Here is a 57671-nt window from a genome sequence, read left to right on the forward strand (position 1 = left end):
TCGAAGCCGGGACGTGCCAGCGGAGGAGGGCTCATGCTGTCGGGCGCCGTCATCGAACATGCTCCGCTTCGTCGTTCAGGGCCGGGCGTGGCGCGGGGACGGACGAGCGCGACCGACCTACCCTGGGCACATGGCACGCTCACCCCTCACTCTAGCCGCGTCGGTCACGTCGGCTCTGCCTCGGGTCGGGGTCGTCGGCGTCGGGGCCCTCACGGAGGGGTCGACCGGTCGCTACGACGCCGCGGTCGCCGACCTCGACGACGGGCGACGCGTCGTCGTGCGCGTTCCCGCCGATGCCTCGGCCGCGCCGGAGCTCGCCGCCGAAGCGCGCGCCCTCCGCGCCCTCACGCCGGGCGTTCGCGGCCTGCTCCCCTTCCGCGCGCCGGAGCTGCTCGGAGAGGCCGGCCTCGGCGACTCGCGGGTCGTGGTCGTCGATTTCCTTCCCGGCTACCGGGTCGATGCCGCGCACCTGCCGGCCGGACGTGGCGCGGCGACCTCGCTGGGTGCGGCGCTCGCCGCGCTGCACGCCCTCCCCCACTCGATCGTGAAGGGCGAAGGGCTTCCGGCCCGCACCCCGCCCCAGGTGCGCGCCGACGTCACGCGGCTGATCGATCGCGCCGTCGCGACGCGCCGGCTCCCGGTGAGCCTCGCCCGCCGCTGGCATCGCGCAGCGGATTCCGACGACCTCTGGCGCTTCGAGTCGGCCGTCGTGCTCGGCGGGGCGGGCGCGGCCTCCTTCCTGTTCGAGGATCTCGACGGCGTGCCGACCGTCACGGGCCTGCTCGAATGGCATGGACTGTCGATCGGCGACCCGGCCACGGACCTGCAGTGGCTCGCGTCGGCGCCCGACGCGGCCGACGACGTCTACGCCGCCTACGTGGCGGGCAGCGGCCGTGCGCCCGACGCCCGCACCCGCGAGCGCGCACGCCTGTACGCGGAGCTCGAGTTCGCGAAGTGGCTGGTGCACGGGCACGACGCCGACCGCGACGACATCGTCGCCGACGCCGTCGAGCTGCTCGAGTCACTGGCGACGGGCGTCGCCGGTGACGACATCGTGTCGGACGACGCCCTCGACGTCGACGACGCCATCGCGCTGCTGGAGCGGACGCCGGGCCCCGTCGCGCCGACCGTCGACACGTCGATGCACACCGACGCGTACGACCCCGAAGAGCTCGCGCAGTGGGTCGCCGAAGAGCAGTCCGATACCCACGACACCCCCGATCCGGTTCCCGATGTCGCACCGCACCCGTCGGATGACGTCTCCACGGCGCCGATCGCGTTGCCGGTCCGGTCTGCCGCGCCGTTCGGCTCGCCGGCGACGACCGACGGCGATGCCGGCACGGATGCCGCAGCCGAGGCGGAACGTGCGTCCGAAGCGGCACTGCGCCGCTGGCGGGCCGAGTGAAGTCGACGTCTCCGGGCTGACGCCGCGCACACTCCTTTCTCAACGGCGTCGGTGCGCCTCAACCGCGGAGGATGACGTCCTCCGCGACGTAATAGAGCGTGACGTCGATCTCCTCCAGCGGCACGCCGTGCTTCGCGTGGTAGGCCTGGCGGTAGAGCTCGAGCTGCAGCATCCGCTCGTCCTTCTCGGCGGGTGTCCGCGGTGCGACGCCCGTCTTCCAGTCGACGATCTCGATCCGCCCGCCGCGGTCCTCGCGCCGATACACGGCGTCGAGCTTGCAGATGACGATGTGCGGCAACCCGTCGGGACCGATCGTCGTGAAATCGATCTCGGTCTCGACCTCGATCGGCCGGCGCGACGCCCACTCGGACGCGAGGAACCGCTCGCGCAGCGCTGCGAGGGCCGTCGCGTCCTCGACGGACGCCTCGCTTCCCGATGCCACGCCACCGGACACGTCATCGTCGGTCTCCCACAGCGCATCGTCGAGAGAGCCGCCGAGACCTGACTGCCCCGAGCGCTGTTCGACCCACGCATGGAAGAGGGTGCCGAGGCGCGTCTGTCGGAAGGGCCGCTCGGGCATCGGTCGGGCGATGCCCGCCAGCGTGCCCTCGAGGTCGGCGACGTACTCCTTGTACCGCGAGGCCGCGATGCGCGTGGGTGCGGTGTGCACCGGACGCGCGCGGCGCGCCTCGCGCTCGGCGAGCAGCAGAGCCGCCTGCGGATCCAGCTCGCCCAGGGGCGACGCAGCAGCCTCGTGCACCGCGCGCGCCGCGCACTCGACCGCCTCGCGGCGGCCGCCGAGGGGGTCGATCGGCCACTGCAGCACACGGCGGGCTCCCTGGTAGGGGTCGTCGCCGGCCTCGTCGTCGGCCAGCGCCACGCCGAGCGCCTCGGCGATCTCAGTGAAGAACACGCTGCGCGTGCGGGGCCGCTTGGTGCCCGACCACGTCGCGCCGGTGAGGAGCAGATGGTCGCGCGCGCGCGTCACCGCCACGTAGGCGAGCCGGCGATCCTCCTCGAGCTGCCGGTTGCGGTTGGCCTCGACGAAGGCGTCGATCGCCTCCTTCAGCTCCTGCTGCGTCTGCGCGGACTGCCAGCGGAGTGCGGGGAGCCAGGCCGAATCGCCGCGGAATGCGTAGGGCAGCACGCCGAAGCCGAGCCATGCCTTGGTGTCGCGCGGGGCGCTCGGCAGCTCGTCCTTGACGAGGCGCACGACCGCGACCGCATCCCATTCGAGGCCCTTCGACCCGTGGATCGTGAGCAGCTGTACGACGTCGTCCTCGGGCGGCTCGGTGCGCGGGGCGAACTCGTCGAGCTGCTCGGCGTGGTCGAGCCACGCGAGCAGGCTCGAGAGCGAGCCGGTCTCGTCCGCGGCGAGGAAGGCGTGCACCTCGTCGACGAACGCGCGCAGCTGCGCCGACGCGATCCGCGCCGGCCCCCGTGACTCGTTCGCCGCCAGCTCGATGTCGAGCCGCAGTTCCAGCTCGATCAGCCGCACCAGCTCCGGGATCGGCATCCCGCTCGCCTGGCGGAGTCCCGCGAAGACGGATGCCGCGTCGCGCAGCCGCTCACGCGCCTCGGGTGTGAAGCCCGCCAGCCAGCCGTGGTCGGGCTTCTGTCGCAGCACGAAGTCGAGCGCGTCGACAAGCGAGCCGTCGTCGTCGCCGGCGCTCCCCCGGATGCGCTCGACCACTTCCGGCGCCAGCGGCTGGAGCGCGGCGTCGTGCCGCGCGAGCCGGCGGGACAGCGCCGCGAGCTCGCGCAGATCCGGCAGGCCGATGGACCACCGCGGGCCCGACAGGAGGCGGATGAGCGCCGAGCCCGCCGACGGATCGCTGATCACCCGCAGCGCACAGACCACGTCGACCACCTCGGGGGTGGAGAGCAGGCCGCCGAGGCCGAGGATGCGGTGCGGGATGCCGCGGCGCCCGAGCGCGTCGCCGAAGCGGACCATGTGCTTCTTGCTGCGGAAGAGGATGGCCCCGGTCGTCGAGCGGCCCTCCTGCGCGCGCTCCGCCCGCACGCGCGCGAACCACTCGGCGACACGATCGGCCTCGGTGTCGAGGTCGGAATCGAAACCGAGCTCGACGACACCCGCCGGTGCGCCGGGACGCGCGCGGAGCTCCTGCACGGCCACTGCGCCCGCGGATGCCGCCAGCGGCGCGAGCACGGCGTTCGCCGCCGTCAGCACCGACGCGCTGTTGCGCCAGCTCGTGAGGAGCGCGTACTGCGCGCAGTGCGTGCCGGGCGCGAAGGCGTCGGCGAAACCGCCGAGGTTGCCGGCGCTCGCACCGCGCCAGCCGTAGATCGCCTGATGCGGATCGCCCACGGCCATCACGCCGGTGCCCGCGAAGAGCGCGGCGAGCAGGTCGGTCTGGGCCACCGAGGTGTCCTGATACTCGTCGAGGAGCACCACCCGGTAGCGATCGCGCAGCTCGTCGGCCACCGCGGGGTGACTCGCGACCACCTCCAGCGCGCCGGCGACCTGGTCGGAGAAGTCGATGACCCCGAGCCGCAGCTTCTCGGCGGCGTACTCGCGGGCGAGGTCCGCCAGGAGGGCGAGCGCCTCGACGCGGTCGACGGCGTCCGCGACATCCGCGTAGACCGTCGTCCTCCGGTTGGTCGACGGCAGCTCACGGACGCCGCGGAAGCGCTCGGGGAACGCCGCGAGCGCGTCGAAGTCCACGAGGTTGTCGACGCCGTCGCGGGCGATGCGCAGCGCCGCGTCGACGATGGAGCGCACGGCTTCGCCGCGCTCTTCGAGGCGCGGATCGTCGGAGGCGAAGACGACGCGGCGCATGAGGAGCCACGCCGCGGATTCCGAGAGCACGGCGGCCTCGGCATCCCGTCCGATGCGGAGCGCGTGCTCGCGCACGATCTGGTCGGCGAAGCTGTTGTAGGTCGACACCGTGGGCCGGTGCAGCAGGGCGTCTTCCGACGAGTCCTGAGGGGTCGCGTCGACCGCTCGCGCGAGCGTCTCGAGCAGTCGCCGGCGCTCGGCGGTCGCGCGCGCGCCGTCGATGCCGGAGCGCTCGAGGTCGCCGAAGGCGTCGAGGGCACCGGCCTCCGCGAGCCCGGGCAGCGCGGGCAGCAGACCGTGCCGTTCGAACTCGGCCAGGCGCGCCAGACGCTTCTGGATGCGCTCCGCCAGCTCGCCGGCGGCCTTACGGGTGAACGTCAGCCCCAGCACCTCGTCGCGACGGACGATGCCGTTCGCCACCAGCCAGACGACGCGCGCGGCCATCGTCTCCGTCTTGCCGCTGCCCGCGCCGGCGACGACGAGCGCCGGGGCCAGCGGCGCCTCGATGACCGCGGTCTGCTCGTCCGTCGGCGGGAACTGGCCCAGCGCCGCCGCGATGACGCGCGCCGACAGGCGCGGGCCGGGCGTGACGACGTCGCGTGCCGGCTGCTCGACCGAGAGGCCCTGCACGACGGTCACGAGGCGCTCACCGCACCGACCGTGTGGATGCGGCACAGCCCGTAGGCGTGCTCGTCGCGGCAGTGCTCCTCGTAGGGGGCGGTGAACGTCTCGCCCCGCATGATCGTCACGGCGGTGCGGATGCGGCCGAGGAATGCATCCCGACGTTCGTCGTCGAAGGGAGGCTGCCACGGCGTCACGTAGTCGGACTTCGTCGCTGTCGGGCGCAGGACGAGGAGCTTCGCGCCGCCCGAGGCGTGTCCGTCGACTTCGGGGATCGCGCCCGACTCGAACGCCAGCTGGTACGCGCCCAGCTGAGGGTTGTCGAGCACCTTGGCGTCGGTCTGCGGTTCGCGCTTGCCGGTCTTGAGATCCAGGATGACGACGGTTCCCTCCGGAGTGAGCTCGACGCGGTCGATGTATCCCGACAGGATCACACGGTGCTCCTCGGCGGTGGCAGGGTGTTCTTCTGTGCGCGGGAGGTCGTCGAGTGGGATCTCCACCTCGAAGTGCGGCTCCGCGCCGATCAGCGTGCCGCCGGCGTCGTCGAAGCGGCGCAGATAGAGGTGCAGGCGCCGCACGAGGTCCCGCGCCCGGGTCTGCTCGGCGCGATCGCGCCACGCGGCCTCGAACGTCAGCTCGCCCCACCGCGACTGGACCTCGGCCCAGAGCGCGGCTTCGTCGTGCCCGGCCGCGTGCTCCAGAGCGGCATGGATGATCGTGCCCAGGCCCGCCGTCGTGCCGCCGGGGTCGCCGCCGAGATCCGCGATGACCCAGTTGAGCTCGCACTCCTCGAGGGCGTGCAGGCGCGACGGCGAGACGCGGATGTCCTCTCGTGCCAGATCGCGCAGCGGGCCCGTCGAGGTGGGAGCCGAGACGCCGTACCACTCGCGGGGCGCCGCGCCGGGGACCCCGGCATCCGCCAGGAGTGCCAGCTGCCCGGCCGCGCGTTCCGCCGAGCCCGCGGCCGGACCCGCCGTCACCGTTCCCGGGCGGCCGGCGGCCGAGGCCGCGCGCCCGACCTGATGCGTGAGCGTGCGCCGGTGTCGTGCGACGAGCCCGCGCAGCGACACCGGGTGGTCGAGCTCGAACGGCTCGGGGTCGGGCAGCAGCTCGAAGAAGACGCTGGGGCCTGTGTCGTCGTCGTCCACGGCCGTCACGATCAGCCGGGCGGTGGCGCGGGACAGCGCCCGCGCGAGCAGCCGCAGCTCGTCGTGCATCGCCGCGCGACGGCGGTCGAAGGCGCCCATCGTCTCGCCGTCGGCGCGGGTGGCGGCATCCGCCAGTCGCCACGTGTCGAGGAGGCTCCCCCGCAGCCGGGTGTTCGGCCATACGCCGTCCTGCACACCCGCGACGACGACCGTGTCGAACTCCATGCCGAGGGCGCCCGCAGGCGTCATGATGCGCACGCTGTCGTCCCGCGTCGGCGCCTCCAGCCGGTCCTCGGCGACGCCGCTGTCGAGGATCGATCGCACGAAGACCCGCGGATCGGCGTCGAGCGATCGCTCCACGAAGCGCTTGGCCGCCTGGAACAGCGCCACCAGGGCGTCCAGGTCGCGATGAGCCTGCTCCGCGAGAGGACCGTTGCCCCGTGCGAGCTCCGCCCACGTGCGTGCGAGGCCGCTGCGATCCCACGCCGTCCACAGCAGCTCATGCGCGGTGGCACCGCGGTCGAGATCCTCGCGGAGCGCCTGGAGGGTGCGCGCGAGCGACCCCGCCCGTCGCGCCTCCCGGGTGTCGAGCAGGTCGAACTCCAGCGGCTGCCGCATGGCCGACAGCACCAGGTCGCGGCCGGAGCGCTCGACCGTCTCCGCGGCCGGCGCGTTCTCCGCGTGGTCGGCATTCTCGGCGCCCGCCTCGAGCAGCCGGCGCAGTTCGCCGTGGCGCAGCGCCGAACGCAGCCGACGGAGCTCGATGACGTCGAGCCGCCCGTACGTGCCCACGAGTGCCGCCGACACGTCCTCGAAGCTCCAGTCGTCGCGGGAGGCGAGTTCGACGAGCCGCAGCAGGTCTGCCACCGGCCGCACGGCGCCGAGCGCCCGGCCGGGCCCGGCCGAGCGCGCCGGCACCTCTCTGGCCGACAGCTCCGCCTCGAGCGCGGCCACCTGGCGGGTGTCGTGCGCGATCACGGCGCAGTCCCGCCACGGCACGCCGTCGCGGACGTGTCGCTCGCGCAGCACCCGCGCGACGGCGTCGTACTCCTCCGCGGTCGAGCGCAGGCTGAGCACGCGCACCGATTCGTCTGGTTCGGCATCGAGGGCGGCACCGCGGTGCGCGACGACGCCGACGGCGCCGATCCGCTGGGTCACCCGCCCCACGAGGTCGCGCTGCCACGGCGTGCCGCGGTGCCCGCCCGCGAGGACCTGCACCGCCCCGAGGGACGACGCCAGCCGCGCGAAGTTCTCGGGCGTCGCCCCGCGGAACGAGCCGGAGCCGACATCCGGGTCGCCGAATGCGAGCACGGCCCCGCCACGGGCGCGAACAGCCTCGAGCAGCTCCACGCCGCCGAGGGTCAGCTCCTGCGCGTCATCGACGAGCACCACCCGCACCCGGTCGACGGCCGGGCTCCCGGCAGGTGCGGTGCGCAGCAGCCCGACCGCCTCGCGGACCAGCCCGGCGGCATCCCGGTGCGCGCCGCGCATGCCGTCTCGCACCTGCAGGTACTCGGCGAAGAAGGACGACAGCGCGACCCACGCGGGCAGCTCGTGCCGCTCGCCCAGCTCACGCAGCCGTGCGGGCCCAATGCCGAGCGTCGTGCACTCGGCGAGGAACGTGCGCACCTCGGTGCGAAAGCCGGCGGTGCCGCGGATCGCGGCGCCGAGCCAGTCCGGCCAGCGCGGGGCGCCGGCGGCCTCGTCCTCTTCGTCGCCCTCGAGGAGGTCGCGGATGATCTGGTCCTCGTCGCCGCCGGTGAGCAGCTGGGGCGGGTCGGCATCCACGGCGACCGCGTGCGCCCGCACGATCTGGAACGCGTACGAGGCGACCGACCGCGCCAGCGGACCGGTCGTCGCCACCTGCACGGCGAGCCCGAGGCGATCGCGCAACGCCGTCGCCGTCTGTCGCGACGGCGTGAGGACGAGCACGGTGTCGGGGTCGACGCCGGCCTCGACCAGCGCCGCCACGCGCGCGACGAGCGTCTCGGTCTTGCCGGTTCCGGGGGCCCCCACGACGACGCCCGACGCGTCCGCCGGCAGTGCCAGCACGGCCTGCTGCGACGCGTCCGGCGCATATGTCGCGTGGTCATGGCTGCCCGAGGTCACCCTTCGACGCTAGCGCGGCCGGCCGACATCGGCCGTTCGCCCAGAGCGTTCCGGCCGCGGGCGGATGCCCCTCCGCCGTGTCGTAGAGTTGCCATGCGTCCGGGGACCCTCAGCCTTTCGGCAAGAACATCGTCGCCCCGCGCAGGAGGTCAGTCACGTGGAGATCCGCATCGGCATCGCGAACACCGGCCGCGAGCTCAACTTCGACACGAACGAGCCGGCGGCCGACGTGAAGAAGTCCGTCGCCGCAGCGCTCGACGCCGGCGCCACGCACGTGACGTTCGCCGACGCCAAGGGCAACTCGTACATCGTCCCCACCGCGGCACTGGCCTACATCGAGCTCGGCTCCGAGGAATCCCGCCGCGTCGGCTTCGTGGCCTGACCGGATTCGTGACGTGCAGATCCTCATCGCCTTCATCGTCGGCGCGGTCATCGGCGTCGGCATCCACTTCCAGCTGCACCAGCGCCTCACGCGCGGTGTCGTGCTCGCTCCCATGATCGGCGCCGTCTCGGCGGGCCTCGCGTGGGCGATCCTCACGTGGCTGGGCGTCGGCATCGACACCCCGTGGCCCTGGCTGGCGGCGCTGGTGGTGCCGATCGTCGTCACCTACCCGGCGGTTCTGGCGATCTCGCGCAGCCGCGTCGCACACGACGCCCGCGAGAAGACCCGTCTCGGCATCGGCTGACGCCGCCGACACTGCCGTTCAGGCGGCGAGGCCCATCGCGTCCATGCGACGTGAGTGGGCGGCCATGAGCTCGGTGAAGACCGGCTCGACCTTCTGCTCCTCGGCGCGTCCCAGTGACACGGGTCGCAGCGCCGCGCGCGCGATCAGCAGCGTGTCCCCCACCAGTCGGCGGCCCCAGAGCGCGAGCAGCGACTTCCACTCGGGGTCGCTGGCGATGGTCTCGGCGATCAGCTCGACGATGGCCTGGCGGTCGTCGTCGGCCTGGAGGATCCGGGCGACACGGTCACCGGTGTCGCCGTAGCTCGCCGACAGGGCGAGGTAGAAGTCGTCGAGCATCCCCGCGGTGATGTGCACCGACAGCATGGTCTCCTGCGAGCGGACGCCGTGCGTGGCCGCGCGGAAGCCGTCGAGCGGCTCCCGGAACGGGCGCATGATCTCGGTCGGGTCGTCGCCCCGCTCGCGGATCAGCGCGACCAGCGCCTCGTGCTTGGTGAGCGCGGCGCCGGCAGCACGCGACACCGCCTCCTTCTCGCCGAGCTCGGGAGTGGTCTGGATCAGCTCGGTCAGCGTCTCGAAGAATCCGAGCTGCAGATAGGCGGCCTGGCCGAGGAACGTATCGATGTCGGGAGCCAGCTCTTCGAAGTCGACACGATCGCCGCCGCTCAGCTCGTCACGCGAGCGCAGCTGGAGCTTGCGGCCCGTGTCGCGCCGCTCCCAGAACCACTTCACCATGCACGAAAGCCTACGAGGCGCCGACCTCCACGTGTTCGCACCGGATCCCTCGGGTATCGTGGGTGACGTCCCCGGCGTCGGATCGGGGCGCCCGCGCCTGTGGGAGAGAAGGGCGTGGACCGCACTTCCGCCCGCGCGGTGGCCTCGACGAGGCTGCAACCGCGCCCGGGCAAGAACCCAGGCAGCATCTCACTGTCGGACAGGCACACATCGTGACGACCTTCGCCGAACTCGGCGTTGATCAGGACATCGTCGAGGCTCTTGCCGTAAAAGGCATCGTCGACGCGTTCCCCATCCAGGAGCAGACCATCCCCCTCGGCCTTCCCGGCCAGGACATCATCGGCCAGGCCAAGACCGGCACCGGCAAGACGTTCGGCTTCGGCATCCCCGTCGTCCAGCGTCTCGGACCCACCCCGGCGCCCGGCGTCAAGGCGCTCATCGTGGTGCCGACCCGCGAGCTGTGCGTCCAGGTCTACGAAGACATGGACATGCTGACGTCGGGCCGGCCGACGAGCGTCGTCGCCATCTACGGCGGCAAGGCCTACGAGGGCCAGATCGACCAGCTGAAGGCCGGCGCGCAGATCGTCGTGGGCACCCCGGGGCGCCTCATCGACCTGAACAACCAGCGCCTCCTCGACCTCTCGCACGCGACCGAGGTCGTGCTCGACGAGGCCGACAAGATGCTCGACCTCGGCTTCCTGCCCGACATCGAGAAGATCTTCTCGAAGGTGCCGGCCATCCGTCACACGCAGCTCTTCTCGGCCACGATGCCCGGCCCGATCGTCGCCCTCGCGCGCCGGTTCATGTCGAACCCCATCCACATCCGCGCGACCGATCCCGACGAGGGCCTCACGCAGGCGAACATCAAGCACCTCGTCTACCGGGCGCACTCGCTGGACAAGGACGAGGTCATCGCGCGCATCCTGCAGGCCGAGGGTCGCGGCAAGTCCGTCATCTTCACCCGCACCAAGCGCGCCGCCCAGAAGCTCGTCGACGAGCTGAACGATCGCGGCTTCAACGCCGGCGCCGTGCACGGCGACATGAGCCAGGAGGCGCGCGAGCGCTCGATGGCGGGCTTCAAGGCGGGCAAGAAGGACGTGCTCATCGCCACCGACGTGGCCGCGCGCGGCATCGACGTCGACGACGTCACGCACGTCATCAACCACACCATCCCCGACGACGAGAAGGCGTACCTGCACCGCGCCGGTCGCACCGGCCGTGCCGGCAAGACCGGCATCGCGGTCACCTTCGTGGACTGGGACGACCTGCACAAGTGGGCCCTCATCAACCGTGCGCTCGAGTTCGGTCAGCCGGAGCCCGTCGAGACGTACTCCTCGAGCCCGCACCTGTTCACCGATCTCGACATCCCGGCCGGCACGAAGGGGCGCATCGTGACCGCCCCGAAGACCCAGGCCGTCCGCGTGCAGCCCGAGCGGGCGACGGATGCCGCAGCCGAGGTCGAGACGAACGGACAGGCCCCCGCGCGCCGGCGTCGTCGGCGCCGCGGCGGTGACGCCGAGCGCGTCGGCTCGACGTTCGAGCCGCTCGAAGGCGCAGGTTCCGCCCCGTCGGAGAACGGCACGACGTCCCCGGACGGCGACCGCTCGACCGAGGGCGGCGGCACGCACGACGGCGGCGGCAAGGAGCACCACGACGGAAAGCCCGCGCCCCGCCGGCGCCGGCGTCGCCGTGGCGGCAGCGGCGGAGGGTCCGCCCCCGCGGGCGGCGCCACGGTCGGCGCCTGATTCGTCTTCACCGGTCGCGGTGCCGTCACACGGCACCGCGACCGCGCTATGGTGAGCGCAAGCGGCGCACGTGGCGCCGCAACCTCGCAGTCAAGAAAGGCGAATCGTGCACATCCTCGATGCCGTCACCACCGCATATGAGTACCAGGGCTTCTGGGGCTCCTTCTGGGACATCATCTGGTGGTTCCTCTGGATCTTCTTCTTCATGGCGTACCTGTTCGCGCTGTTCGCCGTCATCGGCGACCTGTTCCGCGACCACACGCTGAACGGGTGGTGGAAGGCGGTCTGGATCATCTTCCTGATCTTCGTCCCGTTCCTGACGCTGCTCGTCTACCTGATCGCCCGCGGCAACGGCATGGCCCAGCGCAGCGCGAAGCAGGCGGCCGAGCTGCAGAGCGCGCAGGACGCCTACATCAAGTCCGTGGCGGGCTCCGGCGGCGCCAGCGCTGCCGACGAGATCGCCAAGGCCAAGGGTCTGCTGGACGCCGGCACGATCACGCAGGCCGAGTACGACGCGCTGAAGGCCCGGGCGCTGAGCTGATCAGCACTCGGGGCTGATCAGCTCAGAGCTGATCGCGACCGCGAAACGCCCCTGTCCGCCCTCACGGGTAGACGGGGGCGTTTCCGGTCGCCCGCGCGATGATGCGCGCGACCATCTCGTCGGTGGTGGTGTTCTCGCCCGGCTGATTGGGCTTTCCCAGGCCGTGGTAGTCGCTCGAGCCGGTGACGATGAGATCGCGTTCCCGGCAGAGCTCCCGCAGGGTGGTGAGCGCGGGGTCCCGGTTCTCGCGGTGTCCCAGTTCGAAGCCCGCGAGGCCGGCATCCAGCATCCGCTCCATCAGCCGCTGGGGCAGCAGCCCGGCCCGGCCCGCGGGGTGGGCGATGACGGGCACTCCCCCGGCGCCGGCGACGAGCCCCACGGCGGTCACCGGATCGGGGGCGTACAGCGCGACGTAGTAGTCGCCGCCGGGGTTCAGTATTCCGGCGAAGGCCTCCGCCCGATCGCGCACGAGGCCCCGCGCCACGAGGGCGTCGGCGATGTGCGGGCGGCCGACGGTCGCGCCGTCGGTCGTCTGCTCGAGGATGTCGTCCCACACCACGTCGTAGTCGCGGGAGATCCGGTCGGCCATGAGCCGTGCGCGATCGAGCCGCGACGAGCGGATGCGGGTGGTCTCAGCCCGCAGTGCCGGCTCGTCGGGATCGGGCAGGTACGCCAGCACGTGAACGCTCCGCCATTCGTGGCGCGCCGACAGCTCCATGCCGGGCACGAACGTCATGCCGAGCGAGGTCGCCGCATCCGCCGCCTCGGCCCACCCCGACGTCGTGTCGTGGTCGGTCAGCGCCGCGGTCCGCACCCCGTGCCGGTGGGCGGACGCCATCACCTCGGCCGGGGGCTGCGTGCCGTCGGAGTTCGCCGAGTGCAGATGCAGATCGCTCGGTCCTTCGAAGCGCTGGGAGCCGGGCATCCTCCGAGGGTAGCGCGGCGCCGACTCGCGCCACGCCCGCGGCGCTGACGGATCTCACAGCCTGCTCGCATAGAGTCGCCGTCGTGCTTCGCCTGCTCGGGATCCTGGTGATCGCGCTGAGCGCGATCGCCTCAGCGGTGCTCACGTTCCCCGGCTTCTTCCGCGTCGAGCGCATCTACCCGATCGCCCAGATCGTGTCGTTCCGCGGCATCCTCGCGCTCGCCTTCGCCGCTGCCGCGCTGCTGGCGCTCCTCTTCGCGATCGTGCGGCCGCTGCGCGCGTTCGCCCTGTCGATCGCGCTCCTCGCCGGCATCGCGACGGTGGCGAACGTCGCGGTGCTGTCGGGGCGCGGCGGCCTCGGCACCGACCCGCTCCCGGCCAAGACCGACGCGAGCATCCGCGTGATGACCTGGAACACGGCGGGTCCGGCGACGCCGCCCGAGACGATCGCGAAGATCGCCGTGGCGATGGATGCCGACATCGTGGCCCTCCCCGAGACCACCATCGAGACGGGCGAGAGCGTCGCCCTCGCGATGCGCGACCTCGGACACCGGATGTGGGCGCACCACGCCTCCGATCCCTCCACGGAATGGGATGCCGGATCGACGACGCTGCTGATCTCGCCCGACTTGGGCGACTACGCGGTCATCGAGTCCTCCCTCGACGGGACGAGCAACACCTCCACCGTGCCCAGCGCCGTCGCGATGCCGGTGTCGGGCGAGGGCCCCATCGTGGTGGCCGTGCACGCGGTCGCCCCTCGGCCGAGCTACATGCAGAGCTGGCGCGACGACCTGCAGTGGCTGGCGGATCAGTGCGGCGACGGCAACGTGATCATGGCCGGCGACTTCAACGCGACCGTCGACCACATGGCCGGTCTCGGGCTCGACGGCGGCACCCTCGGCCACTGCACCGACGCCGCCGTCCAAACCGGCAACGGCGCGCTCGGCACCTGGTCGGCGCAGATGCCGGCCATCCTCGGCACCCCCATCGACCACGTGATGGCCACGCCTCAGTGGCGCGCATCCGGGTCATTGGTGCTGCGGTCGCTCGACGACTCGGGCTCGGACCATCGCCCGCTGATCGTGCAGTACGAGCCGGCCGGCTGAGCCTGTCTCGCGCCCGCGGTCGCGTGCGAGACTGGAGGGCATGAGCAGCGCAGCCAGCGAGCAGTCCACCGGCGCCACGAGCACCACCGAGACCGCGACCCCGCCCTCCACCAGCACCAACCGCCGCCAGCCATTCGGTCAGGGCTTCCTCGACACCATCTCCACCGGGTGGGCCGAGCGTCCCGACACGATGCCGCCCGCGCGCGCGCAGGCGCCGTTCGCCGCGGCGCGCCGCGACGCCGTCTCTGCCGCCTTCCCCGGCAAGCGCCTGGTGATCCCCGCGGGCGAGCTGAAGCAGCGCAGCAACGACACCGACTACCCCTTCCGCGCGCATTCCGCGTTCTCGCACCTGACGGGCTGGGCGTCGGACTCGGAGCCCGGTGGCGTTCTGGTGTTCGAGCCCCGCACCTCCGGCGGTCACGAGGTCACGCTGTACTTCCGCGAGCGCGCCGACCGCACGACGAGCGAGTTCTACTCGGATGCCTCGATCGGCGAGTTCTGGATCGGTCCGCGCCCCGCGCTGGCCGGCGTCGGCGCCGAGCTCGGTCTCGCCACCGCGCACATCGACGACTTCGAGGCGGCCGACGGCGACGTCGTGCTCGACGAGGACGACGAGCTGACGCGGTTCGTCTCGGAGCTGCGGCTGGTGAAGGACGCCTACGAGATCGGCCAGATGGAGCTCGCCGTCCAGGTCACAGCCTCCGGCTTCGACGACATCGTCGCGCATCTCCCGGCCATCGTCGAGCATCCCCGCGGCGAGCGCATCGTCGAGGGCGTGTTCCATCAGCGGGCGCGCAGCGACGGCAACGCGGTCGGCTACGACACGATCGCGGCATCCGGTCCCCACGCCTGCTACCTGCACTGGACGCGCAACGACGGCGCCGTCGTGCCGGGCGATCTCATCCTGATCGACGCCGGCGTCGAGGTCGACAGCCTCTACACCGCCGACATCACTCGCACGCTGCCGGTGAGCGGCCGCTTCACCGACGTGCAGCGCAAGGTCTACGAGACGGTGCGCGAGGCTGCCGACGCGGCCTTCGCGGCCGCGAAGCCGGGGGTGAAGTTCCGCTCGGTGCACGAGGCGGCGATGCAGGTGATCGCGGCGCGGGTCGCCGAATGGGGCCTGCTGCCGGTGTCGGCGGAGGAGGCTCTCGATGCCGACAGCGGCGGCCACCACCGCCGCTACATGGTGCACGGCACGAGCCACCACCTCGGCATCGACGTGCACGACTGCGCGCAGGCGCGTCGTGACATGTACTACGACGGCATCCTGGAGCCGGGCATGGTCTTCACGATCGAGCCGGGCCTGTACTTCCAGATCGACGACCTCACCGTCCCGGAGGAGTACCGCGGGATCGGCGTGCGCATCGAGGACGACATCCTGATGACGGCGGACGGCCCGGTCAACCTGTCGGCCGCCATCCCGCGTACCGCCGACGAGGTCGAGGCCTGGATCGCCGGAGCCCGCTGAGCGCTGTGACGTACACCGCTGCACCGTCGTTCACGACGCGCCCGACGCTGACGGGCACCTTCGGCATGTCGGCATCGACGCACTGGCTCGCGACGGCCACCGCGCAGGCGGTGCTGGAACGCGGCGGCAACGCGTTCGACGCGTCGGTCGCCGCAGCGTTCGTGCTCCACGTCGTCGAACCGCATCTGAACGGTCCGGGCGGCGACCTGGTGGCGATCTTCCAGCAGAAGGATGCTGCCGCCCCGACGGTGCTCATGGGCCAGGGGCCGGCGCCCGCCCGGGCGACGATCGAGCACTATCGCGGCGAGGGTCTCGATCTGGTGCCCGGCGCCGGCGGACTCGCCGCGGCGGTGCCGGGCGCCGTCGACGCCTGGCTCCTGCTGCTGCGAGACCACGGCACGTGGGAGCTCACCGACGTCTTGGCGTACGCGATCGGCTACGCCCGCGACGGGCACCCGCTGGTGGCGGGCGCGGCCGCGACGATCGCGCGCGTGGCCGAGTTGTTCCGCGGCGACTGGCCGACGTCCGCGGAACTGTGGATGCCGGAGAACGAACCGCCGGCGGCGGGTCGGATCATGCGCAATCCGGCGTATGCCGCCGTTCTCGACGGGCTCGTGCACGCTTCGTGCACGGTGCGCGACGACGGCCCGGTGGGCCGTGCCGCCCGCATCGACGCCGCACGCCGGGAGTGGCGGACCGGGATCGTCGCACACGAGGCGTCGGCGTTCCTGGCGCAGCCGCATCGGCACTCCGACGGCGGCGCGCACGCGGGCGTCATCACGCCGGACGACTTCGCCGCCTTCGAGGCCGGCTACGAGACGGCGGTGACGCGGGAGTTCCGCGGCCGCACCATCGCCAAGGCCGGGGCATGGACGCAGGGTCCGGCGCTGCTGCAGACACTCGGCGTGCTCGAACCGCTCGCCGACGATCTCCTGGATCCCTCGCAGGAAGCCGGCGCGCACACGATCCTCGAGGCGCAGAAGCTCGCGTACGCCGACCGCGACGGCTGGTTCGGCGATGACGAGGTCGACCTCGACGCGTTGCTGTCGGCCGACTATCTGGACGCTCGACGCTCCCTCATCAGCGAGACCGCTTCTGCGGAGTTCCGGCCCGGCTCGCTGCCGGGGCGAACCGCGTTCCGCCCGCCGCTGCGCACGGCATACGACGCGCCCCGGCTCGGCACCGGCGAGCCGACGGTCGCACCCGCCGAGCCGCGCGTGTCGTCGTCGGGCGAGACGCGGGGCGACACCTGCCATCTGGACGTGATCGACCGCTGGGGCAACATCGTCTCTGCGACGCCGTCGGGCGGGTGGCTCCAGTCCTCGCCGACGATCCCCGCCCTCGGGTTCTGCCTGGGCACGCGCCTGCAGATGACGTGGCTCGAGCCGGGGCATCCGTCATCCCTCATGCCGGGAAGGCGTCCGCGCACGACCCTCACTCCGACGCTCGTGCTGCGTGACGGGCGTCCGGAGTTCGCGATCGGCTCCCCCGGTGGCGACCAGCAGGACCAGTGGCAGCTGCTGGCCCTCCTGCGCATCATCGTGGGCGGCTACTCGCCGCAGCAGGCGATCGATGCGCCCGCGCTGCACACGACCTCGCTCCCGGAGTCGTTCTGGCCGCGCACCTGGACGCCCGCCGGCGCGGTCGTCGAGAACCGCCTCGGCGATGCGCTGATCGCCGGCCTCGAACGCCGCGGCCACGTGGTGACGCGCGCCGGCGACTGGGCGCTCGGCCGGGTGTCGGCCGTCGGACGGGATGCCGACACCGGCGTCCTCTGGGGCGCCGCCAACCCGCGCGGCATGCAGGGGTACGCCGCAGGTCGGTGAGCAAGGCTACGCCGCAGGTCGGTGAGCAAGGCGCGCCGGCAGTCCACCCCGGTTCAGGCAGCAGCCCGAACCTGCGGGCCCACGTAGCGCGCTGAGGGCCGGATGATCTTCGGGTCGCGTGCCTGCTCGAGGATGTGTGCGGTCCACCCGATGGTGCGGCCGACGGCGAACGTCGGGGTGAACATCGATCGGGGCAGGCCGCACCGCTCCATCACGAGCGCCGCCCAGAACTCGACGTTGGCGTGAAGTTCGCGCCCGGGCTTCGCCTCCGCGAGCAGCCGTTCCGCCGTCTCCTGAAATCGCACGGCCAGCTCCACCCGCGCACCGCCGGTGCGCAGTGCGACCTCCTTCATCAGCTCGGCGCGCGGGTCCGCGGTGCGGTACACGGCGTGCCCGAATCCCATCAACCGACGGCCCGCGGCGAGTTCGCCGCGGATCCACGGCTCGATGCGGTCGGCCGTTCCGACGGCATCGAGCCCGTCGAGCGCGCGGGACGGCGCCCCGCCGTGCAGCGGGCCGGTGAGAGCGCCGAGGGCCCCGACGAGGCAGGCCGCGGCATCCGCTCCCGTCGAGGCGATGACCCGGGCGGTGAAGGTCGAGGCGTTGAAGCCGTGGTCCATGACGGCGATGAGGTAGGCGGTGAGCGCACGCTCCGTCGCTTCGTCGGGGACGGCGCCCGTCACCTGGTGCAGGTAGTTCGCGACGACGCCGCGGCCCTCGTGAGCCGGCAGCACCGCCTCCCCGTGGGCACGTCGCCACAGCGCGACGACGATGACGGGCGTCCACGCAGCCAGCGAGATCGCATCATCGAGGCGCTGGTCCTCGTCGAGGTCGTACAGCGGACGGATGCCGCGCCGAGCGCCGAGCAGCGGCCAGGCCGCCGCGAGCCCGGCGAGCACGTCCGGCGTCGCCGAGGCCGCGGCCGCTACGGCGGCTTCGACGTCATCGCGTCGTTCCAGAGCGGCGGCGACGCGGCCGGCGAACGCCCCGCGCGAGGCATCCGTCGCCGCGTCGCCGGTCACCAGCAGCTGCCACGCGTCCTCGAACGTCGCCGACGCGGCGAGCTCGATCGCGGAGCGATCGCGGTACTGGTAGAAGCCCTCGTCGCCCCGGACGTCGCTGACCGCCGTCTCTGCGACGACGACGCCGGCGAGCCCCCGCGGCACGTCGATCGGGGTGGGTGCTGTCATGGCGCTCATTTCGGCTCCTTGTGGTCAGGCGAATCGTGGTCGAGCGAATGGGGTCGGGGGAACCGCGAAACGGTCCCGGCGGGGCGATGCCGCTACAGTCAGTGTCGGAACTTGATCGTGCGTTCGTCAATCTTGATCGGATCAACATCATGAGCGATCTGCCACGCCTCACCGCCGCCGAGACGGCGGCGCGACTCGGCGTCAAGCCGGAGTCTCTGTACGCGTACGTGTCACGAGGGCTGCTCTCGCGCGAACGCGACGCCGCCGGGTCGTCCTTCGATCCGCTCGAGGTCGAGGCGTTCGCGCGCCGTCGCCGGCGGGCGACGAGCCCCGCGCCGGGAACGACCGTGCGCGACTCTCGGGCAGCGGGCACGCCGCTCATGGTGCTCGACACGAGCCTGGCCCACATCGACGAAGACGACGAACTGCGCTTCCGGGGACGCTCCGCAGCGCGACTGGCGCGCGAGCACTCGTTCGAGGAGGTCGTGGCATGGCTCTGGAACGTGCCGTCGCTCCGAGGACCCTCGAGCGAAGATCTGACGGTGGCCCGGCGCACGATCGCGGCGCTCGGTGAGACCGCCTCGGCACTGGATCGCGTGCAGATCGCCGTCACCGCGCTCGGCGCCACCGACCCGCTCCGTGACGACCCCGACCCGTCGCAGCTGATCCGTGTTGGCGCCCGGCTGCTCACCGGTCTTCCCGCGGCGCTCGCTCCGGACGGCGAAGCGAGGACGATCGCGCACACGCTGTGGCGCGCGTTGGGCGGCTCGGCGCGTCCCGAGGGGATTCGCATCCTGGACGCCGCGCTCGTGCTGGTGATCGACCACGACCTCGCCGTCTCGACGCTCGCCGCGCGGGTGGCCGCGTCGGCACGCGCCTCGGGCTACGCGGTGGTCACGGCAGCGCTGGGGGCGTTCGACGCACCGCTGCACGGCACGGCGAGCCGTGCCGCCGTCCGCATGCTGCGTGGCGTACTCGACGGCGATCCGCCATCCACGGCGATCGCCCGGGCGGTGCGCGACGGCGGGCGCGGCATCCCGGGCTTCGGGCAGGCGCTGTATGCCGGCGGCGACATGCGCGCGACCGTCCTGCTCGAGATGCTGCGTGAGATGCCCGAGAGCACCGACGTGCTGGCGGCGGTGGATGCGGTCGCCGATGAGGTCGCGCGCCGTGCCGAGACCCGACCCAACCTCGACCTCGCACTGGCGGCGCTCACGCTGTGGTCGGACATGCCCGAGGATGCGGGCGCGGTCATCTTCGCGATCGGCCGCATCGCCGGGTGGATCACCCATGCGCTCGACGAGTACGACGAGCGCCCGATGCGGTTGCGACCCCGCGGCCGCTACGTCGGCCCCGCCCCCGAGTGACGCCGCATCCAGGCGGCGACCTGCGGGGCGAGGTCGGCGGCGATCTCGGCCGGCGGACGCTTGCGGCCCTTCACCTCGAACGAGTGCCCGCCGCCGTCGATCCACCCGATCTCGGCCGTCTGACACGAGGCGACCGCCGCCTCGAGCTGGTCGTGTGGATCGATGAAGGGGTCGTTGGTGCCTTCGACGAACAGCTGCGGCTGCGGCACATCCGGCAGGTGGGCGGTGCGGGCCTTGTCGGGGCTTCCGGGCGGGTGCAGCGGATAGCCGAGGTAGACCAGCCCCGCCGGGTCGATCACGCCCTCCGCCGCCGCCATCGACGCCATGCGTCCGCCGTACGACTTCCCCATCGCGAAAACCGGCGCGTCACCTGCTCGGGCGGCCAGTTCGGCGTGGACGGCCGCCCACGTGGCGACCGCGTGCGCCGCGGGTCCCGGCATCCGTCTGCCGGCTTCGACGTACGGGAAGTTGAACCGCAGGGTTGCGACCCCCTCCCGCGCGAGGGCGTCGGCGAAGCCGGTGAGGAACGGATGCCGGTACCCGGCGCCGGCGCCGTGCGCCAGCGCGGCGAAGGCCCAGAGCGACGCGGGTGCCACCAGGTCGACTGACACGTCGGCACTCCCGTTGGGCAGCGCCACGGCGATCCGCCAGGAATCGCCGGCCGCGGTCATGCGCGGTCGCCGTCCTCGCCGCGCGGCTGCTCCGACACGTCGGCTCGATCGGTCTCGGCATCCGCCGGGGCGGGATCCGTGGCGTCCGCCGGGAGAGGATCGGCGGTGTCCGCCGGGCCGGGGTCGCCGGCGCCGGCCGGGCGCGGGTCAGCCGGCGCGGATTCGGCCGCGGCATCCGGGGTCGGCACGACCCGCTCGCCGTACTTCGGCGGCTCCGGCGGGGACGCCGGCTCGGGTGCAGCGGGCGTCGCGGGTACGGCGGGCGCCGGCGATGCGGCGCGCGAGGCCGCGGCGGCGGACGCGGCGGGGGCCGTGGGCACCTGGGGGCCGAGCACCTGACGCGCGCGATGCACGCTGTTGTCGGTCACGGTGATCTCGTAGTGGTCGGCGACGACCTGCATGACCGACGCGTAGTCGCGCCGACGACGGACGAACGAGTACGTGACGATGCTGAGCAGCATGCCGATGGCGATGCCCACGAACAACACGCCCACGAACGCCTGGATCGGCACCGACGGGGAGCCGATCACGAGGATCGCGGAGAAGAGCAGTCCGAGGAGGAGTCCGTTGACCGCGCCCGAGCGCGCGGCTGATGCGTAGCCGAGGCGTCCGGTGATCCGCTCGATCGAGCGGAGCCCCTGACCGACGATCGCGATGTCCCGCGCCGGTATGTCGGCGGCGATGAGCGATGACACCGCCTTCTGCGCCGCCTCGTACGTCGGGAAGCTCGCCACGGCCTGACCCACCGCGTCGGATCCCTGCGCGGAGCGCCCTCCCATCATGGTCATCTCCCCATCCTCCCATGGCACGCGGACTACGCTGGGACGTGTGAGCACGCAGAGGGTTTTCGTCGCGCGCCTGTCAGGGTGCTCGGTCTTCGACCCCGCCGGCGACCGTCTCGGCAAGGTCCGCGACGTCGTCGTCATCTACCGAAAAGACGATCCGCCCCGCGTGATCGGGCTCGTGGTGGAGATCCCGGGCCGCCGCCATGTCTTCGTCTCCATCGGCCGCGTCACCTCCATCGCCACGGGCCAGGTCATCACCACCGGCCTCATCAATGTGCGGCGCTTCCAGCAGCGCGGCGGTGAGGTGCGCGTCATGGCCGAGATGCTCGGCCGCAAGGTGTTCTTCGCCGACGGCTCCGGCACCGCCGTGATCGAAGACGTCGCGATCGAGCGCAACCGGCTCGGCGAATGGGATGTCGGCCAGCTCTTCCTGCGCAAGCCCAAGACGAGCGCTTCCCCCTTCGCCAAGGGTCCGACGACGTTCGCGACCTGGGATGCCGTGCGCGAGAGCCAGGTGCCTGGTGAGGCCCAATCGGCCGAGCAGCTCGTGGCCACCTACTCCGAGCTGCGCCCCGCCGATCTCGCCAACACGCTGCTCGATCTTCCGGAGGACCGACTTCTCGAGGTGGTCGACGAGCTCCCCGACGACCGGCTCGCCGACGCGCTCGAAGAGATGCCCGAGGGCGACCAGGTGCACATCCTCGAGGCCCTCGACGACGAGCGCGCCGCCGACATCCTCGACGCGATGGAGCCCGACGACGCGGCCGACCTTCTGGGTCAGCTCCCGGAGGACCAGCGCGAGGAGTTCCTCGACCTCATGGAGCCCGAGGAGGCCGAGGATGTCCGCGCCCTCCTGAAGTACGGCCCCGACACGGCGGGCGGTCTCATGACCAGCGAGCCCATCGTGCTGTCCGCCGACGCGACGATCGCGGAGGCGCTCGCGCTCATCCGCCGTCACGAGCTGCACCCGGCGCTCGCTGCGGCGGTGTTCGTCACCCTGCCCCCGTACGAGACGCCGACCGGCCGACTGCTCGGCACGGTGCACTTCCAGCGGATGCTGCGCTACCCGCCGCACGAGCGGCTCGGTGCCATCATCGACGACACGCTCGACCCCATGCCCGCCACCGCATCCGCCGCCGAAGTGGCGCGTCTGCTCGCGTCCTACAACTTGGTGTCGTTGCCCGTCGTGGATCCCGCCCACCGACTGGTCGGGGCGGTCAGCGTCGATGACGTGCTCGATTACCTGCTGCCCGAGGACTGGCGATCGCATGACGCCGAAGACGACGAACGGCGCCCGGCGTCCGAAGCCGTGCCGACGACGACCGGGAGCACGCTGACGTTCGGCACCGGCAAGGGCGGCGGGAGGAAGCGGTGATGGCACGCAGCAACCGCCACCCTTCGCTCGACGCGCCCCGCGGACGCTCGGGCATGCTGCAGCGCAGCCCTCAGCCGTCCCGCGACAGGTTCGGGCGCTTCTCCGAGGCGTTCGCCCGCGCGATGGGCACCTCGGGCTTCCTCATCGGCATGACGATCTTCGTCGCGGTGTGGCTGGCATGGAACATCTTCATGCCGCCTCAGCTCCAGTTCGACCCGTCTGCGACCAACTTCACCCTGCTGACGCTGATCCTGTCGCTGCAGGCCTCGTACGCGGCGCCCCTCATCCTGTTGGCGCAGAACCGGCAGGACGACCGCGACCGGGTGCAGATCGAGCAGGATCGCCAGCGCGCCGAGCGCAATCTCGCCGACACCGAGTACCTCGCCCGCGAGGTCGTCGCACTGCGCATGGCGGTCAACGACTTCGCCGACCAGGTCGTGACGCGCGAGGTGCTGCGCACCGAGCTGCGCGCCCTGCTCGAGAAGCTCGACAACAGCCCCGAGGTCGATGAGGGCGCCACGCGATGACGGCGGCACACGCGGACGCCGTCCGCACCGCCGTCGGCGCTGTGCCCGACCCCGAGCTGCGCCGACCGATCGGCGAGCTCGACATGGTCCGTGAGATCTCGGTCCGAGACGGTGTCGCGCACGTCGCGATCGCCCTGACCATCGTCGGCTGCCCGGCGGCGGACCGCATCGCGTCCGATGTGCGCGGGGCTGCGGCATCCGTTCCGGGGATCACGGATGTCGCCCTCGAGGTCGGCGTCATGACTCCGGCCGAGCGGCACGCCCTCACGGAACGCCTGCGCGGTGGCCGCGCGCGAGAGATGCCGTTCGGCCCCGGCACGCTCACGCGCGTGATCGCCGTCACGAGCGGAAAGGGCGGCGTCGGAAAGTCCACCGTCACGGCGAATCTCGCTGCCGCGCTCGCCGCCCGCGGGCTCGCGGTCGGACTCGTCGACGCCGACGTGCACGGCTTCTCCATCCCCGGGCAACTGGGCCTCGTCGGGCCCGACGGCGCCGTGCCGCAGCCGACGCGCGTCGACGACCTCATGCTGCCGCCGGTCGCCCACGGGGTGAAGGTCATCTCGATCGGGATGTTCCTGCGCCGCCGCGACGGCGAAGAGGCCGTGGGTGCCGTCGCCTGGCGCGGGCCGATGCTCCACCGCACCGTGCTGCAGTTCCTGACCGACGTCTACTTCGGCGACCTCGACGTCCTGCTGCTGGACATGCCGCCGGGAACCGGCGACGTCGCGATCTCGGTCGGACAGCTCCTGCCCAATGCCGACGTGCTCGTCGTCACGACGCCGCAGGCCGCGGCGTCCGACGTCGCGGTGCGCAGCGGCCTGGTGGCGCGTCAGACCGGGCAGCGGGTGATCGGCGTGATCGAGAACATGTCGGCCATGACCCTGCCGGACGGCACGACCATCGACCTCTTCGGCACCGGTGGCGGCTCCGCTGTCGCTGCGGCACTGTCCCAGCCCGATGCCCAGGTGCCGTTGCTGGCGTCGGTGCCGCTCAGCCCGACGCTGCGGACGGACGCGGATGCCGGCATCCCGGCCGTCATCGCCCATCCCGACGACCCCGCGGCACAGGCGATCGCCGGCGTGGCCGCAGAGCTCGCGCGCACGCCGCGCGGCCTGTCGGGACGCGCGCTCCCGTTCCGCCCGCAGTGACGCGCGGGCGGCGTCAGGTCGCCTCGCTGTCGTAGGGGGTCGGGCCGTCCGCCGGGCCACGGAAGGGCGAGCGCACCGGTGTCGTGGGCGGCGTCTGCGCATCGGTCTCGGCGGTGGTCTGCGCTGCGGCGACGCTCGCCACGGGTGCGTCGTCGAGCAGCGCCTCGCGGATGATTCGCCGCGGGTCGTACTGCCGCGGATCGAGAGTGCGCCAGTCGACGTCGTCGAAGTCCTCACCCATCTCGTCACGCACCCGGGTGCGCGCCGTCGACACCCACTCCCGAGCCCGCTTCGTCAGTCCCGCGAGGGACTCCGCATACCGCGGCAGACGCTCGGGCCCGAGGATGAGTGCCGCGACGAGTCCGATCAGCAGGAGCTTCTCGATCGTGAGCCCGAAGATCATGCCTTCAGATTACCGCCGTGCCTGAGCGATCAGCGCCGCATGGCCACGTAGGCTGGCACGCGGAGGATGCCGATGGGAGAGCAGAGCGCGAACCAGCGGTTCGTCGACGAGGCGACGAGCGAGCCGGAGCACATCGCGCGTGCGCGTGCGCACGCGCTCGAACTCGGCGCCGCACCGATCAGCCCGGCCGTGGGTGCTCAGTGCGCGGTGATCGCGGCGGCATCCCAGGCACTCAACATCGTGGAGATCGGCACGGGCGCCGGCGTCTCCGGCCTCTGGCTGCTTCACGGCTCACCCCGCGCGACCCTCACGACGATCGACAAGGAGCCGGAGCACCTCGGTGCCGCACGGCAGGCATTCGCCGAAGCCCGCATCCCTCCGGCCCGTGCGCGTTTCATCACCGGGCGTGCCGCAGAAGTGCTGCCGCGCATGAACGAGGCCTCCTACGACATCGTGCTGGTGGATGCCGACCCCGACGGTGTCATCGAATACGTCGAGCACGGCCTTCGCCTGGTGCGCGCCGGCGGCACGGTGCTCGTCCCGCGGGTGCTCGCGGGTGGCGGCGTGGCCGACCCCGTGCGTCGCGACCCGGTGACCACCGCCTACCGCTCGCTCATCCAGGAGACCCAGGCGTCACCGGCCGTCATCGGAGCGCTGTCGATCACGGGTGAGGGGCTGCTGCAGCTCACCACCGTGCCCCAGTCCTGACACGTCCGCGAAAAGCGCGAATGGCCGGTCCCGTCGGACCGGCCATTCGCGCAACGTGCGTCTACGCGGCGTTGACGACGCCGCTCAGGACGTCGTAGAGCTCCTTGGCCTCAGCATCGTTCACCGAGACGACCAGACGACCGCCTCCCTCGAGCGGCACGCGCACGATGATGAGTCGACCCTCCTTCACGGCCTCCATCGGCCCGTCTCCGGTTCTCGGCTTCATGGCTGCCATTGCGGCTCCTTTTCATCGATGGTCTGCACGTCAAGTTTATCGTGAGGGCAACCGCCCCGGGCACGCCTGGGGAAAGCGGCATCCGCGGAACGCATCATTTCCGTTCATGCGGGGTCACGGCACCTGCCACGTGCTGTTGCCCAGGGCGTACATGTTGTAGATCCACCACCATTGACCGGCCAGGCACGCGATGAGCACGCCGACCCGCCACGCGGGCGAGCGCGGCACGGCGAACGCCCCCCACAGCGGGGACAGCGGTACGAGCAGACGGAAGATGCTCGACTGCGGGAAGAACACCAGCAGCAGATAGAGGAGGTAGCTCGCGCTCCACAAGCGGATCTCGATGCCCAGCTTCCGCACCGCCGGGAGGAACGCCAGCGCCGCGCCGATCAGCAGGGCGCCTACCCCGACCAGTGCGTAGCCGAGGGGGAGCGGGAGATGCCACATCGTCTCGAACCAGAAGGAAACCCCGGCGAGGAACGGCTCGAACGGCACGAAGGTCGGATCGCCGGGCACCCAGTTGCGTCGCCAGGCGAGCTCGGTCGCGAGATACGCCCCCGGTTCGCCCGTCACCCAGCCGGCGATGATCTGCCAGGCGAACCCGGCGACGGCGGCCAGCAGGCCGAGCGCGATGATGTGGGCGATCTCCGGCGCGCGGAGCGGTTCTCGCACCCGGTGGAACCACCTCCAGATGCCGAAGAGGCCCAGGCACAGTGCGAAGGCCAGGACACCGGGACGCGTGAACGCCATCAGCGGGATGAGCAGGTACAGCCAGCCGTAGCGTCGCCGCGCCACGCACCACAGCGCGCAGAACAGCCAGAAGAGGTTCAGCGCCTCGGCGTAGCCCACCTGGAACAGGGCGGCGAGCGGGCCGCTGGCGAAGAAGGCCACCGCCCACAGGGTCGCCGACTCATCCAGGCGCAGGCGCAGCAGATGATAGAGAGCGACGGATGCCCCGTACCCGGCGACGAGCGACACGATCAGGGCACCGGTCCCCCATTGACCGCCGAACGGCACCGAGACGGCCTGGGCGAGATACGGATACAGCGGCAGGAAGGCCCAGGCGTTCTCGGCGACCTGCCCGGCATCCGTGAGCGGCAGCGAGGTGGGGTACCCCGAGAAGGCCACCAGCCAGTACCACGCGCCGTCCCAGGCGACGACGGCGTCCGCCAGGCCGGCATCCGCGCCCATGCGGCTCTGGAAGCCGGACAGCTGCGCAGCCAGGAAGAGGAACAGCGTCGTGACCAACCGCGCAGCGAGGTAGATGGCGGCGATGCGCAGGGCGACGCGACCGCGCGAGGACTGCACCACGGGGGCGGTCGTCAGCTGGTCGCCAGCCACGCGCGCAGTCCCTGCTCGACCGCCACGATCTGAGACAGCGGCACGCGCTCCTCGTCATGGTGCGCGAGGTGTGGGTCTCCGGGCCCGTAGTTGACCGCCGGCACGCCCAGGGCGCTGAAGCGGGCGACATCCGTCCACCCGTACTTGGGACGCGGCGACGCGCCCACCGCCGCCAGGAACTCCTGAGCCAGTGGAGCGTCGAGGCCCGGGCGGGCGCCCGCCGCCGCGTCGACGATGTCCACCTCGAAGCCCGAGAACACGTCCCGCACATGATCCGCCGCCTCGGCGACGTCCCGGCTGGGCGCGAAGCGATAGTTCACCTCGACCTCGCAGAGGTCGGGGATCACGTTGCCTGCCACGCCCCCGCGGATGCGGACGGCGTTGAGGCCCTCCCGGTACACCAGTCCCTCGACCTCGACCTCGCGTGGCTCGTATTCCGCGAGCCGGCCGAGGATCGGCGCCGCCCGGTGGATCGCGTTGTCGCCGATCCAGGCCCGCGCACTGTGCGCGCGCACGCCGTGCGTGCGCACGATCGCGCGCAGGTTGCCGTTGCAGCCGCCTTCGACCTCTCCGTTGGACGGCTCCCCCAGGATCGCGAAGTCGCCGGCGAACAGATCGGGGCGCGTGCGAGCCAGGCGGGTGAGCCCGTTGAGGTCGGCATCGACCTCTTCGTGGTCGTACCACATCCAGGTGATGTCGACGCGAGGAGCGATCAGCTCGGCCGCCAGCTTCAGCTGCACGGCCACGCCGGCCTTCATGTCCACAGTGCCCCGGCCCCAGATGAAGGGGTCACCGTCGACGTCGATGTCCTTCGTCGGGATGTTGGCATTGATCGGGACGGTGTCGATGTGGCCGGCGATCACCACGCGCTGAGCTCTGCCCAGGGATGTGCGGGCGACGATCGTGTCGCCGTCGCGATAGGTCTCGAGGTGAGGCAGCGGGGAGATCTGCTCGAAGATGGCGTCGGCCAGGATCTTCTCGTCGCCCGACTCGCTCGGGATGTCGCAGACGATGCGAGTCAGTTCGGCGGAGGACAGCGACAGATCGAGCGCGGGCATCCCCCGAGTCTACCGAGGCGAAAAGTCGCCGTTAACGCGTAATGGCCACCCTTGGGGGGTGGCCATTACGTGAATGGGTGTCCGGCGGTGTCCTACTCTCCCACAGGGTCCCCCCTGCAGTACCATCGGCGCTGAGAGGCTTAGCTTCCGGGTTCGGAATGGGACCGGGCGTTTCCCTCTCGCTATGGCCGCCGAAACTCTCTTGATGTTTCAGTCTTCACAACGTGAAAAAATCTATGTTCTGTTGTGTTCCCGACCGTACATCGGGAACCACTCAGTGGACGCAAGCACCAGAAACGGTGTGTTATCAAGTCATCGGCTTATTAGTACCAGTCAGCTGCACGCATTGCTGCGCTTCCACATCTGGCCTATCAACCCAGTAGTCTGGCTGGGAGCCTCTCACCCGAAGGTATGGAAGTCTCATCTTGAGGCCGGCTTCCCGCTTAGATGCTTTCAGCGGTTATCCATCCCGAACGTAGCTAACCAGCGGTGCACTTGGCAGTACAACTGGCACACCAGAGGTTCGTCCAACCCGGTCCTCTCGTACTAGGGTCAGATCCTCTCAAACTTCCTACGCGCGCAGCGGATAGGGACCGAACTGTCTCACGACGTTCTAAACCCAGCTCGCGTACCGCTTTAATGGGCGAACAGCCCAACCCTTGGGACCTACTCCAGCCCCAGGATGCGACGAGCCGACATCGAGGTGCCAAACCATGCCGTCGATATGGACTCTTGGGCAAGATCAGCCTGTTATCCCCGAGGTACCTTTTATCCGTTGAGCGACAGCGCTTCCACAAGCCACTGCCGGATCACTAGTCCCGACTTTCGTCCCTGCTCGACCTGTCAGTCTCACAGTCAAGCTCCCTTGTGCACTTACACTCGCCACCTGATTGCCAACCAGGTTGAGGGAACCTTTGGGCGCCTCCGTTACTTTTTGGGAGGCAACCGCCCCAGTTAAACTACCCACCAGGCACTGTCCCTGAACCGGATTACGGTTCGAAGTTAGATATCCAGAGTGACCAGAGTGGTATTTCAACAATGACTCCACGAATACTGGCGTATCCGCTTCACAGTCTCCCACCTATCCTACACAAGCCACACCGAACACCAATACCAAGCTGTAGTAAAGGTCACGGGGTCTTTCCGTCCTGCTGCGCGTAACGAGCATCTTTACTCGTAATGCAATTTCGCCGAGTTCGCGGTTGAGACAGTTGGGAAGTCGTTACGCCATTCGTGCAGGTCGGAACTTACCCGACAAGGAATTTCGCTACCTTAGGATGGTTATAGTTACCACCGCCGTTTACTGGGGCTTAAATTCTCAGCTTCGCCTTGCGGCTAACCGGTCCTCTTAACCTTCCAGCACCGGGCAGGCGTCAGTCCGTATACATCGTCTTGCGACTTGGCACGGACCTGTGTTTTTAGTAAACAGTCGCTACCCACTAGTCTCTGCGGCCACCACACCCTTTTTGAGGCAAGCTCATATAAGTGGATGGCCCCCCTTCTCCCGAAGTTACGGGGGCATTTTGCCGAGTTCCTTAACCACGATTCTCTCGATCTCCTTGGTATTCTCTACCTGACCACCTGAGTCGGTTTGGGGTACGGGCGGCTAGAACCTCGCGTCGATGCTTTTCTTGGCAGCATAGGATCACCCACTTTTCATCCGCATCGTGTCTCAGCCTGTATGAGTCACGGATTTGCCTATGACTCGGCCTACGCACTTGCCCCGGGACAACCATCGCCCGGGATGGGCTACCTTCCTGCGTCACACCTGTTAATACGCTAACCGCACCAGAATGGGGTCGTGCGCTAGGCCCACAGCTTCACCCCGAAGGGATCCGTCAATGGGATTCAGACACTTAGCACTACTGGATTAGTTTGGGCGGTTCTTCGCCGGTACGGGAATATCAACCCGTTGTCCATCGACTACGCCTGTCGGCCTCGCCTTAGGTCCCGACTTACCCAGGGAAGATTAGCTTGACCCTGGAACCCTTGGTCTTTCGGAGGACGTGTTTCTCACACGTCTTTCGCTACTCATGCCTGCATTCTCACTCGTGTGGCGTCCACGGCTGGGTCACCCCGCCGCTTCACTCGCCACACGACGCTCTCCTACCCATCAACACGGCTGGACCACGAAGGCCTACCAATAATGTCAATGCCACAACTTCGGTGGCGTGCTTGAGCCCCGTTACATTGTCGGCGCGGAATCACTTGACCAGTGAGCTATTACGCACTCTTTCAAGGGTGGCTGCTTCTAAGCCAACCTCCTGGTTGTCTAAGCAACTCCACATCCTTTCCCACTTAGCACGCGCTTAGGGACCTTAGATGGTGGTCTGGGTTGTTTCCCTCTCGACTATGAAGCTTATCCCCCACAGTCTCACTGCTGCGCTCTCACTTACCGGCATTCGGAGTTTGGCTGACGTCAGTAACCTTGTAGGGCCCATCGGCCATCCAGTAGCTCTACCTCCGGCAAGAAACACGCAACGCTGCACCTAAATGCATTTCGGAGAGAACCAGCTATCACGAAGTTTGATTGGCCTTTCACCCCTATCCACAGCTCATCCCCTCAGTTTTCAACCTAAGTGGGTTCGGCCCTCCACGACGTCTTACCGTCGCTTCAGCCTGGCCATGGATAGATCACTTCGCTTCGGGTCTAGGACATGCGACTGAATCGCCCTATTCAGACTCGCTTTCGCTACGGCTACCCCACCCGGGTTAACCTCGCCACATATCGCTAACTCGCAGGCTCATTCTTCAAAAGGCACGCTGTCACCCCTACTAAGGAGGCTCCAACGGTTTGTAAGCAAACGGTTTCAGGTACTATTTCACTCCCCTCCCGGGGTACTTTTCACCTTTCCCTCACGGTACTTGTCCGCTATCGGTCATCTGGGAGTATTTAGGCTTATCAGGTGGTCCTGACAGATTCACACGGGATTTCTCGGGCCCCGTGATACTTGGGATACTCTCCACGTCAGAACACGCATTTCGACTACGGGGCTGTCACCCACTCTGGCCCGCCTTTCAAGACGGTTCGTCTATACGCTTCTGTCACGTCGACCACTCGGCAGAATGGTCCGGAAAGTCCCGCAACCCCCCACATGCAACGCCTGCCGGCTCTCACACACATGAGGTTTAGCCTGATCCGATTTCGCTCGCCACTACTCACGGAATCACTGTTGTTTTCTCTTCCTGTGGGTACTGAGATGTTTCACTTCCCCACGTTCCCTCTACCCGCCCTATATATTCAGGCGGGAGTCACCAGGTACGCACGCGCCCTGGCGGGGTTTCCCCATTCGGACACCCTCGGATCAAAACTTGCTTATCAGTTCCCCGAGGCTTATCGCAGATTGCTACGTCCTTCTTCGGCTCCAGATGCCAAGGCATCCACCGTTTGCTCTTAAAGACTTGAAATCACATGAGTTTCATCAAGAATCGAACCCGAACCAAAAGGTCCGGGCGAAATTGACTAATGATCTTTAAGATCATCTATAACAAGACGACCCCGAAGGATCATCTCGAAGATGCTCGCGTCCACTGTGTAGTTCTCAAAGTACGGGCGGTACCCCCCAACCCCACCCGCCAAACGGCGCAGGAATCAGAAGGCCCAAGAGGAGTGTCCCCCACCCCCACCACCCCGAAAGGCAGCAGAAGCAGCGTCCGGTCCCTCAGGACCCAACAGCGTGCCGGCGCCCCGCTCACCAGAACCCACCCTCCAACCACACCCCCGAAAGGATGCGGCGTACTAGTGGACCCCAGCTGCGCTGACGCCATGTCAAATGTTCCACCCATGAGCCCCAGCCACACACGAACGGTGTGGTACTGGGTCCTGGAACCCCCGAAGAGGTCCAAGTGCTCCTTAGAAAGGAGGTGATCCAGCCGCACCTTCCGGTACGGCTACCTTGTTACGACTTAGTCCTAATTACCGATCCCACCTTCGACGGCTCCCTCCACAAGGGTTGGGCCACCGGCTTCAGGTGTTACCGACTTTCATGACTTGACGGGCGGTGTGTACAAGACCCGGGAACGTATTCACCGCAGCGTTGCTGATCTGCGATTACTAGCGACTCCGACTTCATGAGGTCGAGTTGCAGACCTCAATCCGAACTGGGACCGGCTTTTTGGGATTCGCTCCACCTCACGGTATTGCAGCCCTTTGTACCGGCCATTGTAGCATGCGTGAAGCCCAAGACATAAGGGGCATGATGATTTGACGTCATCCCCACCTTCCTCCGAGTTGACCCCGGCAGTATCCCATGAGTTCCCACCATTACGTGCTGGCAACATAGAACGAGGGTTGCGCTCGTTGCGGGACTTAACCCAACATCTCACGACACGAGCTGACGACAACCATGCACCACCTGTTCACGAGTGTCCAAAGAGTCCCCTATTTCTAGGGTGTTCTCGTGTATGTCAAGCCTTGGTAAGGTTCTTCGCGTTGCATCGAATTAATCCGCATGCTCCGCCGCTTGTGCGGGTCCCCGTCAATTCCTTTGAGTTTTAGCCTTGCGGCCGTACTCCCCAGGCGGGGAACTTAATGCGTTAGCTGCGTCACGGAATCCGTGGAAAGGACCCCACAACTAGTTCCCAACGTTTACGGGGTGGACTACCAGGGTATCTAAGCCTGTTTGCTCCCCACCCTTTCGCTCCTCAGCGTCAGTTACGGCCCAGAGATCTGCCTTCGCCATCGGTGTTCCTCCTGATATCTGCGCATTCCACCGCTACACCAGGAATTCCAATCTCCCCTACCGCACTCTAGTCTGCCCGTACCCACTGCAGACCCGAGGTTGAGCCTCGGGATTTCACAGCAGACGCGACAAACCGCCTACGAGCTCTTTACGCCCAATAATTCCGGATAACGCTTGCGCCCTACGTATTACCGCGGCTGCTGGCACGTAGTTAGCCGGCGCTTTTTCTGCAAGTACCGTCACTTTCGCTTCTTCCTTGCTAAAAGAGGTTTACAACCCGAAGGCCGTCATCCCTCACGCGGCGTTGCTGCATCAGGCTTGCGCCCATTGTGCAATATTCCCCACTGCTGCCTCCCGTAGGAGTCTGGGCCGTGTCTCAGTCCCAGTGTGGCCGGTCACCCTCTCAGGCCGGCTACCCGTCGACGCCTTGGTGAGCCATTACCTCACCAACAAGCTGATAGGCCGCGAGCCCATCCCCAACCAAAAAATCTTTCCAACCACCAGCCATGCGACTGTGGTTCGTATCCAGTATTAGACGCCGTTTCCAGCGCTTATCCCAGAGTCAGGGGCAGGTTGCTCACGTGTTACTCACCCGTTCGCCACTGATCCACCCAGCAAGCTGGGCTTCACCGTTCGACTTGCATGTGTTAAGCACGCCGCCAGCGTTCATCCTGAGCCAGGATCAAACTCTCCATAAAAAAATGAAAACCACCAACAACCCGGGAAAACGAGTCGAAAGCAGCGAGTTCAACCATGACCAAAAACGAATATCAAACTGACATCCATGAATTGATCCAAAAAGGACCCCCACCAACCAAAAAGGTCAGCGAGGATACAAAAATTGGCATTTGACAAGTGCACGCTGTTGAGTTCTCAAAGATCGGACGCACCAGCGTTCCGGTCTCTCAACCTTCGCCGCTGGGCAACTTCTCTATCTTACACATCCCGTCCCGCCTGTCAAATCGAAGCGGCGAGGCACAAGACCCCACCGCAGTCGCAGACCGACGCACACGAAAGTGGAAGATACCCATCCTAAGCCGAAACCGGCCGACTCACCAGGAGCACATCGGATGGGGTTGTTCACTGCTTGAGGGGAGCCAGGCCTTCCGGCCTTCCGCTCTACCCTTTGGGGCGAACAAGTAATACTTTACGTGCGACCCCGCCACCCGTCGAATCCAGCCCGCACCCCGGGCGTGTCGCACCCCCACACCCCCGGAATCACGCGGAAGACGGGGGCAGGCGACCGCGCTAGCGTTGATCCCATGACCGAAGAACGATGGGTTTGGGGCGTCGGCCTCGCCACAACCGCCGAAGACGGAACCGTGCTCGACACGTGGTTCCCCTCCCCCGCTGCCGGGCGGATCCCGCTCGGGTTCGATCCCCAGCTGGCACCGGACACGCTCGACCATCTCGCGGTGGCCGACCCCCGTCGGGCCGTCACCGTGGATGTGGTGGCGGTCGAGGTCCACCTCGACAGCGCGCCGGCGTCGACGCCCGACGCGTACCTCCGCCTGCACGCGCTGTCGCATCTGCTCGTGCGCCCGAACGAGGTCAACCTGGACGGAGTCTTCGCCCATCTGCCGAACGTCGCCTGGACCACCGCCGGCCCGATCCACCCCGACGCGCTGACCCGACTGCGTCCTTTCCTCGCGCGCGACGGCATCCAGGTGCAGGGACTCGACAAGTTCCCGCGCCTCCTGGACTACGTCACTCCCGTGGGCGTCCGCATCGCCGACGCCTCGCGCGTGCGCCTGGGCGCGTACCTCTCCCCCGGCACGACCGTCATGCACGAGGGCTTCGTCAACTTCAACGCCGGCACGCTCGGGCAGAGCATGGTCGAAGGCCGCATCTCGCAGGGCGTCGTCATCGGCGACGGCAGCGACATCGGCGGGGGCGCCTCCATCATGGGAACGCTGTCGGGCGGCGGGACGCACAAGGTGTCGGTCGGCGCTCGCACGCTGTTGGGCGCCAACGCCGGCATCGGCATCTCCTTGGGCGACGACTGCGTGGTCGAGGCGGGACTTTACGTGACTGCCGGCACGAAGATCGTGCTGCCCGACGAGCCGCCGCGCGCGGACGGCTCGCCCGCGACCGCCAAGGGCGCCGACCTCTCTGGGCGAGCGGGGCTGCTGTTCCGGCGCAACTCGCTGACGGGCGCGGTCGAGGCGGTCCGCCGAGCGGGCATCGGCGTCACGCTCAACGAAGCGCTGCACGCCTGACGCCCCTGCCGCGATGAGAAGCGCCCGGCACCAGCGATGGATCACGCTGATGCCGGGCGCTTCTCGCCGATGACCGAGGGCAAGGACGCCCGGTCATCGGGAAGGGTCACGAGAGACCGGGGTAGTTGCGCTCCTCGGCGCCGATGTACAGCTGCTGCGGACGGCCGATCTTGGTCTGCGGGTCGCCGGCAGCCTCGCGCCATTGCGCCAGCCAGCCGGGCAGGCGGCCGATCGCGAAGAGCACGGTGAACATCCGCGTCGGGAAGCCCATCGCCTTGTAGATGACGCCGGTGTAGAAGTCGACGTTCGGGTACAGGCGCCGATCCTGGAAGTACGCGTCGTTGAGCGCGATCTCTTCGAGCTCCTTCGCGAGATCGAGCAGGGGGTCGCTGACGCCGAGTGCGGTCAGCACCTCGTCGGCCGACTCCTTCACCAGCTTGGCGCGCGGGTCGTAGTTCTTGTAGACCCGATGCCCGAAGCCCATGAGCTTCACGCCGTCTTCCTTGTTCTTCACGCGCTCGACGAAGCGCTGCACGCTCTCACCCGAGTCGCGGATGCGCGCCAGCATGTCGAGCACGGCCTCGTTCGCACCGCCGTGAAGCGGGCCGTACAGCGCGTTGATGCCGGCCGAGATCGACGAGAACTGGTTCGCCCCGGTGGAGCCGACCAGGCGCACGGTCGAGGTGGACGCGTTCTGCTCGTGGTCCTCGTGCAGGATCAGCAGGCGCTCCAGCGCGCGCGACATCACCGGGTCGACCTGGTACACCTCGGACAGCACGCCGAAGTTCAGCTTCAGGAAGTTGTCGACGAAGCCGAGCGAGTTGTCGGGGTACAGGAACGCCTGCCCGATGCTCTTCTTGTGCGCGTACGCCGCGATGACGGGCAGCTTCGCCAGCATGCGGATCGTGTTGAGCTCGACGTGCTCGGGATTGTTCGGGTCGGACTGGTGCTCGTAGTACGTCGACAGCGCGGAGACGGCCGAGGACAGCACCGACATCGGGTGCGCGGTATGCGGCAGCGCCGAGAAGAACCGCTTGAGGTCCTCGTGCAGCAGGGTGTGACGACGGATCTTCTCGTCGAACTCCCCCAGCTGGTCGGCCGTGGGCAGCTCGCCGTAGATGAGCAGCCACGCGACCTCGAGGTACGTGCTGTTCTTCGCCAGCTGCTCGATCGGATAGCCGCGGTAGCGCAGCACACCCTGGTCGCCGTCGATATAGGTGATCGCGGACTTGGTCGCCGCGGTGTTCACGAAGCCGTAGTCGAGAGCCGTGTAGCCGGTCTGGCGGGTGAGGGTGGAGAGGTCCACGCTCGGCGAGCCGTCGGTGCCCCGCAGCAGCGGGAACTCGGCGGACGTATCACCGATCGTGAGGGTGGCCTTCTCCTGGTGGGTGCCCGCGTCGCTCACGGCGCCTCCTCGCGATTTCTGGTCGTACCGGGGGTGTCGTCCGGTCCTGAGCGTCACCGTGGGGCGGTCTGCATCAGAACGGAGGGGCGGGACGGGCATGCCGCGTCGCCGCGTTCCTACAGCCTAGTGCGCCGCTGCGCCTACTGTTGACACGGCCAAAGGGACCCGGCATCCGATGGAGGAATCCTCAGCGCGAGAGAACGGATGCCGCCAGCAGGCGTTCTGCGGCCGCCGCGATGCGGTCGTCGGTCGCGGTGAGCGACAGCCGGATGTGCTGCGGGAAGTGCACGCCGTAGAAGTGTCCGGGACCGGCGAGGATGCCGATGTCGGCCAGCCGGCCGAGGCTCTCCCATGCGTCGCGGCCCTCCGTGGCCCACAGGTACAGCCCGGCCTCGCTCGCGTCGATGCGGAAGCCCGCCGCCTCCACCGCGGGCCGCAGCACCTCGCGCCGGCGACGGTACAGCTCCTTCTGCGCGGCGACGTGCGCGTCGTCCTCGAGGGCCGCCACCATCGCCGTCTGCACCGGGAGGGGCAGCATCAGGCCGAGATGCTTGCGCGCCGTGAGCAGGCGGGCCACCACCGTCCGATCGCCGGCGAGGAATGCGGCGCGGTAGCCGGCGAGGTTCGACTGCTTGCTCAGCGAGTACACCGAGAGGATGCCGCGCAGGTCGCCGTCGGTGACCCGGGGATCCAGCGCCGACGGCACCGGCTCCCGGTCCCAGGGGGCGTCCCACCCGAGTTCGGCGTAGCACTCGTCGGAGGCGATCACCGCGCCGAGCTCCCGGGCCCGGTGCACCGCGGCACGCAGGGCGTCCAGGTCCAGCACGCTTCCGTCGGGGTTGCCGGGCGAGTTCACCCACACCAGGCGTGTGCCCTCGGGCCATTCCGCCGGGTCGTCGGCGGCGACCGGCGTGGCGCCGACGAGCCGCGCGCCGACCTCGTACGTGGGGTAGGCGGCGCGAGGATGGACGACGGTGTCGCCCGGCCCGAGCCCCAGCAGCAGCGGCAGCAGGGCGACGAGCTCCTTCGAGCCGACGGTGGGCAGCACGTCGTCCGACGTCAGGCCGGGCACGCCGCGGCGCCGGTCGTACCACGCGGCGATCGCGCTGCGCAGCGACGGCGTCCCGACGGTCTGCGGATAGGCGTGGGCGTCGGTCGCCGCGCGCAGCGCGTCGGCGACGACCTCAGGCGTCGGGTCGACCGGTGAGCCGATGGACAGGTCGACGATGCCGTCGGGGTGCGAACGGGCGCGCGCCGCGTACGGTGCGACGGCGTCCCAGGGGTAGTCCGCGAGGTCGGCGACCCCCACGTCAGTGTTCCTGGGGCGGGAGCGCCTCGATGATCGGGTGGTCCTTGTGGATGACGCCGACCTTGGCGGCGCCGCCCGGGGAGCCGATGTCGTCGAAGAACTCGACGTTGGCCTTGTAGTAGTCCTGCCACTCGTCGGGCAGGTCGTCTTCGTAGTAGATCGCCTCGACCGGGCAGACCGGCTCGCAGGCGCCGCAGTCGACGCACTCGTCGGGGTGGATGTACAGCGATCGGTCGCCCTCGTAGATGCAGTCCACGGGACACTCGTCGATGCAGGCGCGGTCCTTGACGTCCACACAGGGAAGGGCGATCACGTACGTCACGCGATCAGTCTACCGGCGCCCCGTCGTCGCTCGTCCGCTCAGTCGGCGGCGCGCGTCCGATCCGGCCAGGCGACGGCGAGTGCCACGAGAATCGGCACGGCGAAGGTCCAGAAAACGGCCAGACCGGTCTGTGGCACGACCACCGAACCGCCGGGGCCGCTCCCCGAGAACACCAGCGTCGAGATCATCATGCCGCCGCCGGTGGCGAGAGTCGCCCACCGGTCGGAGGTGAGGAGGCGGACCGCCAGCAGCAGCGCGCCCGATCCGATCACCGCAAGGACGAGGCCGAGCGGGAACCAGCCGAGCTCATACGCGTGCGCGACGGTGCCGGCGACGCCGTACACCAGCCCGACGAGCAGCGCGACGATCCAGCTGCCGATGCGGGCGGGGACGGAGGAACGCATGACTCGATGCTACCGACCAGCCCTTCGGGCCGGTCGGCGTGCGCGGCGGCACGGGCACGTGCGGTCTTACGCGGCCCAGCCCCAGAGGCGCAGCAGCGCCGCCACGAGAGCGGCGGCGATCACCACGACGAGGAACGGCGCCCGCAGGAGCAGCAGGCCCGCCGCCACGAGCACCGCCGGAACGCGGGCGTCGACCACCACGGCCTGCCCGGCGCCGAGGGTCTGCACCGCGACGAGAGCGGCGAGCAGCGCCACCGTCAGCAGGTCTGCGATCCGCAGCGGCGTCGGCGCCTCGACCCAGCGGGCGGGGATGAGGTAGCCGACGGTCTTGAGCGCCACGCACACGATCGAGGCCACCAGCACAGCAGTCCACATGGTCACGGCAGGCCCTCCCGCTCCGCAACGTCGTCGGGCTCGGCGTCCACCGTGTCGTCCCTGCCGAGCCAGTTCGTCCAGCCGACGACGATGGCGACGGCCGCGGCCACGATCACGGGGATGCCTGGCATGAGCACCGGCGTCAGCACCGTCGCGACCACGGCAGCCGCGACGCCCACCACGATGGGCTGGCGGGCGCGCAGCCGCGGCCACAGCAGAGCGAGGAACGCGGCCGCCGCGGCGGCGTCCAGCCCGTACGCCCGCGGGTCGCCCAGCACGTCGCCGAGCAGCGCACCGGCAAGCGTCGACAGGTTCCAGCCGATGTAGATGCCGATGCCGGTGACCCAGAACCCCAGCGTGCGTGCGCGCGACGTGCGCTGTGCGAGCGAGACGGCGGTGGACTCGTCGATCGTGAAGTGCGCGGCGGCCGCCCGGCGCCAGAACCCCGCGCCGATCACGGGCGACATGCGGATGCCGTAGGCGACGTTGCGGACCCCGAGCAGCGCCGCGGAGGCGATCGCCGCGGGCGCGGCGGCCAGTCCTCCGGCGCCGACGATCCCGACGAACGCGAACTGCGACCCCCCGGTGAACATCACGAGGCTCAGCACGCAGGTCTGCCAGACGTCGAGGCCCGACGCGACCGCGAGCGCCCCGAACGAGATGCCGTAAGCGCTGGTCGCGATGGCGACCCCGAGGCCCTCGCGCACCGCCCGTCTGGCTTCGCCGGCGCCGTGCGCGTCGTCGAAACGAGGATCGAGGGTCACGTCGCCATGTTAACGACGGGCCGGGACAGCGACGCCGGTCCACCCGGACGCGAGCGGCCTGCCGCTCTCACCCCCAAGGATTCCCGGCGCTTCCGGTCCCGAACGCGGCAGAGTCGCCCCGCGCGCGCCCGGCGCCCTTCGGGCCGCGCCGGAGAACCGCCACGAAGAACCGGGGCCCGTCTGCACACGACGGGGATTGCGCTTTCCGGCTCGCGCGCGCATGCTGGTGACACACGCAGAAAACGCTTCCTCGCTTGTGGGTGCCACCACCCGTTCTCATCACGGATTCTGCCCCGGACGAAGGAGTCCCATGAGAACGACGCTGCCCACGCCCACCGCCACGCCCGCGCGGCGCACCCGAACACCACGGGGGCCGCTGGCCGCCGGCATCGGCGTGGCGACGACAGTGCTGGCCCTCGCGGCGGCGCCCATGGTGGCGATGCCCGCAGCCGCCGCACCGGCAGCCGAGCCCGCGCCCTCCCCCGCCGTCGATCTCGGGCACGAGGTGATCGCGCCGGGCGACGGGTGGGCTTCGTGGTCGGGCCCGACGTATCCGGAGCGCGTCCAGCGGCTCGCCGAGCCCGTCACCGGCGGCAGCGCCGCCGACCCGGCGCAGGTGTACGTCGTCGACGACTGGCAGCAGCTGCGTGACGCCCTCGCCGGAGTTCCCGGCGGCTCGCAGAACGACGCGCGCTACAACCAGGTGCCGAGGATCGTCTACGTGACCGGCACGCTCGACCCTTGGCTGCGCCCTGATGGCACCCGGGTGACGTGCGACGACATCGCCTCCCAGGTGACGGTCACCGGTTCCGGCGCGCCGTTCGACATGGACGACTACATCGCGGCATTCGGCCCGGGTGTCGACCCGTCCGGTCCGCTGGAGCAGGCCCGGGTGGAGGCCGCCGCGCTGCAGGCGAAGCTCACGCTGCAGCACATCGGCTCGAACGTGACCCTCGTCGGCGTCGGCGACGAGGCCCGCGTCGTCGGGGCATCCCTGCGCATCCGCGATGCGCGCAACGTGATCGTGCGCAACGTGACGCTGTCGGACGCCTACGACTGCTTCCCGCAATGGGATGCCGGCGACTCCGGCGGCAACTGGAACTCGGCGTACGACAACCTCTCGGTGTGGACCTCCACGAGCGTCTGGGTCGATCACAACACGTTCGACGACGGCGCCCACCCCGCGTCGAGCCTCGACACGGTCTACGGCCGGCCGTTCGAGGTGCACGACGGTCTGCTCGACGTGACGCACGGGTCGGACCTCGTCACCATGTCGTGGAACTGGTTCCAGCATCACGACAAGACCGACATCATCGGCTCCTCCGACTCGCGCACGCAGGACCGCGGTCAGCACCGCGTCACGCAGCACCACAACCGCTGGACCGACATCGGCCAGCGCGCTCCGCGCGTGCGCTTCGGCGATGTGCACGTCTACAACAACCTCTACGAGCAGACGGATGCCACCACCGCCGCCTCGTCGCCGGGCAACCCGTTCTTCCAGTACTTCTGGGGCGCGGGCAGAGAGAGCAGCATCGTCGCCGAGTCCAACGCCGTCGAGCTCGTCGATCCGTCGAGCGTCTCGCGCATCATCGCCGGATGGGGCGGAACGGAGCTCCGCGCGAGCGACACGCTCGTGAACGGCGAGCCGACCGACGTGCTGGCGGCATACAACGCGACGGCCGCGACCCCGCTCTCCCCCGACGTCCGGTGGGACCCCGCCGACGCCTACCCCTACGCACTCGACGCCGTCGCCGACGTGGCGGCGATCGTCCGCGCGGGCGCTGGCGCCGGCATCCTGTCGTCCGGAACGCCCGTGGCGACCGCCGCACCCGCAGCCTTCGCCGTCTCGGACGACAACGGCCGCGACACCGGGCTGCGCGACGGGGACTATCGCATACTCGCCGACCTCTGGTGGGGGCAGAACGCGACTGTCGTGAAGCTGTACGAGAACGGCGCACTCGTCGACGCGCAGTGGATCGCCGGTGGCTCGCCCGCCGCGCAGCACGCCGCGTTCGACATCGGGGGGCGCACCGACGGCACCTACGAATACACCGTCGTCGCGCTCAATCCGCACGGCGAGACCGCGTCACGCACGCACACCGTGACGGTGACGGATGCCGCACCCGGCCGAGCCGTGCTCACCGCGTCGGGCGCGCGCACCGGCGTCGTGTCGATCGCGGCCGATCTGTGGTGGGGCACCAACGCGACCGAGTACGTGCTCTTCCAGGACGGCGTGGAGATCGACCGGCAGCCGCTCGTCGCGGCCACACCCGGGGCCCAGCACGCGGTCACCACGGTCGGCGAGCTGCCCCCGGGAACCTACGAGTTCACCGCGGTGCTCTCCAACGCCGCCGGAACCACCGCCGCGAAGCCGGTGACGGTGACCGTCCGCGCGCGCTGAGAATCGCGAAAGGGTACATCTCTCCACCCACGTGGGGAGATGTACCCTCTCGGCGCGCCCGTCGGCGCGGGGGCGCGTCAGACGCTGGCGTCCTGGCGCTTGAGCCGCGCCGTCGCACGGGCGCGCTCGGTCGCGTCGAGGTTCACCTTGCGGATGCGGACGATCTCGGGCGTCACCTCGACGCATTCGTCGTCGCGGGCGAACTCGAGGCTCTCTTCGAGCGACAGCTGGCGCGGCGGGGTCATCGACTCGAAGGAGTCCGACGTCGACGAACGCATGTTCGTCAGCTTCTTCTCCTTGGTGATGTTGACGTCCATGTCGTCGGCGCGCGAGTTCTCGCCGATGACCATGCCCTCGTAGACCTCCTGGGTGGGCTGGACGAAGAACGACATGCGCTCCTGGAGCGCGATGATCGCGAACGGGGTGACGACACCCGAACGGTCGGCGACGATCGAGCCGTTCTGTCGCGTCACGATGTGGCCAGCCCACGGCTCGTAGCCGTGCGAGATCGCGTTGGCGATGCCTGTGCCGCGCGTCGTGGTGAGGAACTCGGTGCGGAAGCCGATGAGACCGCGTGAGGGCACGATGAACTCCATGCGCACCCAGCCGGTGCCGTGGTTCGTCATGTTGTCCATGCGGCCCTTGCGCGCGGCGAGCAGCTGCGTGATCGCGCCGAGGTACTCCTCGGGAGCGTCGATCGTCAGGTGCTCGAACGGCTCGTACGTCTTGCCGTCGATCTTCTTCGTGACCACCTGCGGCTTGCCGACGGTCAGCTCGAAGCCCTCGCGGCGCATGTTCTCGACGAGGATCGCCAGCGCCAGCTCACCGCGGCCCTGCACCTCCCACGCGTCGGGGCGGCCGATGTCGACCACCTTCAGCGACACGTTGCCGATGAGCTCGCGGTCGAGGCGGTCCTTCACCATGCGGGCCGTCAGCTTGTGGCCCTTGACCTTGCCGACGAGCGGCGAGGTGTTGGTGCCGATCGTCATCGAGATGGCGGGGTCGTCGACCGTGATGGCCGGCAGCGGACGGACATCCTCGGGGTCGGCGATCGTCTCGCCGATCGTGATGTCCTCGAATCCGGCGATGGCGACGATGTCACCGGGGCCGGCGCTCTCCGCCGGGTAGCGGTCGAGTGCGCGCGTCTTGAGCAGCTCGGTGATGCGGGCGTTGCTGGTGCTGCCGTCCGAGCGCACCCAGGCGACGGTCTGGCCCTTCTTGAGCGTGCCGTTGAAGACGCGGAGCAGGGCGAGGCGACCGAGGAAGGGGCTCGAGTCGAGGTTCGTCACCCAGGCCTGCAGCGGGGCCTCGTCGTCGTAGGACGGAGCCGGGACATGCTCGAGGATCGCCTCGAACAGCGGCTCGAGGTCGTCGTTGTCGGGCAGGGTGCCGTTCTCGGGGCGGTTGCGCGAGGCGGCGCCGGCACGGCCCGAGGCGTAGACGACGGGAACATCCAGAAGCGCGTCGACGTCGAGGTCGGGCACGTCGTCGACGAGGTCCGACGCGAGGCCGAGCAGCAGATCGTGCGCTTCTTCTTCCACTTCGGGGATGCGCGCGTCGGGGCGGTCGGTCTTGTTGACCAGCAGGATGACGGGCAGCTTCGCCTCGAGCGCCTTGCGCAGCACGAAGCGCGTCTGGGGCAGCGGGCCCTCGCTCGCGTCGACGAGCAGCACGACGCCGTCGACCATCGACAGGCCGCGCTCGACCTCGCCGCCGAAGTCCGCGTGGCCCGGGGTGTCGATCACGTTGATCGTCACGGGCACGTCGGTGTGGATGCCCTGGTAGGTGATCGCGGTGTTCTTCGCGAGGATCGTGATGCCCTTTTCGCGCTCGAGGTCGTTCGAGTCCATCGCGCGCTCCTCCATGTGCTCGTGAGAGCCGAAGGAGCCGGTCTGGCGCAGCATCGCGTCGACGAGGGTGGTCTTGCCGTGGTCGACGTGAGCGACGATAGCCACGTTGCGGAGGTCCGGACGGAGGGCGCGCGCCATGAGGGAATCCTTGAAAAGAGAATGGGGATGCCGGAGTGCCGGCATCCCCATTCTATTGGGCGCTCCTGTGTGTCGCCTTTCGGCGGTCGCGTCAGTCCTCCAGGCCTGCGGCGAGGAGCGCCGCGCGCGCCTCGCGGCGCACCCGCTGCTCTTCGGGATCCGGCACCGGGATGGCGGCGATCAGGCGGCGGGTGTAGTCCTCGCGCGGTGCGCGCAGGATCTGGCCCGTCGCGCCCTGCTCGACGATCTTCCCGTGGTGCATCACGATGATGCGGTCGGCGAGCGAGTCGACGACGGCGAGGTCGTGGCTGATGAACAGGCACGCGAAGCCGAGGTCGGCCTGCAGCCGGCGCAGGAGCTGGAGCACGGTGGCTTGCACCGACACGTCCAGCGCCGACGTGGGCTCGTCGGCGATCAGCAGCTTCGGCTGCAGCGCCAGGGCGCGGGCGATGCCGACACGCTGCTTCTGGCCGCCCGAGAGCTCGTGCGGGTACCGGTTGCGGTACGAGCGGGGCAGCTCGACGGAATCGAGCAGGTCCTGCACCTTCATGTCGAGGTCGCGGCCCTTCGCCACGTTCGCCAGCAACATCGGCTCGCCGATCGACTGGCCGATCGGCAGGCGCGGGTTCAGCGACGATGACGGGTCCTGGAAGACGATGCCGACGTCCTTGTGCACCCGGTGCAGCAGACGGCGGTCGGCCTTGGAGATGTCGTGACCGACCACCTCGGCCCGCCCATCCGCGATCGGCAGGAGCCCGATGGCGGCGCGACCGACGGTCGTCTTGCCCGAGCCGGACTCGCCGACCAGGCCGGTGACCTCGCCCGGGAAGATCGAGAACGTCGCGTGCTCCACCGCCCGGAACGCGGGGACGCGCCCGCGCTTCGGGTAGTCGATCGCGACGTCGGCGAAGTCGAGCACCGGCGCGCCCAGGCCCTTGCGGCGCTCGGCGTCCTCGCGGGCCGCGACATCCGCCAGACGGATCACCGACGTGTCGCCCGCGAGCGCCGCCGTCGTGTCGATCGACTCGCCGGCCGCATCGCCGATGCGCGGCACGGCCGCGAGCAGCTGCTTCGTGTACGGGTGCTGCGGGGCGTTGAACACGCCGCCGACGGTGCCGCGCTCGACGATCTCGCCCTTGCGCATCACCACGATGTCGTCGGCGAGGTCGGCCACGACGCCCATGTCATGCGTGATGAGCAGGATCGCGGAGTCCAGCCGGTGACGCAGGTCGCGCATGAGATCGAGGATCTCGGCCTGCACGGTGACATCGAGCGCCGTCGTCGGCTCGTCGGCGATGAGCAGCTGAGGATCGCACGAGATCGACTGCGCGATCATGGCGCGCTGCCGCTGGCCGCCCGACAGCTGGTGCGGGTAGGAGTTGAACGCCTTGAGGGGGTCGGGCAGCTCGACCATGTCGAGCAGCTCGAGCGCGCGCGTGCGCGCCTCGCTCGGCGTCATTCCGCGGTGGTTGCGCAGCGTCTCGATGATCTGGAAGCCGACGGTGAACACCGGGTTCAGCGCCGTCATCGGCTCCTGGAAGATCACGGCGATGTCGCGACCGCGCACGCGGCGCAGGTCGTCCTTGCGCAGGCCCAGGATCTCCCGCCCGCCGAGCTTGACGCTTCCGGTGACGCGGGCGTTGTTCGGGAGCAGTCCGAGCATCGCCATCGAGCTCGCGCTCTTGCCGGAGCCCGACTCACCCACGATGGCGAGCGCCTTTCCGGAGCTCACGGTGTAGTCGAGCTTCTTGGCCGCGGGAACCCAGTAATTGTCGACGGCGAAGTCGACGGACAGGCCGCTCACTTCCAGCAGCGGGCTGCCGGATGCCGGGGACGTCGGGAACTCGTTCATTGGATGGTCCTTGTGGGATCGTTGGAGACAATGGGGGGGTGACCGACCAGGCGATCCGCATCGACTCCCGCTTCAACCGCATCGCGGCCATCATCGTCTGGAGTCTTGCGGCGCTCGCAGTGATCACCGCCGTGTGGAGCTCGGATCCGAGGCTGGCGTGGGTGTACGCCGGCGCCCCGCTCGCCGCTCTCCTCGGCTGGGCCGCGTTGTGGCGACCGTGCGTCATCGTTTCGGAGCATGGCGTGCGCATCGAGAACGTCAGCCACGACGTCGACATCCCGTGGGCGGCCCTGGTGCACGTGGAGACCGCCCGAGCGCTGACGCTGCATACGCCGTCGGGAGGCTTCACGGCGTGGTCCGCGCCGGCTCCCGGCTACTTCACCACCATGATGGGCAACACCAGAGCACGCCGTGAGGCGCGAGCCGCGGGAGGCGATGCTCGTCCGAGCGACCGCATGGGCACCGACTCGGGCAACGCGGCCGTCGTGGTGCGCGAGACCTGGCGCCGGCGCCTCGACGCCGGTCAGGTCCCGCTCGGCGTCGCCGGCGAGACGCCGGTGAAGCGCCAGTGGCACGTGCTGCTCATCGCGGCGTGCGTCGTGCTCGCGATGGTGTCCGTCGCGCTGATCGTCGCCACGGGCTGAGAGCCCGGCGCGCATCATGCGCCACGTCCCGGGTCGGGCGCGATCTCCTCGTCGAGGACGTCGTCGGCACGCTCGCTCGTGACGCCCGACACGTTGGTGCCGCCGCCGGCGGTGACCAGGGCGCCCTCGGGCACGTCGACGGTCGTCCCGCCGACCAGCACGGCGTCCTGAGGCAGCTCCTTGACCTTGCGGAAGACCACGCGCTTCTGGCGCGGATCGAACGCATCGCGCAGTCCGTCTCCGACGAAGTTGACGAGCAGCGACAGGATCACGATGAAGAACGCCGGCCACCAGAACAGCCACGGGCGGGTCTGGAACGCCGACTCGTTCGCCGAGATCAGCAGGCCCAGCGACACGTCGGGAGAACGCACGCCGTAGCCGAGGAACGACAGGGACGTCTCCAGGATGACCGCGGCGGCGATCAGCAGCGTCGTGGCCACGATCACCACGCCGATGGCGTTCGGCAGGATGTGCTTGAAGATGATGCGCGCGTCGGAGGCACCCGCCACCCGCGCCGCTTCCACGAACTCCCGCTCGCGCAGCGTGAGGAACTCCGCGCGGACCAGTCGTGCGATGCCGGTCCAGGCGACGAAGCCGAGGAAGACGGCGAGGAGGACCGGCCCGAGGCCGCCGACCGCCGAACCGACGACCGCGCCGATGACGATCACCGGGATCACGATGACGATGTCGGTCAGTCGCATCAGCACGGAATCGACCCAGCCGCGGTAGTAGCCCGCGAGTGCGCCGACCACCACGCCGAGGAAGGCGCCGATGATGCCGATCGTGAACATGATGTACGACGAGTTCACGAGGCCGCGCATGACCATCGCGAAGTAGTCCTTGCCGACGGTGCTCTGCCCGAACGGGTGGTCGCCCAGCGAGAACGGGAAGAGCGTCAGGGTCGGCAGGCCGCTGTTCGTGATCGGGATCAGCTGCTCGTAGCTCCACTTCCACCAGCCCGGGATCGGGCCGATGCCCGTCGCCGAGACGGCGAAGCCGACGATGAGGATGAACAGGATCGCGCTGATGACGGCCGGCTTGTGGGCCAGGAACCGACGGAGGGTGAGGCGTCCCTGGCTGACGCCGCGCTCATCCGCCGTCTGGACGTGCACACCGCCGTCGGAGGGCGATGAGGGGGGCTCGAGGCTCGGATCGATCGGGATGGACATTACTTGACCCTCACTCTCGGGTCGATCGCCGAGTACGCAAGATCGGCGAGGAAGTTGAACGTGATGGCGAACACCGCGATGACGACGAAGTACGCCATGACGGGGTTCGGGTCGGCGTGCTGCAGACCCTGGTTGAACAGCGCACCCATTCCGCTGAACGCGAAGATGCGCTCGGTGATGATCGCGCCGCCGATGAGGGCGCCCACATCCGCCGCGACGATCGTCGTGATCGGGATCAGCGAGTTGCGGAACGCGTGCCGGACGACGACCGTGCGCTCGGGCAGGCCCTTCGCCCGTGCCGTCCGGATGTAGTCCTGGTTGAGCGTCTCGAGCATGCCGCCGCGGGAGTACCGCGTGTATGCCGCGAACGAGATCAGCATGAGGCTGATCGTCGGCAGCAGCAGGTGCGTGAACGTGTCGATGCTCTGGATCCACCAGTCGCCGACCAGGTTGGGCGTCTCCGAGCCGATCGTGGCGATCGGGCGGCCGTTCACCTTCGGGTTGGTGACGTAGTCGTACCAGCGCGACATGAACTGATTCAGGATGATGACGCCCATGCCGAGCGCGCCCGTGAGGATGCCGATGCGGATGGCCTGGCCCTTGTCGTATTCGCCGAGGAGCCAGCCCGCGACCGCGCCGATGAGGCTCGCGCCGACGAACAGTCCGAACACGCCCCAGCCGTTGAGCGAGTCGAGGAAGGGCTGCAGCACGAAGAACGCCACGACGAGCACGATCACGGTGGCCCCGGCGGTGCGCCACGCGTAGCGCGCACGGGGACCGGCGATGATCAGCACCATCGCCGCGCCGAAGGCCGCGATGAGCAGGGGCGTGAGCACGGGGCCGAGGGACGGGTGGAGGAACCACGCCGTCACGCTCATGCCGTAGAGCATGGCTCCGGTCGTCACGACCGACGCGGCGAAGACGACCAGGCGACGCTGCCTGTTCCCGCCGATGATCGCTTGCCAGAAGACACCCGAGATCAGACTGAGCGCGATGATCCAGGGCCAGGTGAAGACCGGACTGACGAGCCAGTTGTTGAAGCCCAGGGCCAGGAAGACCTTGAGGAGGACGCCCATCACGAAGGAGGGCAGCGAGTAGAAGAGGAAGCTGGCGAACGTGAACGAGTAGTCGACCGCGCTGTACTGACGCAGGGCCGAGACGATCCCGACGAGGATGCCGAGCACGATGGCGAGGATGGTCGACGCCGTCACGAGCTGGAGCGTCGCGCCCATCGCGCGTGCCAGCAGCACGGTGACCGGCTGGTTCTGGATGGTCACGCCGAGGTCGCAGCCGCCGAACGGGATGACGCAGCGCGCGGCGCCGAGAAGCCAGTTGAACCAGCGGACGGGAATGGGCTGGTCGAGGTTCAGCCAGTCGGTCCGCTGCGCGATGAGCTGATCTTTGTTCGGGCTGTTGGAGGCGTACAGGTCCTCGAGGGGGTCTCGGGCGAGCGCCACGAGGGTGTACATCAGGAAGGATGCGGCGATGAGGATCAGGATCGAGACCCCGATGCGCCGCAGAACGAAGCTAAGCACTGGGCTGGCCCTTCATGCAGAAAAGGTAGCAGGCGGTGGATGACGGGAGCAGAGCCCCGCTGTCGCCTCCGCCGGCTGTGGACGGGAAGACACACGCACGGGGCGCCGGGCTGCAAAGACCCGACGCCCCATGGCGTGGTGTTTCAGCTAGTCACCGAATTACTCGGAGACCGTCCACTCCCAGAAGTTCCAGAACACACCCGTCTGGTTGCCCATGAAGGTGATGCCCTCGATGTTGTCGGCGTGCGCCTCGAGACCGGGGCCCTGGAAGAGCGGCAGACCGTAGGCGTCGGCGAACAGCTCCGCGTCGGCCTCGACAGTCAGCTCGTCGATCGCGTCGGTGTCGAGCGTCGTCGGGATCTCGCGGGCGATCTCGTCCACGCGCTCGTTGGCGTACTTGTTGTAGTTGCTGCCACCGAAGCTGGCGAAGATCTGCGGGATGGTGCCGTTGCCGACACCGGGCGAGATCCAGCCGAAGATGACCGCGTCGTAGATGTCCGACCCGAGCTGAGCGCTCCAGTCCTCACGGCCCACATCCTCGACCACGAAGCCGGCCTCTGCAGCCGAAGCCTGGATGGCCTCGAACGCCGCGACGCGGTTGGGGTTGTTGATGTTGTACATGAGGCGGATCGTCGGGGTCGCACCGGCGAGGAGCTCCTTGGCGCCCTCGATGTCGACCTCGGCGTACGCGTCCGAACCGTTGCTGGCGACGGCGTCCTCGTACGAGGACTGCGCCGGGATGAACAGCTGCGAGTTGAGAACCTCGGCCTCGGGGTTGACCGGCTTGATCAGCGTGTCGACGAGCTGCTGACGCGGGATCGTCTTGAGGAAGGCCTCACGCACGCTCTGCTCGGCCAGCGGGCCGGCGAACGTCAGGTCGAGGTGGTCGTAGTTCAGCGCGTCGCCCTGGAGCACCTCGACGCCGTCGATGCCCTGGAGCGCCGTCAGCGTGTCACCGCTCGCCTGCGGGGCGATGACATCGACCTCGCCGTTCTGGAGGGCGGTCACCTGGGCCTGCGCGTCACCGATGAAGCGGATGACGAGCTCGGAGAACTGCGGCTTCAGGTCGCCCTGGTACTTGTCGTTGAGCTTCAGCGTCATGGACTGCGTGGGCTCGTACGAGTCGATGATGAACGGGCCGCTCGCGAGGTACAGCGAGGGGTCCTCCGGCAGCGACGTCATGTCGAAGCCGGTGTTCCAGAAGTCAGCCGCGGCCTTGAGCGTCTCGTTGACCGGGGCCGGAGCCGCAGCGTCACCGCGGGGGCTGGTCAGGATCGTGTCGACGAGCTCGGCCTGGTCGACGCCCGCCTTCTCGGAGACGACGTGGACCGGCTGGTCGATGAGGTCCTGGATGTTCCAGTCGACGAAGGGCTCGTCGTACTCGAGCGTGAGGGAGAGCTTGTCGTCGGCCACCTCGGTGATGGTCGAGGTGATGAGGCCCTCGGTGCTGCCTGCGTACTGGAAGTACTGGGTGCCGCTGATCGGCTCACCCGACTCGGGGTCGAGCGTCGCGTCGTCGAAGATGCCCGACGTGACCGCCCAGCCGAAGACCAGGTCGTCGGTCGTGATGGGCTCGCCGTCCGACCACTGCAGTCCCTCGTTGAGGGTGTACTGGACCTGAAGCGGATCCTCGCTGACGACCTCCATCGTGCCGAACGACTCGTCGGGGACGACCTCGTAGCTGTCGCTCACGTAGTAGAACGTCGACTTGGTCAGGTAGTCGACCTTGCCGTTGATGTCGAGGTTGCCGTTGACGCTGTTCGAGTTCGTGCCCGTGAACTCGTTCGTCTCAGCAACGGTCACCGCGGTGTCGGTGGCCGTGGGGGCCTCCTCCTCCGGCGGGGTCGTCGAGCAGCCGGCAAGGACCAACGCGGTCACTCCGACGCCCGCCGCGACTCCGAGTGCGCGCTTGCGCCACGTCGTCTTGTCAGACACTGTGTCTCCTCTTGTGCAGGGTAATGCGCGCACGTTCAGCCTCTGACCGGACGGGCGCGCGGATGGGAAAACGATAAGCACCGCTTGTGAGATGGTCAAAACGATCGACCAAAACGTTACAGAGCCTTAACTCAATCGACGCAGGGTGTGACAATCTGACAAGATGACGCCGCTCACCCCTGCCGCTGATAGGGGGAAATCCACTACGCTGTCTCGGCTCGATCCGTTCCAGCGCCGACGACTGACGTGGGAAGTGTGGATCGTGCTGGCGATCACCGTCGGCCAGTCGGCGCTGTACTCCGTGCTCTCGCTGGTGCGCAAGCTCGTCGCACCGATCCCGCTGGGCTCTCAGCAGACTCAGGTGAACCCCCCGCGCGACGCGCAGGCGATCTGGGACATCGTGTACCAGCTGCTGTCCGTCTTCTTCGCGCTCGCACTGGTGGCGCTCGTCGTCTACCTGCTCTGGGAGCCCGGAGGCAACGCGCTGCGGCGCATCGGCCTGGACTTCACGCGGTTCGGCGGCGACCTCGGCCGCGGCATCCTGCTCACCGCCGTCATCGGCCTGCCGGGGCTCGCGCTCTATGCGGCGGGCCGGGCGCTGGGCATCACGGTCGCCGTCGTCGCGTCGCCCCTGGACGCCGCCTGGTGGACGGTGCCGCTCCTGCTGCTGTCGGCGCTGCGGGCCGGGCTCACCGAAGAGGTCATCTTCATCGGCTACCTGTTCGACAGGCTCCGCCGGCTGGGCTGGAACGACTGGTCGATCATCCTGACGACGGCGGCCCTGCGCGGCGCGTACCACGCCTATCAGGGCTTCGGCGCGATCGTCGGCAACTTCGCGATGGGCGTGGTCTTCGGCTGGTGCTACCGCCGATGGGGGCGCGTCATGCCCCTCGTCATCGCGCACACCCTCCTCGACATCGTCGCGTTCGTGGGCTATCCCCTCGCTGCCGCGCTGTGGCCCGAGATCTTCGCCCCGATACCTCAGCCGACCCCGACGCCCGCACCGACCCCGGAGCCGACTCCCGCGACATGAAAGCGATGGGATGCCGGGGGCACCGGCATCCCATCGCTCACGGACCGTCGGGGGCCCTGCCCGTCAGGCGAAGGCCTCGATGGGCGGGCAGGCGCACACGAGGTTGCGGTCGCCGTAGGCCTGGTCGATCCGGCGGACCGGTGGCCAGTACTTGGTGCGGATCTGCGCGTGGACGGGGTACACCGCAGTCTCGCGCGAGTACGGATGGGTCCACTCGCCCACCACGACGGCCTCGGCGGTGTGCGGCGCGTTCGCGAGCGGGTTGTCGCCGGCCGGCCACTCCCCCGCCGCGACGGCGTCGGCCTCGGCCTTGATCGCGATCATCGCCTCGATGAAGCGCTCGATCTCGGCGAGGTCCTCGGACTCGGTCGGCTCGACCATCAGCGTGCCCGCGACCGGGAACGACATCGTCGGGGCGTGGAAGCCGTAGTCGATGAGCCGCTTGGCGACGTCGTCGACCGTGACCCCGGTGGCCTCGCGCAGGGGCCGCAGGTCGAGGATGCACTCGTGCGCCACGAGGCCGTCCTCGCCGGTGTAGAGCACCGGGTAGTGCTCGCGCAGCCGCACGGCGATGTAATTGGCCGCGAGCACCGCGGCGGCGGTCGCGTCGCGCAGGCCCTCGGCGCCCATCATGCGCACGTACGCCCACGAGATCGGCAGGATGCCGGCCGATCCGTGCGGTGCGGCCGAGATGGGTCCGCCGTCGAAGACGCCGCCGGCGTGGTCCCTGCGCTGCGAGAACGGGTGGCTCGGCAGGTAGGGCGCGAGGTGCGCCTTCGCCGCGACCGGACCCACGCCCGGGCCGCCGCCGCCGTGCGGGATCGCGAACGTCTTGTGCAGGTTGAGGTGCGAGACGTCGCCGCCGAGGTCGCCGAAGCGGGCGTAGCCGAGGAGCGCGTTGAGGTTCGCGCCGTCGATGTACACCTGCCCGCCCGCGTCGTGCACGGCCTGGGTGATCTCGAGCACGTCGTGCTCGTAGACGCCGTGCGTGGACGGGTAGGTGATCATGAGCGCCGCCAGCTCGCCGGCGTGCGCCGCGATCTTCGCGCGCAGGTCGTCGAGGTCGACGTTGCCGGCGTCGTCGCAGGCGACCACGACGACGCGCATGCCGGCCAGCACCGCGGAGGCCGCGTTCGTGCCGTGCGCCGACGACGGGATGAGGCAGACCGTGCGGTCGCGGTCGCCGTTCGCACGGTGGTATCCCCGGATGGCCATGAGACCGGCGAGCTCGCCCTGCGAGCCGGCGTTCGGCTGCAGCGACACCGCGTCGTACCCGGTGACCTCGGCGAGCCACACCTCGAGCTGCTCGATGAGCGCGAGGTAGCCGTGCACATCCGCCTCAGGCGCGAACGGATGGACGCGCGAGAACTCCGGCCACGACACGGCCGCCATCTCGGTCGCCGCGTTGAGCTTCATCGTGCACGAGCCCAGCGGGATCATCCCGCGATCGAGCGCGTAGTCCCGGTCGGAGAGCTGCTTGAGGTAGCGCATCATCGCCGTCTCGGAGCGATGGGTGTTGAACACCGGGTGCGTGAGGAACTCCTCGACGCGGCGCAGCCCGGAGGGCACGCCGGCGAGGGGCTCGGCATCCGTGAACGGCAGCGTGCGCTCGCCCTGCGCGCCCGAGCCCAGGAACTCGTCCTCGGGGAGCCCGAAGGCCCAGGCGACGGCCGCGAGGTCGTCGGCGGTGGTGGTCTCGTCGACCGAGACGCCGACCGTCGCGTCGTCGGCCCAGAACAGCTGGTAGCCGCGTTCGCGGGCACGCTCGATCACCCGGCGGGAGGCGCCCGGCGTCGCGACGCGGATGGTGTCGAAGAACGCGTCCGAGCGGAGCGACAGGCCGTACGACCGCAGCCGGGCGGCGAGCGCCTCGGCCTTCTTCGCGACATCGGACGCGATCGCGCGGAGCCCCTCGGGGCCGTGGTACACCGCGTACATGGAGGCCATCACGGCCAGCAGCACCTGCGACGTGCAGATGTTCGACGTGGCCTTCTCGCGGCGGATGTGCTGCTCGCGCGTCTGCAGCGCAAGGCGGTACGCGGGGTGGCCCGCGGCATCCTGCGAGACGCCCACGAGACGCCCCGGGAGCTGCCGCTCGAGGCCCTGGCGCACCGCCATGTAGCCCGCGTGGGGTCCGCCGAAGCCCAGGGGCACGCCGAAGCGCTGCGTCGTGCCCACCGCCACGTCGGCGCCGAACGACCCCGGCGAGCGCAGCATGGTCAGGGCGAGGAGGTCGGCGGCCGCGACCACGAGCGCGCCCGCGACATGCGCCGCGTCGACGACGCCGGACGGGTCCCACACGTGCCCCGAGGCGCCCGGATACTGCACCAGCACGCCGAAGTGCTCGTCGGGGAGCATCGCACCGTGGGCGAGGTCGAGCTCGACGAGCTCGATGCCCACCGCGGCCGCCCGATGGGCCAGCAGCGCCTTCGTCTGCGGCAGCGCGTCGGCGTCGACCACGAACACGTTCGATGCCGACTTCGAGGCGCGCCGCGTCACGAGCATGCCCTCGACCACAGCGGTCGACTCGTCGAGCATCGAGGCGTTCGCCGTCGCGAGCCCGGTGAGGTCGGTCACCATGGTCTGGAAGTTGATGAGCGCCTCGAGGCGGCCCTGCGAGATCTCGGGCTGGTACGGCGTGTAGGCGGTGTACCAGGACGGGTTCTCCAGCACGTTGCGCGCGATCACGGACGGCGTGAGCGTGTCGTAGTAGCCGAGGCCGATCATCGGGCGGGCCGTGCGGTTCTGCGAGGCGAGCGCGCGCAGCTCGGCGAGCGCCTCGGCCTCGGTCGCGGCAGGCGGGATGTCGCTCGTGGGGCGCGGCTTCGCATGGATGGATGCCGGCACCGCCGCCTGCACGAGGGCCTCGACGCTCTCGTAGCCCAGGGCGTCGAGCATCGTGCGCTGGGCTGCGGCATCCGTTCCGATGTGACGATCGGCGAACTGGCCCGTCATTCGGCGCTGCCCGTGAGCGAGATGTACGCGTCGCGGTCGAGCAGCTCGGCCACGGCGGCGGGGTCGACCGTGAGCTTCACGAGCCAGCCGGCGCCGAACGGGTCGGCGTTGACGAGCGACGGGTCGTCGACCACGGCGTCGTTGACCTCGATGACCTCGCCCGTGAGCGGCGCGTAGAGCTCGCCGACCGACTTGGTGGACTCGATCTCGCCCACGACGGTCGCGGCCGTGACCGTGCTGCCCACCGCGGGAAGCTCGACGAACACGACGTCGCCGAGCTTGTCGGCGGCGTACGAGGTGATGCCGACGGTCGCGGTGTCGCCGTCGAGGGCGACCCACTCGTGCTCGGCGGTGTACTTGAGTGCGGTGAGGTCGGTCATGAGTTCCTCCGGTAGAAAGGCAGGGCGGTCACGGTCGCGGGGATGCGGGTCCCCCGCACGTCGATGAAGAGCTCGGTGCCGGGCTCGGTGAGTGACGGGGAGACGAACGCCATGGCGATCGGATGCCCCAGCGTCGGGCTGAGCGCACCGCTCGTGATCTCGCCGACCGGCGCCGCGCCATCGGCCGCATCGAACACGGCGTAACCGGCGCGGCCCGCGCGACGCCCCTCCGAGACGAGGCCGACGAGCACGGGGGCGTCGGGCGTCACGACGGCCGCGAGCGCGGACTTGCCGACGAAGTCGTCCTTGTCGACCGCGACGACGCGGCCGAGGCCGGCCTGGGCCGGGACGATGTCGCGCGAGAGCTCGTGGCCGTAGAGCGGCATGCCGGCCTCCAGGCGCAGCGTGTCGCGCGCGGCGAAGCCGGCCGGAACCAGACCGAGCGGTTCGCCGGCCGCCAGCAGCGCGTCCCAGAGCGCCGGCGCGGCCGCGTTCGGGATCAGCAGCTCGAAGCCGTCCTCGCCCGTGTATCCGGTGCGGGCCACGAACAGGGGGGCGTCGTCGAACGATCCGGACGACCACGCGTAGTAGCCGAGGTCGGCGAAGGACGGCGTGACGTCGACGATGCCGGGAGTGGTCTCCACCACGGCACGGGCGATGGGGCCCTGTACGGCGATCAGCGACATGTCGTCGGTGTGGTCGTCCAGCTCGGCATCGAAGCCCTCGACGCGCGCGGCGAACGCGCGGCCGACGGCATCGCGGTTTCCCGCGTTCGCGATCACGAGGAAGCGACGCTCGGCGATGCGGTACACGATGACGTCGTCGACGATGCCGCCCGAGTCGTCGAGCACCAGCGAGTACTTCGCCTTGCCCACGCGCATCGAGGAGATCGCTCCGGCCAGTGCGTAGTCGAGGAACGCCCCGGCGCCCGACCCGTCGACGCCGAACTCCGCCATGTGCGAGATGTCGAAGAGTCCGGCCACCGTGCGGACCGCGTGGTGCTCAGCCAGATCGGACGTGTAGCGCACGGGCATCAGCCAGCCGCCGAAGTCGGTGAACGAGGCGCCGAGCGCCTCGTGGCGGGCATGGAGCGCGGTCGTCCGCGGGTCCGAAGGGCGGTGGTCTGTCATGAGTTCTCCCGGTCGCTGACGGGCAGGCGCCGCTCGACGCCTGTGAACTCCCCCTCTGTCATGGGCCTGAGAGTTTCGCCGGATGCGCGGCATCCGACTTTCTCCTTCGGCGGACGCATCAGCGTCACTCTCCAGAGTCGGCCTGCCCGAACGGTACGCGTACCTGAGAGATTGGCGGGGAGGCTTGCTCCTTCGGTGCTCGACGATCGCGCTGCCGAGGCTCTCCCGCCCGGGTGATGGGCCGTATTGACTTGCGCAGCAAGCATAGCGGTCGCCCGGGGCTCAGCCGACGCAGGATCCCGTCGACACGGTGTTCGAGAGCGACGGCGCGCGCTCCGCGACCGGGGTGAGCTCCGCCATCGTCATCGCGTAGCCCAGGTTCTCGTCGTTCTCGGCACGGGCGAAGACGACACCCGCGACGGCGCCGTCGTCGGTGAGCAGCGGGCCGCCCGAGTTGCCGGGCCGCACTACGGCGTCGAGAGCGTAGATCTCGCGCGGGTTCCACGACTCGTCGTACACGTCGGGCACGCTGGCCGTTCCCACGGACTCCACTCCGGCCGCCACCATCGTGAACGGGCCCCCGTAGGGAAATCCCTGCACGGCGGCCGCGTCACCGGCGGCCAGCGTCCCCGAGAACGGCAGGACGTCGGCGCCCAGGTCGTCGACGGCGATCACGGCGAGGTCGTCGATCGGGTCGAAGTACACGATGCGACCCTCGCGCGCCGACACGCCGGGCAGTTCCACGATGGGGGTGTCGACGCCGGCGACGACGTGGGCGTTCGTCACGAGCCGGTCCTCCGCGATGACGAATCCGCTTCCCGCCGATCCGCGTCCGCAGGCGTAGGCGGTGCCCGAGATGCGGGCGACGGATGCCGCGGCCCGCTGCAGCTCCGGATCGTCCAGGGCGACCGGGGGCGCCGCCTCGACGGTCCCGGGCCCGAGCAGCCGACCGAGGCCCGGGAGGCTGTCCTCGAGCACCGCGCCGCGCAGCTGTGCCAGCGCCGCGGCGACCGGGTCGGGGGTGGCCGCCTCGATGCCGCGCAGGATGTTCGACGAGGCGACGGCGGACGAGACGACGGGGATGCCGGCGACGGCGATCGCCGGAGCCACGAAGGCCAGCGCCAGGATGGCGGCGAGCACCGATGCGATGCCGCCGAGGAACCGCTCGACGCCGCGGAGTTTGAGACGGTCCGCGCCGGAGCGCAGCGCCGCGCCGATCGCTGCGCCGATGGCGGCGCCCGCGAAG

The 57671-nt window shown here is 69.5% G+C and carries 44 protein-coding genes, 3 rRNA genes and 2 riboswitches (2 of these 49 only partly in view); of the genes, 17 read left to right on the forward strand and 30 right to left on the reverse strand.

Going from position 1 to position 57671, the window contains the following annotated elements:
* Positions 1-53, reverse strand: partial view of an NAD(+) diphosphatase gene (nudC, locus tag ABG085_RS11735; protein ID WP_347975924.1) — the beginning only. It extends 862 nt beyond the left edge of the window; the window shows 53 of its 915 coding nt (coding positions 1-53); its start codon is at positions 51-53; its stop codon lies beyond the left edge, outside the window.
* Positions 54-130: 77 nt separating this feature from the next.
* Here nudC and ABG085_RS11740 point away from each other — a divergent pair, with 77 nt between their 5' ends.
* Positions 131-1405 carry a phosphotransferase gene (locus ABG085_RS11740; RefSeq protein ID WP_347975925.1) on the forward strand — a complete coding sequence of 425 codons (1275 nt, stop codon included), beginning with the start codon at positions 131-133 and terminating at the stop codon, positions 1403-1405.
* A gap of 58 nt (positions 1406-1463) precedes the next feature.
* On the opposite strand, the gene ABG085_RS11745 is transcribed toward ABG085_RS11740, so the two are convergent.
* Entirely contained in the window at positions 1464-4778 is a 3315-nt protein-coding gene (locus ABG085_RS11745; RefSeq protein ID WP_347979179.1) for an ATP-dependent DNA helicase, read from the reverse strand.
* Positions 4779-4840: 62 nt separating this feature from the next.
* Entirely contained in the window at positions 4841-8083 is a 3243-nt protein-coding gene (locus ABG085_RS11750) for an ATP-dependent DNA helicase (protein WP_347975926.1), read from the reverse strand.
* Between the two features lie 157 nt (positions 8084-8240).
* Between ABG085_RS11750 and ABG085_RS11755 the strand changes: the two genes are divergently transcribed.
* Both ABG085_RS11755 and ABG085_RS11760 read left to right on the forward strand, forming a co-directional pair.
* Complete coding sequence (locus tag ABG085_RS11755; RefSeq protein ID WP_163620598.1) at positions 8241-8465, forward strand: DUF3107 domain-containing protein; 225 nt, start codon at positions 8241-8243, stop codon at positions 8463-8465.
* 13 nt (positions 8466-8478) lie between these two features.
* Entirely contained in the window at positions 8479-8769 is a 291-nt protein-coding gene (locus ABG085_RS11760) for a hypothetical protein (RefSeq protein WP_347975927.1), read from the forward strand.
* Positions 8770-8787: 18 nt separating this feature from the next.
* Here ABG085_RS11760 and ABG085_RS11765 read toward each other — a convergent pair whose 3' ends face one another.
* Positions 8788-9501, reverse strand: a complete 714-nt coding sequence (locus ABG085_RS11765) for a ferritin-like fold-containing protein (protein ID WP_347975928.1) — start codon at positions 9499-9501, stop codon at positions 8788-8790.
* Positions 9502-9713: 212 nt separating this feature from the next.
* Between ABG085_RS11765 and ABG085_RS11770 the strand changes: the two genes are divergently transcribed.
* Both ABG085_RS11770 and ABG085_RS11775 read left to right on the forward strand, forming a co-directional pair.
* Positions 9714-11246, forward strand: a complete 1533-nt coding sequence (locus ABG085_RS11770; protein ID WP_347975929.1) for a DEAD/DEAH box helicase — start codon at positions 9714-9716, stop codon at positions 11244-11246.
* Between the two features lie 106 nt (positions 11247-11352).
* Complete coding sequence (locus ABG085_RS11775) at positions 11353-11787, forward strand: SHOCT domain-containing protein (RefSeq protein WP_347975930.1); 435 nt, start codon at positions 11353-11355, stop codon at positions 11785-11787.
* 61 nt (positions 11788-11848) lie between these two features.
* Here ABG085_RS11775 and ABG085_RS11780 read toward each other — a convergent pair whose 3' ends face one another.
* Positions 11849-12712, reverse strand: coding sequence for a PHP domain-containing protein (locus ABG085_RS11780; protein WP_347975931.1), 864 nt, complete (start codon positions 12710-12712; stop codon positions 11849-11851).
* Between the two features lie 83 nt (positions 12713-12795).
* Between ABG085_RS11780 and ABG085_RS11785 the strand changes: the two genes are divergently transcribed.
* The 3 genes from ABG085_RS11785 to ABG085_RS11795 all read left to right on the forward strand — a co-directional run bounded on the left by ABG085_RS11785 (position 12796) and on the right by ABG085_RS11795 (position 17115).
* The gene (locus tag ABG085_RS11785) at positions 12796-13818 is read left to right on the forward strand and encodes an endonuclease/exonuclease/phosphatase family protein (RefSeq protein ID WP_347975933.1); all 1023 of its coding nucleotides are present in this window, start codon (positions 12796-12798) and stop codon (positions 13816-13818) included.
* A gap of 40 nt (positions 13819-13858) precedes the next feature.
* Positions 13859-15289 carry an aminopeptidase P family protein gene (locus ABG085_RS11790; protein WP_347975934.1) on the forward strand — a complete coding sequence of 477 codons (1431 nt, stop codon included), beginning with the start codon at positions 13859-13861 and terminating at the stop codon, positions 15287-15289.
* A gap of 65 nt (positions 15290-15354) precedes the next feature.
* Positions 15355-17115: a gamma-glutamyltransferase gene (locus ABG085_RS11795; protein ID WP_347979180.1), complete on the forward strand. Its 1761-nt coding sequence runs from the start codon at positions 15355-15357 to the stop codon at positions 17113-17115.
* A 53-nt stretch (positions 17116-17168) separates the two neighbouring features.
* On the opposite strand, the gene ABG085_RS11800 is transcribed toward ABG085_RS11795, so the two are convergent.
* On the reverse strand, positions 17169-18314 hold the full coding sequence (locus ABG085_RS11800; protein ID WP_347975935.1) for a citrate/2-methylcitrate synthase: 1146 nt from the start codon (positions 18312-18314) through the stop codon (positions 17169-17171).
* 140 nt (positions 18315-18454) lie between these two features.
* On the opposite strand from ABG085_RS11800, the gene ABG085_RS11805 reads away from it, so the two are divergent.
* Positions 18455-19672: a citrate/2-methylcitrate synthase gene (locus ABG085_RS11805; RefSeq protein ID WP_347975936.1), complete on the forward strand. Its 1218-nt coding sequence runs from the start codon at positions 18455-18457 to the stop codon at positions 19670-19672.
* Here ABG085_RS11805 and ABG085_RS11810 read toward each other — a convergent pair.
* Both ABG085_RS11810 and ABG085_RS11815 read right to left on the reverse strand, forming a co-directional pair.
* The gene (locus tag ABG085_RS11810; RefSeq protein WP_347975937.1) at positions 19648-20343 is read right to left on the reverse strand and encodes an alpha/beta family hydrolase; all 696 of its coding nucleotides are present in this window, start codon (positions 20341-20343) and stop codon (positions 19648-19650) included. The genes ABG085_RS11805 and ABG085_RS11810 overlap by 25 nt on opposite strands.
* Positions 20340-21131 carry a general stress protein gene (locus tag ABG085_RS11815; RefSeq protein ID WP_347975938.1) on the reverse strand — a complete coding sequence of 264 codons (792 nt, stop codon included), beginning with the start codon at positions 21129-21131 and terminating at the stop codon, positions 20340-20342. The genes ABG085_RS11810 and ABG085_RS11815 overlap by 4 nt, the downstream gene beginning before the upstream one ends.
* Before the next feature lie 40 nt (positions 21132-21171).
* Between ABG085_RS11815 and ABG085_RS11820 the strand changes: the two genes are divergently transcribed.
* The 3 genes from ABG085_RS11820 to ABG085_RS11830 are packed head-to-tail and all read left to right on the forward strand — an operon-like array spanning position 21172 to position 24178.
* Positions 21172-22503 (forward strand): CBS domain-containing protein, encoded by a 1332-nt coding sequence (locus ABG085_RS11820; RefSeq protein WP_347975939.1) that lies wholly within the window; start codon positions 21172-21174, stop codon positions 22501-22503.
* Positions 22503-23030 (forward strand): DUF1003 domain-containing protein, encoded by a 528-nt coding sequence (locus ABG085_RS11825; RefSeq protein WP_347975940.1) that lies wholly within the window; start codon positions 22503-22505, stop codon positions 23028-23030. Before ABG085_RS11820 ends, ABG085_RS11825 begins: the two co-directional genes overlap by 1 nt.
* Positions 23027-24178 (forward strand): P-loop NTPase, encoded by a 1152-nt coding sequence (locus ABG085_RS11830; RefSeq protein WP_347975941.1) that lies wholly within the window; start codon positions 23027-23029, stop codon positions 24176-24178. The genes ABG085_RS11825 and ABG085_RS11830 overlap by 4 nt, the downstream gene beginning before the upstream one ends.
* Before the next feature lie 13 nt (positions 24179-24191).
* Here the strand turns inward: ABG085_RS11830 and ABG085_RS11835 are convergent, their stop codons facing one another.
* Positions 24192-24581 (reverse strand): Sec-independent protein translocase TatB, encoded by a 390-nt coding sequence (locus ABG085_RS11835; protein WP_347975942.1) that lies wholly within the window; start codon positions 24579-24581, stop codon positions 24192-24194.
* A 72-nt stretch (positions 24582-24653) separates the two neighbouring features.
* Here ABG085_RS11835 and ABG085_RS11840 point away from each other — a divergent pair, with 72 nt between their 5' ends.
* On the forward strand, positions 24654-25289 hold the full coding sequence (locus ABG085_RS11840; protein ID WP_347975943.1) for a class I SAM-dependent methyltransferase: 636 nt from the start codon (positions 24654-24656) through the stop codon (positions 25287-25289).
* Between the two features lie 61 nt (positions 25290-25350).
* Here the strand turns inward: ABG085_RS11840 and ABG085_RS11845 are convergent, their stop codons facing one another.
* The 6 genes from ABG085_RS11845 to ABG085_RS11870 all read right to left on the reverse strand — a co-directional run bounded on the left by ABG085_RS11845 (position 25351) and on the right by ABG085_RS11870 (position 33303).
* Positions 25351-25524, reverse strand: a complete 174-nt coding sequence (locus tag ABG085_RS11845; protein WP_163620836.1) for a DUF3117 domain-containing protein — start codon at positions 25522-25524, stop codon at positions 25351-25353.
* Between the two features lie 114 nt (positions 25525-25638).
* Positions 25639-26865, reverse strand: a complete 1227-nt coding sequence (locus ABG085_RS11850) for a hypothetical protein (RefSeq protein ID WP_347975944.1) — start codon at positions 26863-26865, stop codon at positions 25639-25641.
* A complete protein-coding gene (gene dapE / locus ABG085_RS11855) occupies positions 26847-27923 on the reverse strand; it encodes a succinyl-diaminopimelate desuccinylase (RefSeq protein WP_347975945.1) in 1077 nt (358 codons plus the stop codon). Before dapE ends, ABG085_RS11850 begins: the two co-directional genes overlap by 19 nt.
* A 79-nt stretch (positions 27924-28002) precedes the next feature.
* Positions 28003-28119, reverse strand: a 5S ribosomal RNA gene (gene rrf / locus ABG085_RS11860).
* Between the two features lie 107 nt (positions 28120-28226).
* Positions 28227-31331 (reverse strand): 23S ribosomal RNA (locus ABG085_RS11865).
* Positions 31332-31780: 449 nt separating this feature from the next.
* Positions 31781-33303: ribosomal RNA gene (locus ABG085_RS11870) — 16S ribosomal RNA — on the reverse strand.
* The 16S, 23S and 5S rRNA genes sit together here, the layout of an rRNA operon.
* Before the next feature lie 564 nt (positions 33304-33867).
* Here ABG085_RS11870 and dapD point away from each other — a divergent pair.
* Positions 33868-34824 (forward strand): 2,3,4,5-tetrahydropyridine-2,6-dicarboxylate N-succinyltransferase, encoded by a 957-nt coding sequence (dapD, locus tag ABG085_RS11875; protein WP_347975946.1) that lies wholly within the window; start codon positions 33868-33870, stop codon positions 34822-34824.
* A 106-nt stretch (positions 34825-34930) separates the two neighbouring features.
* Here the strand turns inward: dapD and ABG085_RS11880 are convergent, their stop codons facing one another.
* The 6 genes from ABG085_RS11880 to ABG085_RS11905 all read right to left on the reverse strand — a co-directional run bounded on the left by ABG085_RS11880 (position 34931) and on the right by ABG085_RS11905 (position 39403).
* The gene (locus tag ABG085_RS11880; RefSeq protein ID WP_163620127.1) at positions 34931-36229 is read right to left on the reverse strand and encodes a citrate synthase; all 1299 of its coding nucleotides are present in this window, start codon (positions 36227-36229) and stop codon (positions 34931-34933) included.
* A 187-nt stretch (positions 36230-36416) separates the two neighbouring features.
* On the reverse strand, positions 36417-37538 hold the full coding sequence (gene dapC / locus ABG085_RS11885) for a succinyldiaminopimelate transaminase (RefSeq protein WP_347975947.1): 1122 nt from the start codon (positions 37536-37538) through the stop codon (positions 36417-36419).
* 1 nt (position 37539) lies between these two features.
* A complete protein-coding gene (gene fdxA / locus ABG085_RS11890; RefSeq protein ID WP_018170155.1) occupies positions 37540-37860 on the reverse strand; it encodes a ferredoxin in 321 nt (106 codons plus the stop codon).
* Between the two features lie 38 nt (positions 37861-37898).
* Positions 37899-38264, reverse strand: a complete 366-nt coding sequence (locus ABG085_RS11895; protein WP_347975948.1) for a DUF6113 family protein — start codon at positions 38262-38264, stop codon at positions 37899-37901.
* 66 nt (positions 38265-38330) lie between these two features.
* A complete protein-coding gene (locus tag ABG085_RS11900) occupies positions 38331-38645 on the reverse strand; it encodes an AzlD domain-containing protein (RefSeq protein WP_347975949.1) in 315 nt (104 codons plus the stop codon).
* Positions 38642-39403 carry an AzlC family ABC transporter permease gene (locus ABG085_RS11905; protein WP_347975950.1) on the reverse strand — a complete coding sequence of 254 codons (762 nt, stop codon included), beginning with the start codon at positions 39401-39403 and terminating at the stop codon, positions 38642-38644. Before ABG085_RS11905 ends, ABG085_RS11900 begins: the two co-directional genes overlap by 4 nt.
* A 310-nt stretch (positions 39404-39713) precedes the next feature.
* On the opposite strand from ABG085_RS11905, the gene ABG085_RS11910 reads away from it, so the two are divergent.
* Entirely contained in the window at positions 39714-41804 is a 2091-nt protein-coding gene (locus ABG085_RS11910; protein ID WP_347975951.1) for a hypothetical protein, read from the forward strand.
* A gap of 77 nt (positions 41805-41881) precedes the next feature.
* Here the strand turns inward: ABG085_RS11910 and typA are convergent, their stop codons facing one another.
* A complete protein-coding gene (gene typA / locus ABG085_RS11915; RefSeq protein ID WP_347975952.1) occupies positions 41882-43792 on the reverse strand; it encodes a translational GTPase TypA in 1911 nt (636 codons plus the stop codon).
* A gap of 91 nt (positions 43793-43883) precedes the next feature.
* Positions 43884-45644: an ABC transporter ATP-binding protein gene (locus ABG085_RS11920; protein WP_347975953.1), complete on the reverse strand. Its 1761-nt coding sequence runs from the start codon at positions 45642-45644 to the stop codon at positions 43884-43886.
* Positions 45645-45682: 38 nt separating this feature from the next.
* Here ABG085_RS11920 and ABG085_RS11925 point away from each other — a divergent pair, with 38 nt between their 5' ends.
* Positions 45683-46288 (forward strand): PH domain-containing protein, encoded by a 606-nt coding sequence (locus ABG085_RS11925; RefSeq protein WP_347975954.1) that lies wholly within the window; start codon positions 45683-45685, stop codon positions 46286-46288.
* Between the two features lie 14 nt (positions 46289-46302).
* Here ABG085_RS11925 and ABG085_RS11930 read toward each other — a convergent pair whose 3' ends face one another.
* From ABG085_RS11930 to ABG085_RS11940, 3 genes are all read right to left on the reverse strand, one after another.
* Entirely contained in the window at positions 46303-47457 is a 1155-nt protein-coding gene (locus ABG085_RS11930) for an ABC transporter permease (RefSeq protein WP_347975955.1), read from the reverse strand.
* Entirely contained in the window at positions 47457-48992 is a 1536-nt protein-coding gene (locus tag ABG085_RS11935) for an ABC transporter permease (protein ID WP_347975956.1), read from the reverse strand. The genes ABG085_RS11930 and ABG085_RS11935 overlap by 1 nt, the downstream gene beginning before the upstream one ends.
* A 159-nt stretch (positions 48993-49151) precedes the next feature.
* Positions 49152-50927, reverse strand: a complete 1776-nt coding sequence (locus ABG085_RS11940) for an ABC transporter family substrate-binding protein (protein WP_347975957.1) — start codon at positions 50925-50927, stop codon at positions 49152-49154.
* A gap of 163 nt (positions 50928-51090) precedes the next feature.
* Between ABG085_RS11940 and ABG085_RS11945 the strand changes: the two genes are divergently transcribed.
* Positions 51091-51960 carry a CPBP family intramembrane glutamic endopeptidase gene (locus ABG085_RS11945; protein WP_347975958.1) on the forward strand — a complete coding sequence of 290 codons (870 nt, stop codon included), beginning with the start codon at positions 51091-51093 and terminating at the stop codon, positions 51958-51960.
* A gap of 63 nt (positions 51961-52023) precedes the next feature.
* Here ABG085_RS11945 and gcvP read toward each other — a convergent pair whose 3' ends face one another.
* The 4 genes from gcvP to ABG085_RS11965 all read right to left on the reverse strand — a co-directional run.
* Complete coding sequence (gcvP, locus tag ABG085_RS11950; protein WP_347975959.1) at positions 52024-54915, reverse strand: aminomethyl-transferring glycine dehydrogenase; 2892 nt, start codon at positions 54913-54915, stop codon at positions 52024-52026.
* Positions 54912-55295 carry a glycine cleavage system protein GcvH gene (gene gcvH / locus ABG085_RS11955; RefSeq protein WP_347975960.1) on the reverse strand — a complete coding sequence of 128 codons (384 nt, stop codon included), beginning with the start codon at positions 55293-55295 and terminating at the stop codon, positions 54912-54914. Before gcvH ends, gcvP begins: the two co-directional genes overlap by 4 nt.
* Complete coding sequence (gene gcvT, locus ABG085_RS11960) at positions 55292-56425, reverse strand: glycine cleavage system aminomethyltransferase GcvT (protein ID WP_347975961.1); 1134 nt, start codon at positions 56423-56425, stop codon at positions 55292-55294. Before gcvT ends, gcvH begins: the two co-directional genes overlap by 4 nt.
* Positions 56426-56470: 45 nt before the next feature.
* A riboswitch (glycine riboswitch) is annotated at positions 56471-56566 on the reverse strand.
* Positions 56567-56663, reverse strand: a riboswitch (glycine riboswitch).
* 44 nt (positions 56664-56707) lie between these two features.
* Positions 56708-57671: the 3' portion of a MarP family serine protease gene (locus ABG085_RS11965; protein ID WP_347975962.1), read on the reverse strand. The gene runs 209 nt beyond the window's last position; only the last 964 of its 1173 coding nucleotides appear in the window; the start codon falls outside the window, past its right edge; the stop codon is at positions 56708-56710.

Origin of the sequence: Microbacterium sp. ProA8 (assembly GCF_039905635.1) — a bacterium.
Classification (GTDB): Bacteria; Actinomycetota; Actinomycetes; order Actinomycetales; family Microbacteriaceae; genus Microbacterium; species Microbacterium chionoecetis.

Coding starts and splice junctions, on each gene's coding strand:
- ABG085_RS11740 (WP_347975925.1), top strand. CDS start 131: ATGGCACGCTCACCCCTCACTCTAGCCGCGTCGGTCACGTCGGCTCTG.
- ABG085_RS11765 (WP_347975928.1), bottom strand. CDS start 9,501: ATGGTGAAGTGGTTCTGGGAGCGGCGCGACACGGGCCGCAAGCTCCAG.
- ABG085_RS11780 (WP_347975931.1), bottom strand. CDS start 12,712: ATGCCCGGCTCCCAGCGCTTCGAAGGACCGAGCGATCTGCATCTGCAC.
- ABG085_RS11790 (WP_347975934.1), top strand. CDS start 13,859: ATGAGCAGCGCAGCCAGCGAGCAGTCCACCGGCGCCACGAGCACCACC.
- ABG085_RS11795 (WP_347979180.1), top strand. CDS start 15,355: ATGTCGGCATCGACGCACTGGCTCGCGACGGCCACCGCGCAGGCGGTG.
- ABG085_RS11800 (WP_347975935.1), bottom strand. CDS start 18,314: ATGAGCGCCATGACAGCACCCACCCCGATCGACGTGCCGCGGGGGCTC.
- ABG085_RS11805 (WP_347975936.1), top strand. CDS start 18,455: ATGAGCGATCTGCCACGCCTCACCGCCGCCGAGACGGCGGCGCGACTC.
- ABG085_RS11810 (WP_347975937.1), bottom strand. CDS start 20,343: ATGACCGCGGCCGGCGATTCCTGGCGGATCGCCGTGGCGCTGCCCAAC.
- ABG085_RS11815 (WP_347975938.1), bottom strand. CDS start 21,131: ATGACCATGATGGGAGGGCGCTCCGCGCAGGGATCCGACGCGGTGGGT.
- ABG085_RS11825 (WP_347975940.1), top strand. CDS start 22,503: ATGGCACGCAGCAACCGCCACCCTTCGCTCGACGCGCCCCGCGGACGC.
- ABG085_RS11830 (WP_347975941.1), top strand. CDS start 23,027: ATGACGGCGGCACACGCGGACGCCGTCCGCACCGCCGTCGGCGCTGTG.
- ABG085_RS11835 (WP_347975942.1), bottom strand. CDS start 24,581: ATGATCTTCGGGCTCACGATCGAGAAGCTCCTGCTGATCGGACTCGTC.
- ABG085_RS11840 (WP_347975943.1), top strand. CDS start 24,654: ATGGGAGAGCAGAGCGCGAACCAGCGGTTCGTCGACGAGGCGACGAGC.
- ABG085_RS11845 (WP_163620836.1), bottom strand. CDS start 25,524: ATGGCAGCCATGAAGCCGAGAACCGGAGACGGGCCGATGGAGGCCGTG.
- dapE (WP_347975945.1), bottom strand. CDS start 27,923: ATGCCCGCGCTCGATCTGTCGCTGTCCTCCGCCGAACTGACTCGCATC.
- dapD (WP_347975946.1), top strand. CDS start 33,868: ATGACCGAAGAACGATGGGTTTGGGGCGTCGGCCTCGCCACAACCGCC.
- ABG085_RS11895 (WP_347975948.1), bottom strand. CDS start 38,264: ATGCGTTCCTCCGTCCCCGCCCGCATCGGCAGCTGGATCGTCGCGCTG.
- ABG085_RS11910 (WP_347975951.1), top strand. CDS start 39,714: ATGAGAACGACGCTGCCCACGCCCACCGCCACGCCCGCGCGGCGCACC.
- typA (WP_347975952.1), bottom strand. CDS start 43,792: ATGGCGCGCGCCCTCCGTCCGGACCTCCGCAACGTGGCTATCGTCGCT.
- ABG085_RS11920 (WP_347975953.1), bottom strand. CDS start 45,644: ATGAACGAGTTCCCGACGTCCCCGGCATCCGGCAGCCCGCTGCTGGAA.
- ABG085_RS11930 (WP_347975955.1), bottom strand. CDS start 47,457: ATGTCCATCCCGATCGATCCGAGCCTCGAGCCCCCCTCATCGCCCTCC.
- ABG085_RS11945 (WP_347975958.1), top strand. CDS start 51,091: ATGACGCCGCTCACCCCTGCCGCTGATAGGGGGAAATCCACTACGCTG.
- gcvP (WP_347975959.1), bottom strand. CDS start 54,915: ATGACGGGCCAGTTCGCCGATCGTCACATCGGAACGGATGCCGCAGCC.
- gcvH (WP_347975960.1), bottom strand. CDS start 55,295: ATGACCGACCTCACCGCACTCAAGTACACCGCCGAGCACGAGTGGGTC.
- gcvT (WP_347975961.1), bottom strand. CDS start 56,425: ATGACAGACCACCGCCCTTCGGACCCGCGGACGACCGCGCTCCATGCC.